The organism is Pseudomonas sp. TH31 (assembly GCF_016650815.1).
Classification (GTDB): Bacteria; Pseudomonadota; Gammaproteobacteria; order Pseudomonadales; family Pseudomonadaceae; genus Aquipseudomonas.
Map to the genome: position 1 here is coordinate 173,015 of NZ_JAEKEZ010000014.1, position 55,639 is coordinate 228,653.

A 55,639-nucleotide genomic window follows, 5' to 3' on the forward strand; every position below is an offset into this window, starting at 1 on the left:
AGTTTTGGGGCGCTATACTCCCCGGCTAATTTTCGAATTCGACTAACTACAAGGACTCGCCCATGAAAGCGTTCGGCAAAATCCTGGGTCTGGTACTTCTCGGGCTGTTGCTGATCATTGTGGCCCTGGGCTTTGCCCTGACCCACCTCTTCGATCCCAACGACTATAAAGACGAGATTCGCCAGATTGCCCGCGACAAGGCCCACATCGAGCTGACGCTCAATGGCGATATCGGCTGGAGCCTGTTCCCGTGGCTGGGCCTGGAATTGCACGATGCGAGCATCGCGACCCTGATCAAACCCCACGAACCTTACGCAGACTTGCAAATGCTCGGCCTGTCGGTTCGCGTGCTGCCGCTGCTGCGCCGTGAAGTGCAGATGAGTGACGTGCGCGTCGAAGGCTTGAACCTGCGCCTGAACCGCGACAAGGACGGCCACGGCAATTGGGAAGACATCGGCAAACTCCCGCCAGAGCCCAACACCGCTCCGGCTGGCACCCCGCTGGCTGCCGGCGAGCCTGCGCCAGAAGCCCCCGTTGTGGCGGAAAAACCGCCGCAGCCGATCCGCCTGGACATCGACAGCCTGACCGTGAACAACGCGCGGGTTGAATATAACGACGAAAAAACCGGCAGGAACTACAGTGCCGAAAGCATCCAGATGAGCACCGGCGCGGTTCACGATTCGACCAACATTCCGCTCAAACTCACAGCGTTCCTGTCTGCGAACCAGCCGGCGCTGCGGATTCGTACCGAGCTTACCGGTGAGTTGCGCATCGCCCGCGCCCTTCAGCGCTACCAGTTCGAAGACATGAAACTGTCCGGCGAAGTGACCGGCGACCCGCTGCAAGGCAAGACCATGACCTTCGCCGCCCAAGGCCAATTGCTGCTGGATAAAGCGGCCAACGTCGCCGAATGGACCGGGATCAAGATCTCTGCCAACCAGTTGCGCGCCTTGGGTGAACTGAAGGTCAACGACCTCGACAAGACTCCGCAAATCAACGGCGGCCTGTCGATTGCCCAGTTTGACCTGGCCAAATTCGTCGACAGCATCGGTCAGAAACTGCCGGCCATGGCCGAAGGCAGCCTGAGTAAAGTCGAGTTGGTCAGCCGTCTCGCCGGAACACCCACCAGCCTGGCGTTCGACAACATCAACCTGAAAGTCGACGACAGCAGCTTCAGTGGCCGGATCGCCGTCGAGGACTTCGCCAAGCAATCGCTGCGCGCCATCCTCAAGGCTGACACATTCAACGTCGATCGTTACTTGCCGCCAAAATCTGCCGAAGCCAACAGCGCCACGCAGGTGCGTCAGGCCGAAGTGGCCAGCACCGAGGCCGATGCCATGGCCGGCGCCGGGACGACACCGCTGCCACCGGCGCCGACCAAGGGCGCCTGGAGCACCGAGCGCCTGCTGCCGGTGGAACGCCTGAGCAAACTCGACGTGGACGCCGACCTGACCTTCGGCCAGTTGACCCTCGATAAACTGCCGATTCAGAACGCGGCGCTCAAGGCCACCGGCCAGGGCGGCTTGCTGACCCTCGAAAACCTGCGCGGCGACTTGTACAACGGCAACTTCGAAACCAAGGGCACCCTCGACGTACGCCAGCAAGTGCCGGCCCTGAGCCTGCAAACCCACATCACCAAAGTACCGGTGGAAAAAATCCTCGAAAGCCAGGGTAAAAACCCGCCCGTCAAAGGGCTGGTGACGCTCACCAGCGCGCTGACCGGCACCGGTAACAGCCAGAAGGCACTGATCGAAAGCCTCAACGGCAACGCCAGTTTCGTCATCAACAATGGCGTGCTGCTCAATGCCAACCTCGAGCAGCAACTGTGCAAAGGCATCGCCACCCTGAACCGCAAAACCCTCAGCGGCGAGCCGCGGGGCAAGGACACGCCGTTCCAGGAACTCAAGGGCAACCTGACCTTCCATAACGGCGTGGCCAGCAATCCGGACATGAAAGTGCGCATCCGGGCATGACCGTCAACGGTGACGGCGACGTCGATCTGCGGGTGTTGGGCATGGACTATCGCGTCGGCATCATCGTCGAAGGCGACACCAGCGCCATACCCGACCCGGCCTGCCAGGTCGGCGATAAATTCGTCGGCATCGAGTGGCCGCTGCGCTGCCGTGGCCCGCTGGAACTGGGGGCCAAGGCCTGCCGCCTGGACAACGAACGCATGGGCCAGGTCGCGGCCAAATTGGCGGGCGACAAGCTCAGCGACAAGATCGACGAGAAGCTTGGTGACAAAGTCAGCCCCGAGCTGAAAAACGCATTGAAGGGGCTGTTCAAGCGATGAGAGCAGAGCAGTTTTCATCGGCGGTGCTGGACTGGTACGACCGCCACGGCCGCCACGACTTGCCCTGGCAACAGGGCATCACCCCGTATCGGGTGTGGGTCTCGGAAATCATGTTGCAGCAGACCCAGGTCAGCACTGTGCTGAACTACTTCGACCGTTTCATGGCTTCGTTGCCGACGGTTGAAGCCCTGGCCGCTGCGCCGGAAGACGAAGTGCTGCACTTGTGGACGGGCCTGGGTTATTACACCCGTGCGCGCAATCTGCAGAAGACCGCGAAGATTGTCGTCGCTGAATATGGCGGCGAGTTTCCCCGCGATGTCGAAAAACTGGTTGAGCTGCCGGGTATCGGTTTGTCCACGGCCGGCGCCATCGCCAGCCTGAGCATGGGCCTGCGGGCGCCGATCCTCGACGGCAACGTCAAACGGGTCCTGGCGCGGTTTACCGCGCAAGAGGGTTATCCGGGCGAGCCGAAAGTCGCCAAACAGCTCTGGGCGAATGCTGAGCGCTTTACGCCCCATGATCGGGTCAACGCCTACACCCAGGCGATGATGGACCTGGGCGCCACGCTGTGTACGCGCAGCAAACCGAGCTGCCTGCTCTGCCCGCTGGAAAAAGGCTGCGAAGCGCACATGCTTGGCCTGGAAACCCGCTACCCGATCCCCAAGCCGCGCAAAGCCGTGCCGCAGAAGCGCACGCTGATGCCAATGCTCGCCAACGGCGAAGGGGCGATTCTGCTTTACCGGCGGCCTTCCACGGGCCTGTGGGGCGGTTTGTGGAGCTTGCCGGAACTCGACGACCTCGACGACCTGCAACATCTGGCCACGCAGCACTCGCTGGAACTGGGCAGCCAACAAGCGCTGCCGAGCCTGGTCCACACCTTCAGCCACTTCCAGTTGTCCATCGAACCCTGGCTGGTCCAGGTCCAGGAGGCCGGCCATCACGTGGCCGAGGCCGACTGGCTCTGGTATAACCTCGCCACCCCGCCGCGCCTGGGCCTTGCCGCCCCGGTCAAAACCTTGCTCGAACGCGCGGCCGCCGTATTGAACGCAGGAGAGTCGTCATGACCCGCACCATCATGTGCCGCAAGTACAAAGAAGAATTGCCCGCCCTGGAGCGCGCCCCGTTCCCAGGCGCAAAAGGCCAGGACATTTTTGACCACGTCTCGGCCAAGGCCTGGGCCGACTGGCAGAAACACCAGACCCTGCTGATCAACGAAAAACGCCTGAACATGATGAACGCCGAAGACCGCAAATATCTGCAGGGCGAGATGGACAAGTTCTTTTCCGGCGAGGAATACGCCAAGGCTGACGGCTACGTTCCGCCAGCTGAATAATCCCGATTTTTCCGGGGTCGGATCGTAAGCGACGGTAATAATTAAAATTTTTTGAAAACTTTCTTGACGACCCCCTGAAAAACCAGTTTAATGCGCCCCGTTGCCCAGATAGCTCAGTCGGTAGAGCAGGGGATTGAAAATCCCCGTGTCGGCGGTTCGATTCCGTCTCTGGGCACCAAATACCGAAAACCCTGAATCGCAAGATTCAGGGTTTTTTTATGCCTGGGATTTAGTGAGGCCCGCATCAGTTGGTCTTCTACGACGGATTTTTACAGGTGGAAGGCTTAGCGGCGGTAGCTATGCGCTTTAATCAATAGGATTTCCTTTGCGAAGAGGACTGAATCCAATGGCATCCCCAACGAAACAACAAAAGCGATCAAAACGCGCCAAGATAAAAGCCAAACAACAGCGCGTGGCACGAAGCGCACACCCATCGGTACAGCCTGATAATCCTGAAGGTCTAGGCTCCACCCACTGGTTCGAGGAATTGTTTGCTCAATTCCTGCAAGCAGAAAACCAAAGCCGAAAAGCACTGTTCGTAGCTCTATTCACGTCCCTCACGGATTTGATTTCGCTTAATCACGATCTCGAATCAGAACTCACCGAATCGCAAGACTCCTCAGAAGCAACGGCAGTGCTCAGTCGATGCATTGTGGTTGATTATCGAAAGTGGACTCATGGCGCAACGGAAGCCGAAACCTATGAGTGGCTAAGCAGGCCTGATGTAATTGAGGACTTTACTCAAGCCAAAGCCGACGTGATTACCGAGCTCACAGCAAGTTTTTCTGGGGATGAGGAATAACCCCGCTCGTGAATGGCAAACCGAACAGGTGATGCCTCGGGCATCGATTAATGGCATCCTTGCGCCCAATTAAATCGCCCACTGGCGATAAGCCTCCGGGCCCGTGCGCAGGGATGATCGTTCTCCATCCAGGACTACTTCGATTCATACTCCTCCTTGCTGGCAGGCCCCGGCTCGCATTGCATTGAGAGGAACACTCGTGAATCAGCAAAACCTGGCCGACTTCATCTGGAACGTCGCAGATGTACTGCGCGGCGATTTCAAGCAATCCGAGTTCGGTCGCATCATCTTGCCGTTTACCGTGCTGCGCCGCTTGGAGTGCGTGCTGGAACCTACACGCGACAAAGTTCGCACACAGTTCACCGCCCTGAAGAACACCACCGTCGACCGAGACCTGATTCTGCCGGGCATCGCCGAGGCGACGTTCTACAACATCTCGCAGTACGACCTTTCGAGTGTCGGCGCGACGAGCACACGAGCTAACCTGGAAGACTACATCGCCAAGTTCTCGGCCAATGCTCATCAGGTTTTCCAGCATTTCAATTTCAGCGACTGGTTGACTCGCCTCGAAAGCGCCAACCTGCTGTATCTGGTCACCCAGAAATTCGCCAGTATCGACCTGCACCCCGACACCATCAGCAACCATGAAATGGGCCTGGTGTTCGAACACCTGATCCGCAAGTTCGCAGAGTCGGCCAACGACACCGCCGGTGAGTTTTTCACCCCGCGCGATGTGGTACGCCTTGCCACCACGCTGGTATTTGCTCCTGATCATGAAGCACTCAATGGCAAAGGCGTAATTCGCACCGTTTACGATTGCGCGGCTGGCACTGGTGGCTTCCTGTCCTCCGCGATTGAGCTGGTCGGCGAGTGGAACCCTAAGGCGGACATGATTCCCTATGCACAGGAACTGAACCCAGAGACCTACGCGATCTCGTTAGCGGACAAGTTGATCCAGGGCTTCGAAACCAAAAACATCAAACTCGGCAACACCCTCTCCCACGACCAACTGCCCCACGAGCAGTTCGACTACTGCCTGGCTAACCCGCCATTCGGCGTGAAATGGGAGAAAGTCCAAAAGCAGGTGCAGGACGAGCAAAAAAACAAAGGCTTTGCCGGACGGTTCGGCGCTGGCCTGCCACGGGTTGGCGATGGCTCGTTGTTGTTCCTGATGCATTTGCTGTCCAAGCGCAAACCTGTCGAATTGGGCGGTAGCCGGATCGGTATCGTGCTGTCGGGATCGCCGCTGTTCAACGGCGGCGCGGGCTCCGGTGAATCGGAAATCCGTCGCTGGATTCTGGAAAACGATTGGCTGGAAGCGATCATCGCCCTGCCTAACGACCTGTTCTACAACACCGGTATCGGCACTTACATCTGGGTGCTGTCCAATCACAAGGACGCAGCACGCAAAAACAAGGTGCAACTGGTCGACGCTACTGCCATGCACACGCCGATGCGAAAATCCCTGGGAAGTAAGCGCAAGCTGCTTTCGGAAGGACAGATCGCCGACATCGCTCGCCTACATGATGCGGGTGAGGACGCACCCAACAGCAAAATCTTAAACACCACTGACTTCGGCTATCGTCGCATTACCGTCGAACGCCCGTTACGTCTGCGCTTCAGCGTCACTCCAGAGAAAACCGCTGCCTACGCCGCCAGCAAAGGTGCCGATCACATCCCTCAGTTCGCGGCAGTTGAAGGCAGCTTCGACAACCTTCCAGCCTTCCTCAAGGCTGCCGGGGTGAAAAAGCTCGGCAAAGCCGCACTGAAAGCGCTGTTCACCTGCTTCGGCGAACGTGATCCGGAAGCACAACCGGTACTTGATGAAAAAGGTCAGCCGCAGGTCGACAGCGATCTGCGTGAAAACGAAAATGTGCCGCTTAACCAACGCATTGAAGACTACTTTGCCCGCGAAGTGCTGCCGCATGTCCCGGACGCCTGGATCGACACCAGCAAGTGTGACGAGAAGGATGGTCTGGTTGGCATTGTGGGTTACGAGATCAACTTCAACCGCTATTTCTATCAGTACCAGCCACCGCGTTCATTGGCGGAGATTGATGCTGACCTGAAAGCCGTGGAAGCGGAGATCGCTGCGCTGCTGAACGAGGTGACGACATGAGTCATTACAAGCCATATCCGACTTATAAGGATTCTGGGGTGGAGTGGTTGGGGCGGGTGCCGGAGCATTGGAAGGTAAGTCGGTTACGTTTTTTGGCTGAACTTAATCCATCAATCAATAAAGAAGTCCTTGCTGACTTGGATGCAGAAGTATCTTTTCTTCCCATGGAGGCAATTGGGGAGAATGGCTCCCTCAACCTAGACCAAACACGATCAGTTTCAGATGTACGCAATGGATACTCCTACTTTAAAAATGGCGATGTTGCGTTTGCTAAGGTCACACCGTGCTTCGAGAATGGTAAAGGAGCACTATTCCAAGGATTAGTAGGTGATCTTGGCTTTGGTACGACAGAGTTAACCGTTCTACGCCCGAAATCAGGTACAGATGCGCGCTTTTTAAACTATATCGTGCAAAGCAGCCGCTTCAGAGCATTTGGGGCTGGTGCCATGACAGGTGCCGGAGGCCTCAAACGTGTTCCTGATGAGTTTACTCGCAACTTTTTAACTGTTCAGCCTGAGCCCTTGGAGCAAAGCCTAATCGCGGATCATCTCGACAATGAAACAGCTCAGATAGATGACTTGCTGATAAAGAAAACTCGCTTCGTCGAACTCTTACGAGAGAAACGTCAAGCACTAATAACTCACGCGGTCACGAAGGGGTTTGACCCGAATACGAAAATGAGGGAATCAGGCATTGAGTGGCTCGGAAAGATTCCTGAGCACTGGACCGTAAAACGTCTAAGACTCATCGCTAGCGTTCAAACGGGTATCGCCAAAGGCAAAGATATTACCGACAAGCAGACGGTAGAAGTCCCATATCTCCGTGTAGCGAACGTACAAGACGGCTATCTCAATCTTGTAGACGTATCAACAATTAAGATCCCCACGGAAGAATTAGATCGGTATCTGCTTAAAAAAGGTGATGTTCTAATGAACGAGGGTGGCGATTTTGACAAGTTAGGGCGAGGGCATGTTTGGCAAGGCGAGATTGACCCATGCATCCATCAGAACCATGTTTTCGCGGTAAGACCTAACCAAATCCAACCGAGGTGGCTAAATGCGTTTACAAGCTCTAAAGCGGCGCAGTTCTATTTCATGGGCCGCTCTAAACAAAGTACAAATCTGGCATCGATTTCGTCATCCAATCTCATGGAGTTACCCGTTCCTGCTCCCCCAGATGCTGAGCAACTTGAAATTTTGGCAGCCCTATCCGAGATGAGTTCACGACTGGATACCCTGATCACCAAAACCGAACTTAGCCTAGCCGTACTAAAAGAACGCCGCTCCGCACTAATCACCGCCGCAGTCACCGGTCAAATCGACCTCAGGGAAGCCTCATGAGCCAAGGACGCAGCATTCGTTTATTCCTGATCGACGGTACGCCCAACGGCCTGCTAACCGCCGAGATCATCAACTGGTCCGGTCACGTGCTAACAGGCCCACGCAGCAAACTGAGCGAGTTAGTGCAGCGCCCCGAATGCGGACGTACAGGCGTTTACTTCTTGATGGGCCCAGACCCAGACGGAAGTCTGCGAAACAGGGTTTATATCGGGGAGTCCGACGACGTCGCTCAACGACTCAAGCAGCACAATCGCGGAGAAGACCAAGGCGGAAAGGATTTCTGGGAGCGGGTCTGTCTGGTCACCAGTAAAGACCTGAATTTGACCAAGGCTCACGTCAAATATCTGGAAAGTTGGTTGATGCGTATTGCCCGAAATGCCGGGCATTGCAGTGTCGTCAATGGCACAGCCCATGAGTACGAAAATCTGCCTGAATCGGATCGCGCCGATATGGCGTTTTTTCTTGATCAGATTCGCATCGTGTTACCGGCGCTAGGGTTCGACTTCCTCCGTGAAGTGACCAAACCTTCTCAGGTCAACGAATCAACAAGCGCTAATACTCGAACCGTGAGCCAATCCCCTGTATTTGAACTGACCAGCAAAACCCGCTCAATCAAAGCCTTCGCCCAGGAAATTGACGGTGAGTTTTTCGTTCTCAAGAACTCCACTGCCAGTGAAAGCTGGACCAGCACCCCACACAGCTACCAAACGCTATACACGCGAGTCGTCAGCGAAGGCGTACTTCCGGAAACTGCAAATGGCTTGCGCATGTTCGCCGATGATTACGCATTCAACAGCCCAAGCGCAGCGGCAGCCGTGGTGTTGGGTCGTAACGCCAATGGTCGAACCGAGTGGACTGTCCAAGGCTCTGGCCAAACCTATGCAGCCTGGCAGGATCAACAAATTGCTGGATTACGCCCCGCCCCTCCTTCGGCCCTGATCAGCACGGAATAACCCAATGAACGAAGCCGCCCTTCAGCTTTACCTGCGCGAGCATTTCCCAAAGGAAAATGCCGCCTGCGAGTGGAAGGAGTTCAAGAACCTCACCCACGCCGTGTCCGGACGCAAAGGCGAGGACATTGCCAGCTATCTGTCGGCCATCGCCAATATGGCCGGCGGACACCTAGTAATTGGTGTTGAGGACGCTTCGTTACGCATTGTCGGCATCGACAAATTTCACGATTACACGCCCGAAAATATCCGCCAACGCTTGTTGGGACGCTGCACTAATCTGAACTCAGAAGGGTTTCGCATAGAAAGCTTCACAACCAGCGATACCGCTAAAGTCGTGTGGGTCTTCCACATTCCGCAGCATCAACCTCGATTACCGGTGTATGCCCACGACAAAGCCTGGCAGCGCCTGGATGACGCACTGATTGAAATGCGTCCGGAGCGACTGGAAGCCATTTTGAGTGAGCCGGTCGATAATCGTGACTGGTCAGCCGAAATCGTGGAAGGCGCCACTCTCGCCGACCTGGATGAACAGGCGCTGATCGTGGCACGGGAGAAGTTTGCCGAGAAATATCGCAACGCCTCTTTTGCGGCGGAAATTCCCGCTTGGGATACAGCAACCTTCCTGGACAAAGCGAAGATCACCATTCAGGGCCGAATCACTCATACCGCTCTGTTGTTACTCGGTAATCCACAATCCAGCCACTTCCTGCCTACGCTGGCGCAAATCACCTGGAAGTTGACGGGCGAAGAGCAGGCTTACGAGCATTTCGGTCCGCCATTCCTTTTGGCGACCACCCAGGTCCTGCATCGCATCCGTAACATCAGCTACAAGCTGTTCCCACAAAACCAATTGCTCGCCACTGAAGTCAGTAAGTACGACACGCGCGTTATCCTCGAAGCGTTACACAACTGCATCGCCCACCAGGACTATCAACTGCGATCACGCATCATCGTTACTGAGCGGGTCGACCGGCTGGTATTTGAAAACGCGGGAGGATTCTTCGAGGGGCAACCTGAGGATTACTTCAGCGGTGAGCAAACCCCGACTCGATACCGCAATCCGTGGCTGACCCAAGCCATGGTCAGTCTAAACATGATCGATACCATGGGCTTCGGTATTCGCACCATGACCCTGTCACAGCGCAGCCGCTATTTCCCACTGCCGGATTACACTAAATCCGAATCGAAAAAGGTCGTGCTGGAAATCTACGGACATGTAATTGACGAGAATTACACACTGCTATTGCTTGAACGTGATGATCTGCCACTGAACACGGTGATGTTGCTGGACCGGGTTCAGAAAAAGCAGCCGATCACGGACGCAGCCGCAGGAATGCTTCGTAAGCAGGGGCTCATCGAAGGCCGAAAACCGAATTACTACACTGCCGCCCAGGTAGCGCAAACCACTGGGAACAAGAGCGACTACATTCGCAATCGAGCCTTTGACGACGCTTACTACAAACGCCTGATACTCGATTACCTGAAGCACTATGGCTCAGCCTCCCGCGACGAGTTGGTCACGCTGATCCTAGACAAACTTTCAGACGCATTAGACGAAAAACAGAAGCAGAACAAATTCCGCAACCTGCTGAACGCCATGTCAACTCGCGACAAAACCATTGAAAAATCAGGTGGTTTACACAAAGGTCGATGGATTCTAAAGCCCGCACCAAGCATCTTTATCTAGACAAACTTTAGTCAAACTTTAGTCAAACTCTAGACAAACTCTCCCGCTGAGCCGGGTTCAATTTAGCTGTGAAGGATCGCACATGTCCCACATCCACCACGAATGTGAACTGGAACGCCACCTCATCGAACAACTGGCCGACAGCGGCTGGCTGGTTGGTAAATCCAGTGGCTATGACGTCGCACGGGCGTTGTATCCGGAAGATGTGCTCGATTGGCTGAATGACACCCACACACAGCAAATGGCTGCGCTACGAAAGATGCACGGTGAAAGCACGCGCACCGTTCTGTTTGACCGATTGGGCGCTCAGCTTCAGAACAAAATGGGCGGCACGATCAATGTGTTGCGCCATGGCTTTACCGTTGCGGGTGCCGGCGTCCTGGCGATGAGCCAAGCTCTGCCTGAGGACGCCCGCAATGACACCGTCATTGCCCACTATGCCGCCAACCGTCTGCGGGTGGTGCCACAACTGCGTTACTCCCTGGACAAGGGCGACGAGATTGATCTGGTGTTTTTCATCAACGGCTTGCCTGTGGCAACAGTCGAGCTTAAAACCGACTTCACACAGTCAGTGGAGGCCGCCATGCAGCAGTACTGCCAGGACCGTCCGCCTAAAAGCATGAAGACCGGTCTGGCCGAACCGCTGCTGGCATTTCGGCGCGGGGCGGTGGTGCATTTTGCGATGAGCGACAGCGATATTCGCATGACCACCCGACTGGCTGGCGATTCGACGTTCTTCCTGCCATTCAACCGTGGCAATGATGGCGCGGCAGGTAATCCGGCCAACACGGACGGCAGCTATCCGATCAGTTATCTGTGGCAACAGGTGCTGCAAAAAGATAATTGGCTGCGAATCTTCCACCGTTTTGTGCTGCTGGAGCGCAAGGAAGTGCAAGATGCCAAAGGCATTGCATCCTTCAAAGAAACGTTAATTTTTCCACGCTTCCATCAATGGGAAAGCGTGACGAAGATGCTAAAGGCCGTGGAGCAAGAAGGCGCAGGTCAACCGTATCTGATCCAGCACAGCGCCGGCTCCGGTAAAACCAACACCATCGCCTGGACCGCTCACTCGCTGATCCGTATTCGCCGGCCGGATGGTGAACCTTACTTTCACAGCGTCCTGGTGATCACCGACCGCCAAGTGCTGGACAAGCAACTGCAAGATGCCATCAAGCAAATCGACCACCAGACAGGTCTGGTACGGGCGATTGACCGTGAAGACAACAACCAGCCAAAAAGTGTGCAACTGGCAAACGCCATGCTCGAAGGGACTCCGATTATCATCTGCACGTTGCAGACGTTCCCCCACGCACAAACGGCGATTCTCGGCGAAAAGTCTCTGCGCGACCGGCGCTTCGCGATCATCATCGACGAAGCCCACAGCTCTACTGGTGGCACCACTGCAGACGATCTGCGTTATGTACTGACAGGGCAAAGTGAAGAGGAATGGGACAAGCTCAGCAAAGATGAGCGCCTCTCTGTTTGGCAGTCCTCGCGCCAGCGCCCCGGAAACGCCAGCTACTTTGCGTTCACCGCCACTCCAAAGCACTCAACCATTAGCCTGTTCGGTCGTCCACGATATCCAGAAAAACCAGTCAGTATCGATAACCCACCAGTGCCCTTCCACCTGTACACCATGCAGCAGGCGATTGAAGAGGGCTTCATTCTCGATGTCCTGAAAAACTACAGCAGCTACAAAGTCGCCTTTAAAATTGGCTCGGCGTTTATGGACAGCCAAGATGAACGGGTCGATGAAAAAAGTGCGAATCGGGCATTAGCCAAGTGGCTGTCACTGAACCCGGTCAACGTGGGACAGAAGGTCGAATTGATCGTTGAACACTTCAAGAAGAACGTCAGCCATCTGCTCAATGGTCAGGCCAAAGCAATGATCGTGACGCCTTCTCGCGCATCAGCGGTCAAGTATCAACTGGCCTTGCAGGATTATTGCGAACGAAATCGCTACACAAGTATCAAGTCGATGGTGGCATTCTCTGGCGATGTGCCTAATCAGGAAGTCAACGCGGCGGGTTTCAAAGAAGATCACGCGTTCAGTGAAACCAACCTCAACCCCGGCCTCCATGGTCGTGATATGCGTATGGCTTTTGACACACCGGATTACCGGGTAATGATCGTTGCCAATAAATTCCAGACGGGTTTCGACCAGCCAAAACTGGTTGCGATGTACCTGGACAAGAAGATCTCCGGCGTTGAGGCCGTACAGACGCTGTCTCGCCTGAATCGTACTTACCCGGGTAAGGACAAGACCTTTGTCATCGACTTTGCCAACGAGCCCGAAGAAATTCTGAACGCTTTCAAAACCTTCCATCGCGACGCGCAAGTAGCAGATATTCAAGATCCAAATATCGTTTATGACATCAAACAACGCCTTGATGAGATGTATCTCTACGATAGCGCTGAAGTGGCAGCATTCGGCGATGCGATTGTTGACCGGAACGTTACGCATCAGAAGTTGTATGCGCTGACTCAACCGGCAACAGACCGTTTCAACGGAAAACTCAAGCTGCTCAATGACGGCATTGAGCAATGGGAACAAGCATGGGAAATCGCGAACGAGCAAGGCGATGAACAGGACATGCAGAATGCGGACGTTCAGCGTGCTGAATTCGCAAAAAAACGCGACGAACTAATGATTTTTAGTGAAAGCCTGACCAAATTTGTCCGTACCTACGAGTACGTGGCACAACTGGTTGAGTTTGCTGATCCGACCTTGGAAGCCTTCGCCAGCTTCGCTCGCTTGTTGCGTAAACGCTTGAAAGGGATCGGCTCCGACCAGGTCGATCTCGCCGATTTGACACTCAGCCATTTCAAGATCAACCAGGGCACCTCATTGGGTGGCGTTCTTCCAACGGGAGAGACACCAAGCCTCTACAGCGTGACCGATAATGGTCTGCGGGACGCCCGGGATCGAGAAAAAATACCTTTCGCAATTGATTGAAAAGCTCAACGAAGCTTTTGGAAAGCACATTACCGATACCGATAAAGTTGCCTTTGCGGTGCACGTCTCAGAGAAGCTCCGCGCCGACATCGCGGTAATGGATCAAGTCCAGAACAACACTCGCGAACAAGCCATGAAGGCAGACCTTCCGAGAAAGGCCATCCAGGCAATTGCAGGTGCCATGAGCAGCCATCAAAGCATGGCCACGCAACTGCTTAGCGACGAAGCGACCAGAGACATTTTTATAACGGTGCTATATGAGTTGCTGAAAAAAGACGCGGGGGCAGATCTTCTCGAACAAGCCAGATAAGGGGTTTCACAAGGAACGTGAATACAATGAGCCAGAAGAAAACCCGAATCCCCCTGCCCCATCCGCCGCCGTACCGCGAAAGCCGAGTCGCGTTCTGGCTGATGAACCTCGCCTACCTGCTGATCACCTGCGCTGCCGGGCTGCTGGCTTATGCCGTCATTGATGGCTTGATCCACGGCGCGATCAGCACGATGAATCGACGCGGGCCCAACGTGGTTTACACGCTGGCACAGCAACCGCGGATGTATTGGTTCTGGATTATCTGGCACAGCGTCAGCGCCCTTGGCTTGATAGCCCTGGAAGCGGGGGCCTTCTGGCTGCATGGAAGCGTGCTGGCGGCCCCGGACAAGCCAAAGCGCAATCGCGCACATCACTAGCCCGCGAGCGCGCCTGGGGCGCCACAAGACGCTTCAGGCTAATCACCGCAACAGCGTCTGCGCCCTGCCGTTGCTGGCCAGCCAATTGAGGCGTTCCGGCGGGCGACCGGAATCGCCAGCGAGCCAAGGCGCAAAAAGCCGTGGTTGTCAGCTATTACCATTCCAGTGGAAGACCAGATTGCGGGCAGCGCCGCTGCCTACATCCGTCACGTCACGCCGCACCTCGCCGTTGCGCGTCGCAACAACGGTGTACTTGCCGGCGGGCAGTTGAACGTAAACCAGAGGGCCGGCCTGGGTAAGGGTCAGGACGGTTTGTCCCTGGGCTTTTTGAATGACCACTTCCACGTCGGGAATGTATTGATTCTGCGCACCAACGGAGAAGGTCAAGTGCAAGTTATAACCCTTGGACTGCTGAATGGCCTTTGACTCGTCCTCCCCGATACCGCCGGACAGGTAGCTGATCCCATTCTGTTGCTGCTGCTGGACCTGAACGCCGGAGTTGTCGACCGGATCGAGGCTGGCGGCATGCGACAGGGTCGGGAACATCAACACGCCAAGGGCGGCGAGTGGCAATACGAGTGAATGAATGTACTTCATGATGGCGACTCCGGGCTCTACGGAACCCAATCGTTACCTTCTTGGATTTCTGACGGGACACCCAAGTTTTAGATTGATTGGAACTTGGGACGACTGCGAATAGGACTACGTGTTGTATTCCTTAAACCTCGGACGCAGCCGGCTGCGTCCTTCGAATCGAATCGGTATTTCCCGCCGGTTTTTCGGCCTGCCCAATGCCGGATTGTTCACAGCCTGCGCGAAGACTATTGTTGGCAGCCATCCGCAAAGGTTTGAAGCCGATGAATTTGCAGGACGCGCCCTCACTGGCATCCACTCAAATCGAGCTGTCTCTGCCAACCTCCGTTCCCTGCGAACCGTTCAAGGAGCCCGCCTGCGACGGCTTCACCCTCGGCGGTTTCACCTGGCGTCACGCCGCTGCCGACACCACCCGCCCGGTCGTGATCATCAACGCCGCCACCTCGGTCCGTTGCCGGCACTATTCGCGTTTCGCCGATTACCTGTTCGCCAATGGCTTCGACGTCATCACCTATGACTACCGAGGTATCGGAGAATCGCGGCCGGCGTCGCTGAAAGGGCTGGACGCTTCCTGGTCCGACTGGGGCGCGCTGGATTTCGAAGCGATGCTCAAGCGCGCTCAGCGGGAATTCCCCGGCCAGCCGATCGACGTCGTCGGCCACAGTTTTGGCGGCTGTGCGGCGGGCCTGGGGGCCTCCGGGCACCTGATCCGGCACTTGGTGACCGTCGGTGCACAGTTCGCTTACTGGCGCGACTATGCGCCCGCCCATCGCTGGCGGATGTTCGGCAAGTGGCACCTGGTGATGCCGTTGGTGACGATGGCCTGCGGTTACTTCCCGGCAAACGTCTTGGCTGGCTGGAAGACACGCCCGCCGGCGTCGTCCGCGACTGGAGCACGCCCACCGCGCGTTACGAGAAACGCCCCAGCGGTCGCGTGATCCACGCCAAGCACGGTCGGCTGCCGTTCGCCAATGTCACCGCAAAAACCCTGGCCATCAGCCTTAGCGACGACCCCTACGGCACGATCCCGGCCATTGAGCGCTTGCTCGGCTACTTCACCGCCAGCACGACCACCCATCTGCGAATCGAGCCGAAAGACATTGGCGAAGCAGAAGTTGGACATTTCGCCTTTTTTCGTAGCCCATACCAAGCCACACTATGGCCCATTGCATTGTCCTGGCTGCAAAGCGGCGAACTGGTCCCCGGCACCCCCGGGCGGCGAGTTTCACGTAGCTGAGTGACCTGCCCTCTCAACGAAATACGGAACGACGCCCATGGCCTCCGCGAACAAGCAGCAAAAACGCGCCACCCGCGCCAAAGCCAAGGCCAAGCAGAACCGCACCCAACGGACTGCCGCACCGCTCGAGCTGGACCCGAACGATGACCGCATCGACTTCGAATCGGTGGACCTGACCGAACTGTTCAAAACCATGATCGACGCCGAAAAAATCAGCCAGCAAGCCATGTGCACGGCGTTCCTCGAAGACCCATTGCTGACACTGGTGTACGAACAGGAAGGCGAAGAAGGTGCGATGGACTTCATCCTCGCGGCGCTGATCGAGTATCGCCAGTGGTCCGCCGAAGCGGATGAAGCCAGCGCCCTGGCATGGATCGAATCCCCGGCCTTCCAGGCTGACTACGTGGCGGCGTCCGACGCCATCGCGGCCCAAACACAACCGAAAGCGAACTGAAATTAATGGCATCCCTGAACAAGCAGCAAAAACGCGCCAAACGCGCCAAGATCAAAGCCAGGCAAATCAACATCCACGGCCGCAAACCCGCCGACCTGGACGATGACCTGGGCGACATCGGCGAGCCGATCCCGGAATACACCCTGGCGATGTTCAGCAAGATGCGCGACGCCGAAGCCATCGGCCGCAACGACATGCTGCTGACCCTGCTGTCGAACCTTGCCGACATCATCAGCGACCATCCAGAACTGCTGGACATGGAAAACGCCGACAACGAAGCCATGGCCGCCACCCACCTGGCCGCCGACATGCTGATCGACTACCGCATGTGGACCGACGGCATGGACCGCGACACCGCCCAGGCCTGGCTGACCGATCCGCAGTTCATCACTGACTTCGGCACTGCGCTGGACAGCTATCGCGAAGCGCTGGACGCGCAGGAAGAAAAGGCCGAGTAATCGCCTTTGAGTAGAAACAAAAACGGCCGCTTGTCATCACTGACAGCGGCCGTTTTTTGTAGAGCCCACGAACGCACCCAGGCCTGTCGCGACCCTTTGTCGTCCGACACGTATATCCCATTGACATATCCCGCCTGAAAACTATCCTTTGGACTGCACAACTGCAGCAAAAGAGCAGGAGGACAACATGGAACAAACCACCCTTTTCATGAGCAACCGGAGCCAGGCCGTGCGCCTGTCCAAAGCCGTAGCGATGCCTGGGGATGTGAAGCGAGTTGATGTAATCGCCATCGGCAGGACGCGAATCATCACTCCCGCTGGAGAGGCCTGGGATAGCTGGTTCGACGGCGAAGGCGTGAGTACAGACTTCATGACCGACCGCGAACAACCTCTCGATCAGGAGCGTGAGTTGTTCTGATGATCAAATTCATGCTCGATACAAACATCTGTATTTTCACCATTAAGAACAAGCCCCAGGTTGTACGCGAGGCGTTTAATCGTCATCACGGCCAGTTGTGCATCAGTGCAATTACGCTGATGGAACTGATCTACGGCGCAGAGAAATCCGCAGCGCCGGAAAAGAACCTCGCTGTCATCGAGGGCTTTGCTGCCCGCCTCGAGATCTTGCCTTTCGATTACGATGCTGCCGCTCACACCGGGATGATTCGTTCAGAACTGGCCAAAGCAGGAACACCAATAGGCCCCTATGACCAGATGATCGCCGGCCACGCACGCTCGAAAGGATTCACCGTCATAACAAACAATCTTCGGGAGTTTGAGCGGGTACCAGGCTTACGAGTTGAGGACTGGGTTCATCCCGATTGAAAGACTGCCTGGAAAACAAAAACGGCCGCTTGTCATCACTGACAGCGGCCGTTTTGCATTACGCGGTGTGAATCAGTTCAACACCACCGCGCCAACCTTCTGCAGCTTGCGACGACGGGCCACGAACAGGCCGACCGCCACTACCAGCAAACTCAGGAATCCGGTCGCGAGGATTTCCACGCGGTGGGCTTCCTGGAACAGCATGATGGTCAGGGCCGCGACGATGAAGATGATCACCGCGTAGGTCAGGCCCGGGAACAGCCACATGCTGAAGGCGATTTTTTCGCCGCGTGCCATGCGCTGCTTGCGCATACGCAGTTGCGAGATGGCGATCACCAGGTACACCAGCAACGCGATGGCGCCGGAGGTGGCCAGCAGGAAGTCGAACACGGCGGCCGGGGCCACGTAGTTGGCGAACACGGCCAGGAATGCAGCAGCGGTGGACAGGATGACTGCCCAGTACGGCGTGCCGCTTTTGTTGGTGCGTTGGGAAACGGCCGGCGCATCGCCGCGTTTGCCCAGGGAGAACATCATGCGCGAAGCGGTGTACAGCGCCGAGTTCAGGCAGCTGGTCACTGCAACCAGTACCACGATGTCGACGATCAGCTTGGCATTCGGGATGCCCATGCGTTCAAGCACCGTCTGGTAGGAACCGACAGCGGCCAGAACCGGGTCATTCCATGGCACCAGGGCCACGACGATGAAGATCGACACGAGATAGAACAAGCCGATCCGCCAGATCACCGAGTTGGTGGCCTTGGAGATTTGCTGGCCCGGGTTCTTCGATTCCGCGGCCGCGATGGTCACGATCTCGGTGCCCATGAAGGAGAACATGGTGGTCAGGATCGCGCCCAGTACAGCGCCCATGCCGTTTGGCAGGAAGCCCTGGGTGTCGAACAGGTGCGAAACGCCGCTGACCTGGCTGTTCGGCAGGAAGCCGAAGATCGCCAGAATGCCGAGGCCAATGAAACCGATAATCGCGATGACTTTGACCAGGGCGAACCAGAATTCAAATTCACCGTAGTTCTTCACGCTGAACAGGTTGGTGACCGTCAGCAGCAAAGTGATGACCAGGGTGAAAGCCCAGATCGCCACGTTCGGGAACCAGGCATGCAGGATGGTCGCGGCGGCGTTGGCCTCCAGCGGAATCACCAGCACCCAGAACCACCAGTACAACCAGCCGATGGTGAAACCGGCCCAATGCCCGATTGCGCGATCGGCGTATGTCGAGAAGGAACCGGTGTCCGGCGAAGCAACGGCCATTTCACCGAGCATGCGCATCACCAGCACAACCAGTGCACCGGCGGCGGCGTAGGCCAACAGCACAGCCGGGCCGGCAGCGGCGATGGCATGACCCGAGCCAACAAACAGGCCGGCGCCAATAACACCAGCGATCGACAACATAGTCACATGACGCGGTTTGAGCCCCTGTTCGAGGCCATTAGAGCTTTGGGTGCTGCTCATTGAAACTACCTTTGCAAGGAAAGCGATTCAGTCCACCGCGTCTGGCATTTCTTTCTCGTAAAAAGAATCCAACGGGGCGTTCCGTATTCTGCACGCAATAATTGCGCCAAAATGTTACAGAGTCCCGCGAACCGCGGCTCTTAGCCTGACCGGACAGTCATCGCAAGTCATTGAGATTAATGGCAATTTGCCAGAGCGTTACCCAGCGACCCACTTCATGGATAAATCGGCGCACCATAAACACACTTAAAAAATTCGCGACGCACAATAAAAGTGCAGATCCGCAACGTTTGTCCGGTTAGCGCTTCCAACACCCCGCCAAAGCTGGCAACATCGCGCCTTTTTTACGTGACACCCGCGTGGCGTCTGGTTCAAACGGCTGTTCGGTTGATAGCAGCGCGACAGTCTGCTGTACCGATGCGACAACTTGCCACATGCCATCCGTTTACCGCCCGTAGCGCTGTTGGCTGCCATTCGAACGCTATGCTAGCTTGGCCGCCTCGCCAGGAAGGCCGCCAACAGCAGGAGCGAAACACTATGAGGAACGCACATGGCTGAGGCCACGCCCGCGCTTGAAATCCGCAACTTGCACAAACGCTACGGACAGCTTGAGGTGCTCAAAGGCATCTCGCTGACCGCCCGCGACGGCGATGTGATCTCGATCCTGGGTTCCTCCGGTTCTGGCAAGTCCACGTTCCTGCGTTGCATCAACCTGCTGGAAAACCCGCATCAGGGCCAGATCCTGGTGGCCGGCGAAGAACTCAAACTCAAAGCCGCGAAGAACGGCGAACTGGTTGCCGCCGACGGCAAGCAGATCAATCGCCTGCGCAGCGAGATCGGTTTTGTGTTTCAAAACTTTAATCTCTGGCCGCACATGAGCGTGCTCGACAACATCATCGAAGCCCCGCGCCGGGTGCTCGGCCAAAGCAAAGCCGAAGCCATCGAAGTCGCCGAAGCCTTGCTGGCCAAGGTCGGCATCGCCGACAAGCGCCATGCGTACCCGGCGCAGTTGTCCGGCGGTCAGCAACAACGGGCGGCGATTGCCCGCACGCTGGCGATGCAACCCAAGGTGATCCTGTTCGACGAGCCGACTTCGGCCCTTGACCCGGAAATGGTCCAGGAAGTACTTAATGTCATCCGCGCACTGGCCGAAGAAGGCCGCACCATGCTGCTCGTGACCCACGAAATGGGTTTTGCCCGCCAGGTGTCCAGCGAAGTGGTGTTCCTCCACCAAGGCCTGATCGAAGAGCAAGGATCGCCACAGCAGGTGTTCGAAAACCCGCTTTCGGCGCGCTGCAAACAATTCATGTCCAGCAACCGCTAACGGAGCTACCCGCATGCAGAACTACAAAAAATCTTCCTGGCTGCCGCCGTCACCCTGGCGTTCAGCGCCGGTGCCGCCGCCGAAACCTTGAAGATGGGCATCGAAGCGGCCTACCCGCCGTTCAACAATAAAGATGCCAGTGGCAATGTCGTCGGCTTCGACAAAGAAATCGGCGACGCCCTGTGCGCCAAGATGAAAGTCGAATGCACCGTGGTCACCTCTGACTGGGACGGCATCATCCCGGCCCTGAACGCCAAGAAGTTCGACTTCCTGATCTCCTCGATGTCGATCACCGACGAGCGCAAGCAAGCGGTGGACTTCACCGACCCGTACTACTCCAACAAGCTGCAATTCATCGCCAAGAAAGACGTCGACTTCAAAACCGACAAGGCTTCCCTGCAAGGCAAAGTGATCGGCGCACAACGTGCGACCCTCGCCGGCACCTGGATGGAAGACCACATGGAAGGCGTTGAAACAAAACTCTATGACACCCAGGAAAACGCCTACCTGGACCTGACCTCCGGTCGCCTGGACGGCATCCTCGCGGACAAATACGTCAACTACGAGTGGCTGAAAAGCGACGCCGGCCGCCCTTACGAATTCAAAGGCGACCCGGTGGAAGAAAGCGACAAGATCGGTATCGCTGTACGTAAAGGCGACCCGATTCGCGCGAAGCTGAACCTTGCCCTGAAAGAAATCGTTGAAGACGGCACCTACAAGAAAATCAACGACAAGTACTTCCCTTTCAGCATCTATTGATTCTGACCTGCCTGACCGGCGCCGTTCGCTGACGGCGCCGGTCCCTGGCATTGCCTGCCGCGATTTGAAAAGAAATCCATGATTATCGACCTCTACGGATTCGGCCCGGCGCTCGCCGCTGGCGCGCTGATGACTGTGAAACTGGCACTCTCGGCCCTGTGCCTGGGGCTGGTACTCGGTCTGCTCGGCGCCTTGGCCAAGACTTCCCCGCACAAGCCGTTGCAATGGCTGGGCGGCACGTATTCGACCCTGGTTCGCGGTATCCCGGAATTACTCTGGGTGCTGTTGATCTACTTCGGCACCGTCAACCTGATGCGCGCCCTGGGCGAGTTTTTCGGCAACCCCGACCTCGCACTCAACGCCTTCGCCGCTGGCGTGATCGCGCTGGGCCTGTGCTTCGGCGCCTACGCCACGGAAGTGTTTCGCGGCGCGATTCTGGCGATCCCCAAAGGTCACCGTGAAGCCGGCGTGGCCTTGGGCATGTCGAAATTCCGGATCTTCACCAAGCTGATCATGCCGCAAATGTGGCGCATCGCCCTGCCGGGCCTGGGCAATCTGTTCATGATCCTGATGAAAGACACCGCGCTGGTGTCGGTGATCGGCCTGGAAGAAATCATGCGTCATGCGCAAATCGGCGTGACCGTCTCCAAGCAGCCGTTCACCTTCTTTATGGTCGCTGCATTCATGTACCTGGGCCTGACCATCCTGGCCATGACCGGCATGTACTTTCTGGAACGACGCGCCGCTCGCGGCTTTGCGAGGAGCGCCTCATGAACTGGGAAGTCATCATCAAGTGGCTGCCGAAACTGGCCCAGGGCGCGACGCTGACCCTGGAGCTGGTGGCCATCGCCGTGATCGCCGGGTTGCTGCTGGCGATTCCGCTGGGCATCGCCCGTTCGTCGCGGCTCTGGTACGTGCGGTCATTGCCCTACGCGTACATCTTCTTTTCCGTGGCACACCGTTGCTGGTTCAACTGTTCCTCGTCTACTACGGACTGGCGCAGTTCGATGCGGTGCGTAACAGCTCGATGTGGCCGTACCTGCGCGATCCGTTCTGGTGCGCCACGGCGACCATGACCTTGCACACGGCGGCTTATATAGCCGAGATCCTGCGGGGCGCGATCCAGGCGATTCCACCGGGCGAGATTGAAGCAGCGCGAGCCTTGGGCATGTCCCGCCCGAAGGCGCTGTTCTATATCATCCTGCCCCGTGCCGCGCGCATCGGCTTGCCGGCCTACAGCAACGAAGTGATCCTGATGCTCAAGGCCAGCGCCCTGGCCAGCACCGTGACCCTGCTGGAACTGACCGGCATGGCCCGCACCATCATTGCCCGGACCTACCTGCCGGTGGAGATCTTCTTCGCCGCGGGCATGTTCTATCTGTTGATGGCTTACGTGCTGGTTCGCGGCTTCAAGCTGCTGGAGCGCTGGCTGCGCGTCGATGCCTGCCAAGGGCGGTGATTCCGCCTGCGTGCTGACGGGCGAGGCCCTACTCGCCCGTTTCGCAGCGCTGGATGCTTTTCTGATAAAGCACCAGGCGTTGTGGAAGCCTCGACCCTTTACTCATCTGCAGCTTCCTTGGGAAGCGTCCTACCCGGAACTGGCTTTATGGCTACGCGGGCGTTCGCTGGAGGAAGCGGAAAATAGCCATAACCAGCCCTGTTTACTGGATGCGCCGGAGCCGTTTGCTTCATTGGCGGTGTTGTCGCTTGAGCTGAGTTCAGTGGGCGAGTTGCCGGCGCATGCGCTTGAAGCGGCCGGGCATCGGTTGAACGTCGATGTGCCGGGGCGCAAGTGGCAGCAGATCGAGGCGTTTGCCAGTCGCCTGTCATTTGCTGCATTGCCCAAACATTGGCTGGATTGGTGCTCGGGCAAAGGTCACCTGGGTCGACGCCTGCTGCAGCCCGGACAACAACTGACGTGCCTGGAATATGACTCGACGCTGGTTTCGAGCGGGCAGGCACTCAGTCAGCGCCATCAACTGCATGCGCTGCACATCGAGCAAGATGTGCTCGCCGCTGGCGCTGCTGCTTTATTGAAAAGCGACCACACCCCGGTTGCGCTGCATGCCTGTGGCGACCTGCATGTACGGTTGATCCAGCTCGCCAGTGCGGTGGGCTGCAAACAACTGGCCGTCGCGCCCTGCTGCTATAACCGGATCAGCCTTCCTGCCTATGAAGCGCTTTGCTCGGCGGGTGTGCAATCCGACCTGCAGCTGTCCCTCGACGATCTGGCATTGCCGATGAGCGAAACCGTTACCGCCGGTGCTCGCGTGCGTCGTCAACGCGACACTTCGATGGCCCGGCGCCTGGCCTTCGACCTGCTGCAACGGCAACGGCGAGGCGTCGACGAATACCTGCCTACGCCTTCCCTGCCCAGCGCCTGGCTGGATAAATCCTTCGCCGACTACTGCCATCATTTGGCCGCACTGAAGGAGTTATCCACAATCGGCCCGCAGGATTGGCCAACCCTTGAAGCCGCCGGCTGGCAGCGACTGGCCGAAGTGCGCAACCTGGAGCTGCTGCGCGGGCTTTTCCGCCGCCCGCTGGAGCTGTGGCTGGTACTTGATCGGGCACTTTTCCTGGCCGAACAGGGTTACACCGTTCGCCTCGGCACCTTCTGCGAAACCGCGCTCACACCGCGCAATTTGCTGCTCTTGGCCGAGCATCCTTAAACGGCCACAGCCTGTGGATAACTCTGTTGATGGAATTCTCGTGGATCCAATAAATACACTGCTTAGTGACTGAAACACTGCTGGTCATTTTTTGTTCACACAAATAAAAAACCCTAAAAACAGGGATTTGCGAACAAATGAGAACGGGTCCACAAAATGGACTCCGTTCTCGTCTATCGGCCGTCCCGTTGTGCATAAGCATTCAATCAAAACGACATAACCGCCGAATCCCGGACGCGATTGGCGGAAAATTGCGTCCGGCAACCACCCTTGTTATACAGGCAGGCAAGGGCGCCGGAAGTGCGCCTGAAACCAAGAAAAATCCAACTGACAGGAAGCCACAGTGACCTTCATTTCTTACGCACAGAATTTCGAAGACGTCCGCCTGTGGCGCGCGCTAAGACAGGTCGAAAACGGTTTCTACATCGACATCGGCGCCAACGACCCCACCCACGACTCCGTCACCAAGGCTTTTTACGACCGCGGCTGGACCGGCATCAACGTCGAACCGATGCAAAACTACCACGACGCCCTGTGCCAACAACGCCCCAACGACACCACCCTGCAATGCGTGGCCAGCGACAGCGCCGACGACCTCACCTTCTACGGCATCCCCGACACCGGCCTCTCCACCGTCGACCCGGCCACCGCCCAGGAACGCACAGCCCTGGGCATGGACGTACGCCGCCAAACCGTCAAGGCCCGCACCCTCACCTCCATCTGCGAGCAATACGCCCGGGACCGCCCGATTCACTTCCTGAAAATCGACGTCGAAGGCCACGAAGAAAGCGTCCTGCGCGGCATGGACTTCGCCACCTGGCGCCCCTGGATCATCCTCATCGAAACCCCATGGGCCCGCGACCACACCTGGGAACACCTGGTGACCGACGCCGGCTACCAGGCCACCCTGTTCGACGGCATCAACACCTGGTTCCTGGCCAACGAACACCTGGCCCTCAAACCCGCCTTCGACATCCAGCCGTGCAACCTCGACAACTTTCAACTGTGCCAGGGGCATGCGCTCAGCTACCCCGTCAGCACCCATGATCTGGATGCTCAAAAGCAACTCGCCAGCGCCCTGCAACGGGCCGAACTGGCCGAGGCGCAGCTGCATGCGATGCAAAACAGCCGGAGTTGGCGCACCCTTCAGAAACTCAGAAAAGCACTGGTTCGCGGGTAAGCTGAGGGTCGAGTAAAAATAGTCTGAATTCAGGGGTTTACAGAACCAACGCAATCGCTATAATCGTCGCCCTAACACGCCGGTATAGCTCAGTTGGTAGAGCAACTGACTTGTAATCAGTAGGTCCCGGGTTCGACTCCTGGTGCCGGCACCATATAAATCAAAGGCTTGCAGCGATGCAGGCCTTTGTTTTTTCTACTGCACGTAATAAGCGACGTAATAAGCGCTACTCAAAAGGTGCAAAGCCCATGGATTGGCTGCAATTTTTCTCGTCTATCGTCAGTTCAATCGCATGGCCGGCTGCTGTAGTCATGTTGGCCTACTTGATGCGCAATCCGCTGGCCAAGCTGATCCCTTTGATCCGAACCCTCAAGTACAAGGATCTGCAGATCGACATCGGCGAGCAACTCGAAGCCGTTCGAGAACAGGTCGATGCAAAGGGCGAGACTCCAGAAATCGCAACTCAAGAACCACCGCTGAGTTTCCAGAGCCTTGCCAAAGCAGATCCCCGAGCGGCCGTGCTCAGTGCCTGGATACCGGTCGAGACCGAACTCAACGATATCTCGCGCAAGATGGGCATGGACTTGAGGTCTAGCACCATTAGGATATTGGCGGCCTTGTATCAGGCAAATGTCCTAGACGAGTTGACCTTTAACACCCTGCAAAAACTGCGTCACATCAGAAACACCGCAGTTCATGTGACGGAGGCAGGTGTTACTTTCGAGGATGCCATCAATATGGCGGATATGTGTCTGTGGGTGAACGGACAACTGAAGCGGATCAATGCCAGCCTCAGCGAGTCCCCACCATCAGCAACAGCCTTGTGAGAGTCGCCGGCCATGACTAGGGAATTGAATTTTTGGTTTGCTGTTTGAAGTGAGTATTAAAGGTATTTTTTTCTTTCATTACTCTACAAGCTATACAGGCTAAGGCTTTCAGCACCTTCCGCCCCGGTCTTTTTTTGGCCACTGCCGCTATTTTTGGGGCTATCAGGGAAGGGATTTATGCAAACCTCTCAAGCCATTGATTTATAAGGGTTTTAGAATTTAATACCTTTGTAAATACCCCACATGGCGCACTGAGCATCAGGTATCAAAGCCCCGCCATACAAGGGCTGTAGAGCATTAAGCCCGCCGTTTAGCGCAGGGTGGCGAAAAATAGCCACTTTTGACGGACACCTGAAAAATCCCGTGTCTCAATAGGTTTTTTCAACCCACATACAGGCACCTGCCTCCTTCGTTTTCCCTGGTCAAACTGTGAAACGCTACAATCTGGCGCCGAGCCCCGTTCTACCTGCCTTGCAGGGGATTCAGTCCCTTCCCGTGCAAAGCCTATCGGCCTCCGAAAAAGATCGATCGCGTTTGTGAAAACACTGCTGCGTAGGCGTTTTCCAGTTTTTCGCCCAATGAAACCGGGGACTCCAGCGTTATCCCTTCCGTGACCGCCCCGTGCGTTGCTGTGCAACTGCACTGCATTTCCTTTCAAAACTTTGCACTCTGTGAAATTGCCGATCTCCCGCAGAGCCCCACGGCCCGCTTGGGTTCCAGGTTCGTTTGCACTACATCTGGATTTGCACAAAAAAGGACACTAGGCCCGTCGGCGGGAGGGGGATAAGTGCTTTTTAAGGCTGATTTTTTTTGTGAGTATGGAATTCCGGTCAACCGACCATTCGTCGGCCGGAAACCCACATTGAATTTGATCGACATTCAGTAGGTAAACATCTTCTTCGACACGCTTACTCGCCAGGTTGCCCAACCATAAAAAGGGTGCCATGATCGGGCCATCACAGGAATGGAATCGATAATTGTATGAAGGGACTTCTAATCAATATCCAATCTTTAAAATCTTTCAAAGCCACCCGTATGGCTCAAGACTGATGCTATCTTTTATTAACAATATAGAAGAGTGCTCTCCTATGAGCACTCACAAACAAACAACAACTTAATAAGTAGAGACAACATATATGTCCAGACGTGTCGCGACATTTTTTGATATGAAGTTGTACGCCCGCGGCCACTCTAGAGCAGAGGGGAATATCGCTGACTTCCCAGCTACCCCCAAGACCATGACTGAAATTCGAACGCTAGTGGAATCCCTCCTGGATGGTGGTGATAATTTTTTAAGCAAAGGTCAAAGCGATAAGGCCGATAAGTATTATATTGCTCACACAAGTACTGTGAACGGATATTGGGTGCTTCTTATTAATCGGTGCGACCCAAGCGCACCTGACTCTGTATACAGCAACCCGGAATCAAAAGAACGCAAAGTAAATGAAAAACTTCCTGGACAAGGTTCTGAATTCTCCGCACACCTAATACTTGACGTCAAGCCTGTCAAAGGAAAAGATTATTATTTTTGTATGATCGAAGCAGCGTACGGTTCCGGATTAGGAAGTAGCGCCATTACAAGCTACTTCGCGCATGTCATTAGGCACTGCAAAAAGCAAAAACCTGATCTATTTAAAATCCCAAACATTGATGGGTCGTGCAGTAAAAGTGGTGTGCCAAATAAAGTCCATCTCGCACATGATGTCGAGCTACAGGGGCATATTTCCGACACATTTAAAACTGACCTACAGAACGGAGCATTAGGCGGCATTGAATTAATAAGTCACAAAACTGTCGGTGGCAAATGGGACGACGCAGGCTTTGTAAAGGAAAAACATCGTATTATTAAGCTAACCTTAGCGAGAGATCTAATAGGTGACGCGGTAAAAACTGTTACAGATGTATTAAAAAACGCAAAAACGGATGGCATCGACCAGATGCGCGTGAGCTTTAAAGATAACTCTGGTTCTCCAAACAACGCATTGCTTTCAGTCGACACCGGGCAACTGGCGGCAGATGGGCGCTATCTAAAACGGTATTACATCTCCTCCGCTAATGACGTCAGCTCGGCGAGTATCGAGGAAGTTAACCATGCTATAGTTAAAGAAATCCTTAAAAGCCTGGAGTGACTTAAGATGCTAAATCAAATGTTACAACCGCTTTCTTATCTCGCGATACGGCATCCGCAGAAATGGAAAGTAGATTGGCTTTTCCCCATAGCAATTTCTTTAATCTGTACCTGGTTTTCTATTGGCGCCGACTGGAAATCTGAAATTTACAGAACATCCGGACCTGTCAGCTTGTTGCTTGGTTTTCTTTCGGGACTCCCTGGGTTTTACATAGCTGCATTAGCTGCAATTGCGACATTTGGCCGGAATGACATCGACAACTTACTACCTGAACCTACGCCAACTGTAAAACTAACCACACGAGGCGAAAACATCCTAGTAAAACTTACTCGCCGTAGGTTTCTAGCCATGTTGTTTTCTTTCCTAACTTGTGAAAGTATTTCTTTAGTGTTGCTTTCGACCTTACTTCTATCCTCCGGCACATCAATTTCTAGCGTGACAATTTTGGACGGTGTAGCTGGACAAGCCCTATCGATAGCCATGACTTTCATCTATTACACATTGCTAATGCAAATGCTAACTGCGACTTTCTGGGGCCTGTATTACTTAGGGTTTAAACTTCATGAACCTCAGATATAAGGCATTACTATTACATCCCCAGCAACCACACTACTAAATACAGGCTTTGAGAGAAGCCTGTGCCTGCAAAAAGAATGTGTGTTCAAAACACTACTATCTTCATCCTGAGAACCGAATATTTATTAATGGCTAAACCCTTGACTTTCCGGATTGCAAACTCCGATAAAAGATAGAGCACATGACAGGAAGTAACTAGCTACGAATTCCGAATTTTCCTACATACATATCGCCCATTATTCGTTAAGGTCATACGACCTAAAGCATTTTCACCTCCAATGACGGAGGCTTTTTTTTTGCACGGAATAGGATGAGATATGATTTCTTCTGCACGGCTGGGCGACAAACATGTCTGTCCATTGCCTGGCCACGGCACCACCCCAATTGCCTCCGCCTCCGCTGATACAAATATCAACTTCATGGGTTCTGCACGGGTTGGCGATACCTGTGGCTGTGGCGCTGTTATTACTACCGGTTTCCCCTCGATTCAGGTGAACGGGCGTCCTATGGCCCACTTGGGCAGTCCCACCAGCCATGGTGGAACCATCATTACCGGGTCAGGCGATGTCGGTGGTGGGTTTGTCATGGGTGACACTGGCGGTGCAACCATCATCAACTTCATGGTACTCGGAGCGTTCCGGCCAGATGGCACTGTGGACGATGAAAAAATGGCCACATTGCTGGCTGATCCAAAGCTGACAGAGAAGGCAACCGCTGCTAACGCGTTGGTAGATCCCAAGGCCGCCACTAAGCAGTCGGACGCGAAGACTGACCCAGAGGCGGCGGCACCTGTCACCTGCAAAGATTCTGACATGATGGAAAAGCTGGCGGACTACATCGCTGGCGAGATGAACCGCAATATTCATGATCCGGCAGTATTGGAAATGAAGGAACTCAATAGCTTCGATCCTGAGGCTGAAACCAAGAAGTTCATGGAACTGCCCCTCTACCTACGCTTGGGACAGGACCCACAGTTCTACAGCATGGCGCTCGGCAAGAAGACGAAGGCATTCGCCATCTGGACGGAGCGTGTTGGGCAGAATCGCCCATGGGATCACAAGCCGAAATTGGCAGAACTGTTTGGCGCGTATCCTTGGCACAAGCAAGGAGCTTATGACTACTACTACGACATTTGGTCGAACATCCATTACGGGTATGTTGGTGTAGCCGGTGGACTTTCTGACAGTGTTCAGTTGGATGGCGCTGGACTTGAGCAAATAGGCTCAGACACTTGGCGCTTCATCAAAAATCCTAAGAGGTTTGATGGCCCACGGAGAACGGAAGGCGTTGAAGGGATGCGAGCATGGGACGATGCTCCTGATAGGGTATCGATCATCATCGGGATGAACCTCTACAGGGAGTATCCGAATGGCGGCATCACCGCGAAAATCATCATGGACAAGGTGTTGGCGGTGCCAATAGCCGAATGGGGTACAGGGGTTCAAAAGCATGTCTGCAAATGAGAAAAGACCGCGACATATCGGACGGTGGGTAGCGCTGTTCTTCATTGGTCTTGTTGCGCTCTGGTACATAGCCATGCCGCGTGTTGTCGTTTACTACTCAAAAGACGGCACCGAGAACATTAGTTACGTCCTGAATACACAGCACACAATCGTTCGCGGTGCGCTACTGCCCGGAAAGACAACGGGGGATGTCGGACATATCTTTCCCGACGATAAGTTTTTCATGAGGTTCGATTGGTGGAATGACAAAGGGCTAAACCATTGCGTCAACATAACGCCGCGATGGCCAACGACGGAAATTCACCTCGACCGTAACGGCGATATCGATAGCAGCGAAGGCAGCGGCACAGATATGGATCGCTTGAAGCAGTGCACCACGGATACAGCGAAGCCATAAGGTTTCATTCCAAGCCCGCCGTTTGGCGGGCTTTTGCTATCCGGTGATTGGTTTCAATTTCGAGGCTAATACCAACGATTGAGCAGCCTTCGCCGTGAATCCCGCTGCATCGGTCGGACTCGGCGTTGGTCCAGGGACGTGGGTATGTGCAGCCAGTTGTGTGTTCATCTGCTGCAACAGATCGAGCATGTCGCACGCCACTTGGAACAGATTCACGCCTTCGGAGCCGATCCAGTTTTTAGGTGCTTGCAGGCGCTGCCCCTTGCCCGCAACGCTTCGACGCAAGCCCTCGATCCGCTCCTGCATGTCGCCACCCACCGTGGCGTTGTGCTTCTGTCCAACCACCAGGTTTAAATCTCGCCCGGTGGCCTGGTGTAGATCGTCCACGGCGGCCAGGCTCGCGGATCCACCCGACAGCAGCTTGAGCGCGCCCAGTGCCTCGATCTTCTTCACGCCCCCCACCGACTCGGTTGAATGATCGTCCACCGTCCTGGTGTGAGTCTGGAAGCGCTCGGTGTTGTCCATTGCCTCCACTTCGCGCTCGATCGCCTGGTCCTGGATCTTGCCATCAGTCTTGCGCAACCAGTTGCCGGCCGCGTCGACGCGTTGTTGCACGGCGTCACTGTGCTGCCACACCTGGTCGCCCTTTGGCACTTTTGGCAGTGTCAGGCCGTGGGGCAGGATGGTTTGGATGTAGGGCTTGTGTGGCAGGCCATAAGCAAAACACACCACCACGCTGGTGCCTTCCTCCGGAAACGCAAAAAAACCCATTTCGTCACCACCCACCGGCATGGGTAGCGGAACGCCAGACAATACCGGGAGTGTCGTATCGATCTCGCCGTCCGGCCCCATCACCTGCAGGTCAACTGAGAAGCGCGGTCGGAAGTCGTCACACAGCCCAGCATTGGCCGGTGCGTCGGCCACGGCCACCACCTTGGCGAAGCGCGGCAAGTGATAGCCGCCGGTGAGTTCAGGGAATTGGCGTTCTACGCTGCGCTTTATTGCGTCGTCCATTTGATGGCCATCTGTGTGCCGGCCAACGTCACGTTCGTGATCCGCTCGCCCTGGTTGATTGATACGCCTGGTCGCAGGCCTGGCAAGGCCGCGATCATTGCGCTCTGGCTGCCCTGGTAACCATCGAAAAGGTTAACCGGCAGTTGTAGCGGCGATCGAGCACCGAAGAAGCTGTCAGCCCAGGCCCCGACGTAGATATCGCCGTCACCCTGTTGCTGCCAGATAAAATCCTTGATGCCGAACACCCGCGCCATGCTGTCTAGCGCCTGGTAACCAGCGGCGAGGTTGTAGAAAAAAGGCGTCTTAACGTGGGTATAGGCCTGATCCGGAACCCGAAAGCGCAGCCCGGTCTTGCTACCGATGTCGGCCAGCACGGCGCGCAGATCTACATGACGCAGGTTCATGGGCAGCGGGTTGGCCAGCACCGCGGCTAACTCGCGACACAGCACCACTTGCTCGATGCCATTGGTGGTGGTGCAACGCTCGACGTAGCCGATGAAATGACGCTGTAGCACCGCTTCGTTGTAGCCGATATCGAACGTGACCAACCCTTTGACGGTTACACCTGCCTTGATCGTGAATGTTGCACGGCCCGGACTCTTGAGATCCAGACGGACATCGTCATTGACCAGCGGCATGTTCACGCCGCCGATGGTCAGCACCTTGTGCAGCTTCATGCTCATGACGTGCCGCCCAGGTAGGTGTCCACCTTCTTGAGCACCGCTTCAAAGCCGGTCAACTCTTCGGGCGAGCCCGCCGATCCGCTACCTGCCACGCCATCGCCAGGCGCTGACTGGGTCGTCACCCCATTGCCAGCGCGGCGGTTCTCGACCTTCTCCGGATTGGACAGCTTTTCGCTCAAGGTGAACTGGACGATCCACTGGGCCAGGGTGTCGTCTTCCTGTGCGCTGACCCCATCAGAGAACGTCACCTGCCGGATGCCAAAGGCCTTGGCCGTGTCGTTCACGATGCGGTAGGTCTGGAGCTGGCCACCACTTGCAGTCGCCTCGGCCAGACGCATGATGGTGCGCAGGTTCTCAAGCGCCCTGTACGGGATCGTCAGCGCTACGGTCAGCGTCTTGGGCTTGAATCCCTTGTGTGACTTGTCGGTGCCCGACGTCTGGCCGCCCAGATCGTCGGCCTCGATCTTGAGGTTGGCCGTCAGCTTCATGCGATGACCGATAATCTGCTCGCCATTGAGTAGCAATGTCATAGGCCCACCAGTTCCTGGACAAAGCTCAGGCTCTCTGGCGATCCGACCAGCAGCGCGCCGGCACACAGCGGCCATTCATGACCCGGCGCTTCGCCTTCGAGCAGCTCGCGGCGCAACTGGCCAGCGTCACCCGGTCCCAACATTCGGGACTGTATCGATACGTCGTCTGCGCTGTTGGTGAACTGGGCCTTGAGATCGGCCAACTGTTGATCGCGCTCTTGGGCCTGTGCTTTTTTGCGCGTCTGTAGGTTCGCCAGGTCGGCCATCGGCGAGCTGTCGGCGGCATACCCTTCGAGCATCGCCAGTTGGCCAGCCATGGATTGACTGGCCAGTTTGGTGATGGGGCAACGCTGCAGCGGAAGCTGGCTCCAGATCGGCATTTGTCCCGCGATCGGCATGACCCACTTTTCCACCTCAAGCCTGGCCAGGTGTTCAGCCCGACGTTCGGCGCGTACCAGGTCCGGCATAGGCAGCACAACGTTGAACCGACCCAACGTCGCCGCAAGCTGGTCCAACCGGGTGGCGAGGAAGATCAGTACCAAGGCGCTTTGCTGACCTTGAGGGCGGACAGCGTCGGTGGTGTCGGTCAGCTTGTCAGCCAGCAGCTGCAGCAGGTTCGGCGCTGACAGAAAACGCTGGTGGCCGCCGCTGCCCTGGCCAACCCCGTGCTGGAATGGCGTCACGACGATACACGACGGGACGTTCTCAAACTGCGCTACCAACGCGCTGCGCCCTGCGCTGATGGCCGACTGTGCGGCCCCTGCGATAAGTCCGGGACTGGTCGTGGCGATGTCGGCCAGCATCGATACGCGCTGGCCGGTGCTAACCATTTCGCTCTGGATCAGGTCACGGGCACTCGTCATCTGGTCCATCCACTGCGTGGCCTGCTCCGGCCATTGCAATTTGATCGGTGCCCAGTCATTCGTCATGTTGTAGAACCGCGTCGATCCAGCCCGGGGCAGTGGGTTGTGTCGCCTCAGCCGGGTAGCCGGTCGCCTGCGGCCACTCGCGCACATCTTGGCGCCAGGTCAGTAGCTCGGTGAATTGCTCCGGCGTGATCGGCAACGCCCGCCCCAGGTCACGTGCATCCCGGTACTGAGAAACAATGTTCTCGGTCGCCTTCAATTTCGTATCAATCCAAAGCCGTGCCAGGACAAGCGGATCTGACTCGACAACAATATCTTCCGCGTACTTGGAGTAATTGCCGCCGTTGCTCAAAAAGTTCTCAACCGCCTCATAAAGCGAGGGGTTGTAGTCTCGGGTAACGTGGCAACGGTTACTGGCCACGGTAACCACAAAGGAACCATCATCCTTTACGCTGACGTCGCGAAACTCAACAGTCATAACTGTGGGTTCAGTGACAACGGGATTCACTACTTCATCAGTGGCTGGGGTAGTCATTACTTGGGATTGTTCTGTCATGGTGCATATCTCCAGGCGAAGCCATAAATCGTTGCTCCCCCACTAAATGAAATCACAGTGCCTCCAGGCGCCTGGCCACTTTTACCCACAACCCCTTGGCCGGCAGCGTAGTAGTGCATCAGTGAGTAACACCACGTCCCTCCGGCCGGAAGTTGTACGGCTGTTCCGGTCAAGCCCACCGCCAGGAAGTTGTTGGAGTCGGGGCGATAAAAGCTGCTCTCACTCCACAGCACGCCCAAATCCGTCGTATCCACTTGGGCACGGATTCCAGCGCTATTGGTGGCCCAGCCAAGCCGAATGGCGTTATTGCTCTGGTAGTTACCGCCGCCTTGCTGTACGGGGGTAAAGCCCAATCGACGCTGAAGATAGTGGACTGCGTTATCAGCACGACGACGGAAGTAGGGATATTCAGGCTGATCGCTAGCGAAACCGGCATAAGAAATAGAGTCAGCCATTACTCTCTGATCAAGAAACCCATTTACTTGGCCTGCGGTATAACAGTCCGTTATTCCATACCCAGCAATAGAGTTGGCCTTGTTGGCCTTGCTGTTTGGATCAAAGTTATTCTGAGTCCAGAACACCCCAAGGTCATTACCATCAACGGAAACTTTTACCGCAGTGCCAGACCATCCAATATTGATTCTGTTGCCAGATTGGCCTGGCCCGCCGCCCTGTTTAACAAATGCCCCATTCGATTCAACTTTTGTGAAGGCGTCAGTGATGCCATAACCGGCAAGGCTGCTTGCCCAATTCGCTTTACTGCCTGGATTAAAGTTTGACTCACACCAAATAAGGCCAAGATCCGTTGAGTCGACAGAGGCGAGAAGGCCCTTATTCGACCAACCGATAAAAACGCTGTTGGTCAGTTGATTGACCCCACCACCTTGTTTAACGAAAGTGGAGTTTGCTGCAGGCTTTGTATAACCATCGGTGATGCCATAACCGGCGAGCGTCGTCGGGTTGTCGCCTCCCGTGACAATGCCTTTTTGGTTGATGCTGACTTTCGTGTAGGTGCCGGCAGCGGCGCCACTGTCTGCCAGGGTGAGGGTGATATCCGCGTCGGCAGAACCGTCAAAAGTGGCGCTACCGGTCGCCGCGCCTTTGAACCTGAAGGTTCGCGCAGTGGCCAACCGCGCTGCTTTTCCCGCAATCGACGTGCCCTGGACAATTGCGTCGATGGCACTCCACAGCAAACCACGCACGGCGGTGACCATTTTGGTCGTGGCCAACACCGAGCTGCTGTTGCTCGCTTCGCTGTCACTGATCGCGTTGGGAATTTGGTCGAGTTTGACGTCTGCTTTGGTGGTCGCCCGTGCGCGCAGGTTCGGGTAGTCGCCGTTCTGAGAGGCCCAATGTTTGATCAACTCACCGGTGATTGGCTCGACTGGACGCAAATCCGTAATGACCGACGTCGCCGGCAGATCCGCCAGCGGCACCAAGTAGTGACGTGCGCCGGCACTGTCGGTGTAGTCCTCTTTGCCAGCACCGAACACCACCTGGAAGGTGCCGACCACATCACTCAGCTCACGCTGCAGCACCACGTCGAGCCAGGCCTTGTTCGGCACAGAAGGCACCGCCACGGGTTGCGCGGCCGTGCGCTCCAGGCGAATGCCCTCGACGTAAGCAATTCCGGGTTTCAGCTGATAGCTGCTGCCGACCTTCTCCAATGCCAGGCCACTGCTGAAGAAGCAGGCGCGTCCAAACACATCACGGTTGCTCAGGCGTTGACGTTCGTCGATGCCTTTCAGGCGTGCAGTGAAGTCGTGCTGCCAGGTGCTGGCATCGACTTTGATGCCCGTTAGCTGCTGCGCCCCGTCGAACACCACCAGAAAATTGCGGGTCACGTTGTTGCCGATTTGCTCGGGCAGAATGTTTTTGCGCTTCTGCTGGACCGGCACATAAGCCACCGACAACAGCACGCCTTCGCTGCTCTCCAGTCCGATCCAGTTCCAGTCGAAATCGCCGACGTCGGTGCCCATCATCAGGCTGTAAACCACCTGATTCGGGTTGACGAACCCGCTTTGGGTGACCGGCCAGGTGTACACGACCTGGGCCGCCGGCGGCTTGCCGGCAGCGCGGTTGACCGGCCCGTTCGGGTTCAACCCGGGAACGTTGGCCAACACAAAGTTGGCGATCGTCAGCGGTTGGCCAGCCGCCTGCTTTTGGGCAATAAGGCTTTCGCCGGCGAGTGTGATACTTGCAGCCATGAATACTCCTACAGGCTGGCAACCAGCGTTTGCTGGTCATCGTTGAAGTCGACCAGGGCAACACACAGTTGCACTGGGGTGATGGTGACGAAGTCGTAACGCCGGCAGGTGCGCCCGTACTGACGGATCAGCACGCGCAACAGGTCAGGGTTTTCGGAAAGCTGCGAGTCACTAAGGGTCAACAGAACGATGTCCCAGTCACGACCGGGCATGCGCTCGCTGATCTCGATGTAGCCAACGCCAAGGCGCACCAGGATGCGTTTCAGGCCGGCAGTGCTGCCGGCGTCCACCGAGTTGATAAAGGCGTGTTTCACCCGCAGGCGAAACAAGCTCTCAGGCTCGCCGTTGAAGCGCGTGACGTCGCGCTGCCAGGCCCACAGTTCCAGGATGGACAGGTGGCAGGTGTCAGCGTCGAACTGCAGGTAGGGCCAGCGCAGCCACTCGGCGGCCTGTTCCCACCAGAGCTGGGCGGTGGCCACCAGCTTGGTCAGCTCCAGCCCTTCGAGCCAAAACGGCAGTTTGAGTTTGATCATTGCAGGACCACCGCCAGGGTGCTGATCCTTGGAATGTTCAAGGCCGACACGATGTCGCTATTGGTGAACTGCAACGAGCTGATATTCGGAAACTGGGCGTGCAACTCTTCGGTCAGCCGGCTGAAACTGAAACGCGACTGAGGAAAGGTGCGAGTCGGTGCGTAGTCACTCTGCGTGCTTTCGCGGAACGCAGCACGGATGAACAGCCCGATCTCAGTCTGCAGCGTCTGCAGCTGCAGGACGGTCAGGTTGGACACCGGCCAGACTTTGACGCTGATCGCGTGCAACGTCTCGGGCATGGCCATCGCCAGCAGATCATCGCCGTGGCCGTGGTTACCGCCGTCACGGATGTGCGTGTTGATCTGCTCCAGGAACGTCGCGGCGGGCACGCCGGCGTCGAACAGCACGAAGGCATTGGCACTGCCTGGCCCACGCGGCGCGCCGTGTTCAAAGTACACGCCGTCCGCCGCAACCCCGGAAACCCGGTGATGATTGCCCGGTACACCGCATCGGTATGCCACTGGTTCACCGCTGAGAACTGGTTGCGCACGCGCAAGCGCAACTGGTCGTCATGCTCGGAATCCGCACCGGGCGTCTGCAGCCAGTCGGTGTTGTTCACCACCTGGACGATGCCGGGTACTGACTGGGGCAGCACGGCGTAATAACCCGGCGCCAGGTTGTAGCCGCTGCCGGCGCCCACGGCCTTGACCGGCACCACCAGCTGGCTCTGGCCCTCTTGAAAGCTGCGCGGCTCGGTTGTGACCAACTGATAGATATGACCGTTGAGGGTCGGCGACTGGACGACAGTGTCAATCGGGACTTCCAGTTCGCCACCGGTATTGGCCCGGGTAAACAGCAGTTCTCCGATCGCCACCGTGGCCGCCTTGCGCTCGATGTTCACCGCCCAGGCCAGCATGTCCAGCCACTGTTTGCCGGCAGTCTTGACGAAGAAGTTCGGCAGCACCGTGCCGCTGACGAACTCCAGCAGCCACAACACTGGCTTTGTGACCAGAGCCGTGATGATCCGCCAGAACGGGCTGTAAGTGCTGGTGTTGCTCAGCGTGCTGCCTTGCTCGACGGCCAGCTTTTCCCAGGCCTGCTTGAGCTGCGCTTCAGTGGTTGGCACGCCGGAATCACTGAGTGCCTTCTTGAAGTCGACGGTCACAGGGTGATCTCCAACAGGCCGAATTTCACGGTCGTGGCGGTGACCAGGTACACACCGGGACTGCTCTGAACGATCTGCGCAGTGCCTGGCACCAGGCGTTCGTCCGCTTCCACCAGCAGCTCCATTTGCTGAATGCAGTCGCGTTGACGTAGCCGGTCACGCTCGGCCACCAACGTGATCAGCAAACCGCTTTCCCGGATCAGATGCGCGATGTCCTGGGCGATCGAGGCGCGGTCAGTTACCAACAGGGGCTGGCGGGCTGGGTCGAGCACCAGGTCGTTATTCATGATCAACAGATCCACGTACTCGCTCATCAGCCGCCCACCGCCATGGCCATCATGTTTTCCAGCTCCAGCGGGGTCATAGGCTTGGAGGTATTGATATTCAATGTCTCGACATGGGTGCCAGCACGCTGGTTGGGGTTCATGGCGTTGCTCTGGCTCTGGAAGCTTTGCATCAGTCCTCCTCTCGGGACGGCCTCGGGTTTGGTGGGGCTGATCGACGTATTGGCGTTGATCGCCTTGCGGGCTTCGATGCCTTTGTCCGTCTTGGCGGGCAGCTCGATGACCTTCTCGACGCGCGCCGGCAGTACATTTTTGGGCTGCATTGAAAACGCCAGGTCAGCGGATGCCGGCGGCATGATCGACTCGGCCTGGTTGATCTGAGGTGCAGGTATCTGCAACGGCTTGAAGGGCAACACGTTGGGTTGCGGCAAGCTGACTGATGACGCGGGCAAGACCTCGACCTTCGATCCCGTCTGTGCAGCCGACGCGACTTTAGGTCCCAGCACTGTGCCCGCCGGCGGTGTGGTCACCACTGCCGGCAGCTGCGGACCTGTCACAGGCGCAATCACCGGCCCGGGCAGATCGGGCACCTTCGGCGGCTCGGGCAGGTCGCCAAACTTGGTTTCGATGTTGACGCCGGGGATTTTGTTGGCCATTTCGATCAGGCCATTGATCGCGCCGTTCACCGTGGCCAGGATGCTGTCCCAAGCCGATTTGGCGATGCCCGACCAGCCGCCCATCGAACCGAACCAGTCAGACAGGGTGGTCAACTGTTCGCTGATCCACTGAAACGCAGCGGTGTTCATTAGCGCAGCGCAAAGCTCGTCCCAGTACACGACAGCCGCGACCACGGCGGCGGCCAGCAGAACGATACCGGCCACGATCAGCAGCACCGGGTTGGCCAGCATGGCGGCGTTGACCAGCCAGATCGCGCCCTGCCACAGCAACATGCCGACCCGAACCAGGCCCATCCAGGTGTAAAGCACCACCAGACCGGCAGCGAAGGCCGCGACCAGAACGGTGTGGAACAGGAACATGGCAATGGACTTGAAGCCCTGCCAGTTGAGCAGCTTCCAGACCGTGAGCATGCCCAGCCAGACCATCTTGCTGACCCCGACAACAAGGGTCAGCAACGACATCGCGGCGATGAAGCCAAAGACGATCAGCGTCGTGATGCCGATGATCCGCGTTATGTTCGGGAATAGCTGCGTCCAGCGGGTCAAGGTCCTGGCAATACCCACCAGACGCTCCATCAGCGGGGTCAAGGTCGGAATCAGGGATTGGCCGAACGCGATGCGCAGCGCTTCGACGGCTTTGCCAAACTGCTGCCAAGGGTCGACCATCGCCTTGGCCATCTTTTCGGCGTTCTCCAGACCGCGGACCTTGCCCAGCTCGCTGATACCGTTGCGCAGCCGGTCGGTGTCCTTGGCCAGCGCGCCGATCACCTGGGCTCCTTCACCGCTGAACGCGTCCATCAGCTTGGTGCCGGCAGCGGCGCTGGTCAGGTCGCCATACTTGGCGGTCAGCTTGTCCAGGATCTGGATCATCGGCAGAGCATTGCCAGCGGCATCGGTGAACGTGAGGCCGGTTTTCTCAGCAGCTGCGCCCATATTTTCGAAGAACGCCTTGTAGCGCCCGCCGGCGTCGCCGCCTTCCATGGTGCTGGACAGCGCACCGATCACGGCCATCTGCTCGGCCACGCCCACACCGGCCTGAGTGGCTATCGCGCCCACTTCCTTGAACGCGTCCTTGAGCTGGGCCCCGTCCGTGCGGAACAGCTTCACCGCCAGCGCCGTTTGCCCGGTCAACTGCTCGACCCATTCGACTTTGCCCATCTTGTCGGCTTCGGTCTTGAACAAGTTGTACATGGTGCCCAGGTACGCGCCGGCGGTTTCCGCGTCGGCCTTCGTGACCTTGGCCAGCAGGTTGCTGGAACTGGTGATGGCGGCCAACTGACCGCCGACCAGGCCCTTGATGGCCCCATCGATGACGCGTGACGAGGCCACAAATTCGGCGGCGCTGGCCGCGTAGTCGATCGAGAATTCCAGGGCGGTCCGGTTCAGGGACGACAGTGCGTCCTCGGCAGTCCCGAGGGCGCGCATGCCCCCCAGTGCCCGATTGACTTCCAGCGCCGGTTCCAGGGACTCGGTGATAGCCACGCCTGCACCCACCATGCCGGCCAGGCCTGCACCCATCTGAATGATGTTCTGCTGACTCTGGGCGGCAAGGTCGCTAAAGCTGGTTTTCACCTTGCCCAGGGGGCGCTGACCTTGTCGGTCAGATTGAGGATGAAAGCCAGGCGGGCGGAACGGTCAGCCATCAGGGTTATCCGTTAAAGGCAGTGGAAATGCCGTTGGCGACGGCAATTTCCATGCGTCTCCAATGTTCGTCTTCCAGCCACTTGGCGGTGCCCATGCTCTCGATCGTGGGTTCAGCGCCAGGCAGCCAGCGTTGGGTCAGGGCCAGCAGCTGGCCCAGCCCGTCTTCGGTCAGGCCTTCGGCGTGGTCGAGGGCTTTTTTACGATCACTTCAACGTCCGGCGAATACTCTTCCAGCAACGCACCGGCGAGGGTCATGGTGGTGATCGGGTTTTCCAGCAGCACTTTCAGTGCGGCCTTGTCTTCATCCTTGACCGTGCCCATCAGCAGGTTATGGGCCGGGGCGACCTTGTTGGCCTGGGTGGTGGCGTTGAAGTACTTGGTGATGACCTGAGGGGTCAGGGAGAACGTAAATTCCTTGTCGCCACGTTCCAAGGTGATGCTGCGGTTTACTTCGCTCATGTCTGTGATTCCGTAAGGTTGAGTTGCAAAGGGTCAGGGTTGTGCCGGCGTGCGTTGCACGACCTGGCGGATGTAGTCCTGCAGGCCGAGGATCATTTGCCGGCTTAAGGCGAGCTGTTCTCGGAGGGTGAAATAATCCGATCGAGCGTCTGCTGCGAGTTCGGCGCTGCCTGCATCAGCCAGGCCGGAGGTGCCGCTGGCACCGGGCACTGCGGGGCAAATGGCTTTGATGCGCAGCCGGTAACGGCCATCAGCAACAGCGAGCTGCAGAGCATTGATTTGAGAGCGGGCACTGTTCAGTTCCTGGGTATGTTGGGTGTCGAGCTGGTCCCGCGCTGCGAGCTGCTCGCCAGCCAGGCGGGCAGCCTCTCGCTCGGTGTGCAGATCTGCAGTGACGCCGACCAGATCAGCGCGGGCAGCGACGAGCTGTTTGCCCTGGTACTCGAAAGCGCACCAGGTCAGCAGACCGACCACCAGCAAAAACAGGGCAAGGCGCAGCGGGCTGATGGTCATTTCAGGCAAAGCCTCATCTCAGCCAGCCGGCGGTTGTGCAGGCCACGGACAAAGGTCTTGCGACCATCGGCACCGGTCACATAAGCCCACACCGGCGTCTTGCCGTCGGGGGCCCAGGCCAGCGCCTTGCAGCCCTCAGCAATGCGGCCCGCGTTGATCAGGCCCACGGCACGGCTCGCGCACGTCGTCGGCACGCCAAGGTTGTGGCCATGACTGCTCAAGGCGTCGAACGTGTTCTGCCCGATCGCCTGGTTCGTCAGGCAGTCGGCCAGGCTTAGTTGGCCCTTGGCGATGACCAGGCCTTCGACCTCGGCGCAACGCGCATCGGACCAGTAGTCACCGACCACGACCGGATCCGGGCTGGTATGGCGGGTGATGCCTTTACAGACAGTGGGCAATCCACCGGCCAGCTTGTCGGCATACACCACGTTCTGGCCATTGCCTTCCCAGGTGCCCAGGAACGCGGTCAACGTGCCGCTGCAGAGCACCAAAACGCCGGCGACGATCTTGTTGCGCAGGCTCATACCTTGCCCTTCCAGTCACGCAGCATCTGGCGGTACTTGGGAACCAGCAGCAGGATCTGCAGCACCATGTAGAAAGCGGTCAGCATGTAGGCCACTGCCGACCAGTCGACGGCACCTGTCACACCAGTGGCGGCTACACCGATGGCGGGCGACGCCTTTACCAGGGCAATGGCGGTGTCCTGAGCAGCCTGATTCGTGCTCATCGGCGAAGTCCTTTTTCGGTCAGGGTTTGGCAAGGCACGCAACGGGTCATGCCGCCCAGCGCCTGGCGCGCTAGCGGGATCTCCTTGTCGCAGTCCTGGCAATGGGTGAGGCTTGGCCCGCTCGCTCGCGACTTGGCCAACTGGGCCGCAATGGCTTGGTCGCGTTGTCGCTGCTCCAGAGCCTGCGCACGATCGAACGGGCAGACCATTACGTCAGGCCTTCGATTTCAGCAGCAGCCAGGTATGGCACACCGTTGATCTTGATGAAGTCCGGACTGGTGACGTCGAAAGGCACCTTGTGGGTGTTCTTCGCGCCGCCCTTGGGATCGATACTCAGCAGACTGGAGACGCGAACCTTGCAACCGAACGCCTCGATGCGCAGTTCCTCTTCGCCGGCCTTGGCGAAAAACACGATGTCGAACGGTTCCAGCTCACGGAAACTGCCGGATGTCTTCGCCTGCTCGATCAGCAGATTGAAGTTGGTGGTGTCCAGCTCCAGTTCGCCCGCTGCAGCGACATCGCCATCAACATGGCCGTTGGGCACGCCCTTGGTCTGGGCCACGGTGCTGTTGTCCGTGATGTCCAGGGTGCCGGCCTCCACGTGAACGAGCAGATCGCCCAGGTTTACGTCGAAGTTCTTACCGCCAATTTTTGCGGCCATGGGGTTACTCCGAATCCGTTACGGAAAGATCGAGCGCGATGTTTGCGGTCAGGTCTTTCGGGCAGTTGAGGGGGCGCAGCTTGAGGTAGGCCACGACAGAGGTTTTGCTTGTCCAGGTCAGCACGATGTCGCCGTCCTTGGGCTGCTCGATCTCGCCTGGGAACACCTGACCGGCGAACTTGGTGGACTTGGCCATCGCACGCAGCGGGGCCATGAGCTTGGACGTGGTGGTCGCCATGCTGTTGGCCGAACTGTTCAGGCTCCGATCGCCCACATAGCGAATCAGCAGGATCCGCACGCGGCGGGCAGCCTTGTCCACGACGCGCAGGTTTTCGATTACCTGGAAGTCACTGCCCGGGGCGTCCAGCAGATTGCCGTCGCCCCAGTAGGTGCCGGGATAGTCCGGGTATGTCTGCGGCACCGACAGGCGCGCTGCGTCCAGTTGGGTCAGCACGGCGGACGTCAGTGCTACGCCGTCCAGATCCTTGGGCTCAGCGCCCAAGCCAACCAATGCGCCAGTCGCTACGCGCATCGGCGTGTCGGCCACGCTCACGGAAGCGTTGGCCAGACGACCGGCCAGAACACCCAGGTTGTTGCCGTGCAGTTGCGGTACCGGCAGGACCCGAGGCGCAGCCAGGCCGTCGACGATGGCTTTCTGCTCGATGACGTAGGCGCTCCAGGTCAACTGCGGGGCAATGCCGGCAGTGGCAGCCATCACAAAGATGCGGCGGCCCAGTTTGTTGCTCAGCTCAGTGGCCGCAACGTGCATTGCTGACAGCTCGGCCTGGGTGGTCGACGGCTTGACGACTACCACCGCTTCGAAGGAATACGTGCGGGTCGCGCTCTCCAGAGCCTGTTGCCAGGTGGTGTCGTCTGCGATCGGAGCGGCCACGCAAGCCCAGCGATCGCCGCCGTTGGCACGCGCCGCCAGGATTTGGGTTTTCAGGTCGCTGACCTGAACGCCCAGCTGGATGTCCAGATCGCTCTGGGTATCCAGCGGGAGCAACTTGCCGACGTTCTTGGCGGCGGGACCGATGAACAGGAAATAGCGTTCGATCTCGGTCACGGCACCCTGGCCGAGGTTGAGATTGTTAACGCTGACTTTGCCGAGTGCCATAAAGCGGTGCCTCGTTAGCGGGGTGAATTAAGGATTTGTTGCAGCACCAGATTCACCAGTTGGCTGGTTTCACTGTCGCTGGCACCGAGGATCTGACGTGCAGGTAGCCGGATGTCCCAGCTCTGCGCGCCGGCAGATTCGGCTCGTTGGTCGTCCAGGACGCGGATCAACAATCCCGCCCGGGCGTAGTTCAGGTGTTGCTGGATCCACGCCACTGATGGACGTGTCAGGGTCTTTTTGCCGGTCTGGCGGGTTTTAAAGCCCAACCGACGCAGGCTCTTGGCCTGCTTTTCTGTGGCTGCGGTGCCCGGAGGGACCTTGTTCCACTGACGCATCTGCGCGGCGGTGCGCCGTTCGGACACGCCGTTGTGTTGCTGCGAGGCAACCCAGCGGGTCAGGGTGTTACGCCAGCCCAACTCGGCCTCGTCTCCGGTCAGGCGTGTGACATCGAGCAGCTTGCCCAGTCCCGCTTCCATCTTTTTCTTGCCCTTGGACGTGTCCTTACGGGCCTCAAACGGTGTGCCGTCCAGGTTCTGCTGGTTGCGGACGCGCTGGCGGCTCAGGCTGCGCACGCGCTTGGCCACGTTGTTCAGCAGGCGCTTGCGCTTGGGCGTCGGCAATTCCATCAGAGCCAGCAGATCCTGGGCTTCGAGCATGCCGCGAATGTCCAGATCAAAGGCCATGGCCGGTCACCTCGCCGGTTTCCGCGACCCACAGTTCGAATGGCACGAATGACCAGGTCTGACCGAAGGCCTCGATCTCGCCGGCAGGATCCTCGGCCAGGTACTGGGCTTCAGTGAACTGAACTTTGATGTCGACGTCGGCCAGGTCGTTTTCGAGCATGACCACGTCGAACACCACATTGGGCAGGCCGTCACGGTCCTGGTCGTGGGTTTCCAGCCAACTGCCCACCAGGGCAAACAGGCGGGCCGGATGATCTGCGAACCGCTCGATCGCGATTGTCGCGCCGTAGTTCATGTCACCCATGTGCATGCCCAGGGTGTCGGGCTTCCAGACCAGTTCGACCTGGACCTGGTCGGTCCAACTGTCGAGCTGTTCGGGGGCCACCAGGCGGCGATCAATGAGGTAGGCCGTCAAAGCCTGCAGCTTGATCACAGCAACACCGCCGTGATGCGCCCACGACCCTGCAGCGACCGGACGGCCTGCTGACTGAACTCCAGGAATGTTTCGCCACGCTCGGGCAATTCTTTGCCGGTGTTCTCCGCGCTGTCGCGGCGGGTCACGGTGGCGAACTGAGTCAGCAAACTGGCTTTGGCGCGGCAGTACACGGCGCGCTTGTACGTCGCTGTGTGAAATGTGCGCTCCGGCAGCACCATAGGGTCCGCAGATTCCACGGTGGCGATGCCCAGGTTCTGCCATTGGCCTTTGCGCTTGGCCAAATCGTGATTGACCTCGCACATTGCGGTGGTCAAATCAGTGACCAGCATGTCTACCAGGTACTCCGCCGGCAGGCGGTAACCTTTCTGGAACTCGGTCACGGAGAGGTTCGGCCAAAAGCCGTCGTTCTCGATCGCCTGTTCCACAAAGGTCGTGGGTTTCCCGGAAAAGCTGCTCATTGCTGGCCACTCAAATAGGGGCGGGAAAACTGTTTCAGTGGGTCAGGGCCATAAATGGTTGGCTCACATCCACAGTTTCTCGCCGGGGGGTAGTCGGTTATTCGGCAGCTTTCTCAGCCAGTTCTTTTGTCAGGGCTTTGCGAGCGCCCTCCAGGCGAGTGCCCACACCGACAGCTGCGTGCAACTCAGTGGCGCGTTCGAAGTGGGCAATAGCTTTGGCCCAGTCCTTGGCGGTCATTGCGCGGATGCCAATCAACTTGTGGTACTTGGCCGGGATCTGTTCGGTGAGCTGCCATTCGCCATCGACACGCGGCAACAGGTCGGACAGATACGGTTCTGGGCTGCGGCCGGCCTTCTGCTCAGCCTCGGCCCACTCAATCACCGCATCGGCGACAAAGGTCGGCACATCGCGCTTGAAGCGCTCAGGCATCGGCTGGTCTTGCGCCATGGCGAAGTTCGCCAAGTCCAGGCCAGCTTCGAACTGCACGGTGTCAAACAGCCAGACCAGGACCTGCATCACTACCGAGTTCGGGAAACTCAATCCGGAATCGCGGTAGCGCTGCACGTAGTCCCGGTACTTGGGCAGCAGCTCGTCACGCTTGAGCTGCTGTCGCAGTTCGCGGCTGTTGATCGCACTGACGCGTTCCAGGTCCTGCGCCAATGCGTCTTCCATCAGCCTCAGGTGTTTCTTCGCGTTGGCTGGGCTGGACAGCGCGGTGGCAGATGAATACGCCACCGCTTCGGCACCGGCGCGTGCAGCGGCTGGACCTTCGGCCAGAGTTCGGCGCTTGTGCGCCAGTGCCAGGCTCATCAGACCAGCTCCACGTTTTCAGTCATCGCGAACTTTTCCAGCTGCTCGATCACATAGCCTTCGTTACGGCTGTTGTAATCCTCGACGCGGGAGCGTTTCGGGTTGTCGATGGTTTGCTTACGCCAGCTGGAGTCCTGGAAGTAGATCGACAGGTTGTCGAAGCTGGTGACCACGACGCCGTTGACCGGGAAGAAAGGCACGCTAAAGCTCGGCAGACCGCCATAGGTCGCGATGACCTGGGCGTCTTCGATGCGTTCTTTTTCGGTCGGAACATCGCCTTGCTTGGCGTAAAGCTTCGCCTTGTCGGCGGCCAGCAGATCGCTACCGATGATGGCGATCAGATCACCGCCGTCACGCAGACGCTCGTCGACCATCTGCTTGGTGTCGTGCACCAGGGCGTCGAGGTTGGCGTAATCACCGCCCTCGCCCAGCGTGACTTTGCCGGCAGTAAGACCTTGAGCCATAACCTGCTGCGGGATCTGCTCGCGAGCAATCTGCAGCCAGCCCTTGTTGACGTCCTGCAGCATCGGGTGGGCGACGATATCGGTCTGCGTAGCAGCGCTGGTGCCATGGAAGCCGATCATGATGCGATCGAGCGCAATCTGTTTCTGCACAGCAGCGGAGTACTTCTGATGGAAGTCCGGGAACTTCGCCCAGGCGTCGATTTTCGCGTATGGCAGGCTGACGTCGGACTCGGTGGAAAACAGCTCGTAAGTGTTTTCGTCGAGCGCCGAGCCGTCCTTGGCTTCACGATCGGTGGTCTTAGTGTTGGTGCGGCCGGTCACAGGACCAGAAACGCCCAGGAACACTTTCTGACCTTTGATCTCGCTCACGCCAATGACGTTGATGCGCTGCAGGAAGTCCGACTTGGCAGTGATCGCCTCGTTCAGCTCTTGAGCGATTGTCGGTTCAACGCTGAACATCTTGCTGGCCAGCTCAACGCCGTAGTTCTCGGCGATATCGAGCTGCATCTGCGCGAACATCTTCGCGCCATAAGCGCTAAGGGACTGAGCCATGTCAGAGCACCCGCTTTTTGGTGTCGGTGGAGCCGGTGGTTTTCGGCAGGACGCGGCCAACTGAGGTGTCTTTCAGCGCGCTGAACTCTTTTGTCAGCGCTGCCAATTGGGCGGCCAGGGTCTTATTTGCACTGGCCTGGCTTTTACTCTTGAACTCAGTTTCGGCGGTGGTTACGACCGTATCGACAGCCGCCTGCACGTCGTCGACCAGTGCCGCGTCGGGTTCAGGCGCTGCGGCGGCAGCGATTTCGATCACGGAGTCCAGTCCTGCGACGATGATCAGGAGTTGATCGCGCAAGGCCTTGAGAGCCGTGCCGGTGGTTTCATCCATTTCGTTGTTCTCTTCGGGAGTTGTCGGGGTGGTTTTTTCTGGCACTTCGTCAATACCGAAGCGTTTGAACAGGCTGCTGAACATGCTCAGAACCTTGCCGATGTCGCCGGTTGGCTCGTCTTCTTTCAGCGCGCCGAGAGGCACGGCAGCGGCGTAATGCACAGGCTTACCGGTCTGACGGGAGAAGTAGAGTTCCTGGGTGCCGAGGCTGGCCGGCGAATCGGTCACGGCGAGGCCAGTCAGATAGGCCTTGCCGGTGTTGGCAAAGTCCGGGGTGACCTCGATGCTGGTGAACAGTTTTTCACCCTGGTCATTGAGATATAGCAGTCGCTGGTTTGGCTTCAACTGGGCTTCCAGCGCCACTTGGCCAGGCTGCAAATCGTCGGCGTCCTCAACCAGGCGCACGGCAAATACGGTGCCGTGAGCACCTGGCCAGCGTTCGTGCTCGCACCAGATCGTCGCCGTATAAGTTGCGATGCTGTAGGTCTCAGCGATATCGCGCAGTTCCTGGGGAAGGATTACGCGACCATCAACGGTCGGGCCGCTGGTGGCGACACGTTTCCAGAACGAAACAAGGGAACGGGGCATGGGCGATAACTGCGCTCAATCGGTGATTTGAGCCGCCACGATATTCACCGAAAGAGCACCAAACAAACGGTTAACTTTTGCTTTGGTCCTATATCGCAGATATAGGTGAATGGCGGATTTTAACCCCGCGTTTCCAGCGTTTTCGCCGCATAGACTGCGGCCATGCCATACGCCCCCGAACTTAAAGAAGCTGCCAAACGCCTCTATTTACGCCGCTGCAAGCCGCGTGAAATCCAGGCGCAATTGTCCCTGCCCAACATCCGGATCATTTACTACTGGATCCGCCAGGGCGAATGGGACGACATGCTGTCGGACGAAGAACCGCTGACCGCCGTAGGCCGGCGAATCACCCTGCTCCTGGACAAAACCACATCGCTGTCCAAAGGCGATCTGGACGAGCTCGACCGACTTACCACCGTCCGCGAGCGGTTGTTAAAGCAGTCGGTGAAACCGGCGCCGGCACCGGTCGGTGATCCGCCGGCGGACGATGGCCAGCGCCGAGAGGGTCAGCGCAAAGATCGGGGCGATCGCGGCGACAAAGGCGGTAAGAAGCGCGAGAAGAAAGCCAAGAACGAAGTCGGCGATCTGACCGAGGTGGACTTTCTCGACAAGTTCATCAGCAAGATGTACGGCTATCAGAAAGAGCTGTTCGCGGCCAAACAGAACCCGCTGACTTGCCGGATTCGGAACATCCTCAAGAGCCGCCAGGTGGGCCTGACCTACTACTTTGCCGGCGAAGCGTTTATGGACGCCGTGCTCACCGGTGATAACCAGATTTTCCTGTCGGCCAGCCGCGCCCAGTCCGAGATTTTCCGCAGTTACATCATCGCGTTCGCACAAGAGTGGTTCGGCCTGGAGCTGACCGGCAACCCGATTGTGCTGAGCAAAGACGGTAAGCCCTGGGCTGAGTTGCGTTTTCTCAGCACCAACAGCAGCACCGCCCAGGGTCACCATGGCCACGTCTACGTTGACGAATATTTCTGGATTCGCGACTTCGAAAAACTGAACACCGTCGCCAGTGCCATGGCCACGCACAAAAAGTGGCGCAAGACCTACTTTTCAACGCCCAGTGCCGTATCGCACCAGGCTTACCCGTTCTGGACTGGCGAGAAATTCCGCAACAGCAAACGCAAGAACGCCAAGGATCCGTGGCCGAGCGAAACCCAGGCAGCGGCTGGCTCGCTGTGCCCCGACGGGCAATGGCGCAAGGTCATCACCATCCTGGATGCCATTGCCGGCGGCTGCGATCTGTTCGACCTTGAGCAGTTGCAGCTGGAGTACGACGAGGACAAGTTTCAGCAGCTGTTCATGTGCAAATTCATCGACAGCACCATGAGCGCCTTTTCCCTGTCCGACCTGGAACGCTGCTACTCCGACCTGTCGTTGTGGGCCGACTACGACCCCGACGATCCGCGCCCATTCGGCAACAGCCCCGTGTGGATCGGCTACGACCCCAGCCGTACCCGCGACGACGCCAGTTGTGTGGTCATTGCTCCGCCGTTGGAACCTGGTGCCAAGTTCAGGATTCTGGAAAAGCACAGCTGGCGTGGGCAGTCGTTCAAGTACCAGGCCGAGCAGGTCAAAAAACTTACCGAGCGTTTCAACGTGCAACACATCGGCATCGATACCACCGGCATCGGCTACGGCGTGTTTGACCTGGTGCGCGACTTCTACCCGCGTGCGACCTCGATTCACTACAGCCTCGAAACGAAAAACACCCTGGTACTCAAAGCGCAGGACACGATTCAGGGCAGCCGGATCGAATGGGATGCCGGCTGGAACGACATCGCTCAGGCGTTCCTGACGATCAAGCGGGGCACTACGGGCGGCGGCCAAGTCACGTACAGCGCATCACGCACCGACGCCTCGGGGCACGCCGATATTGCCTGGGCGATCATGCATGCCCTGGCCCACGAACCCCTCAACACCAACAAGCAGCGGCGCAGCCGCTACACACTCAGCGGATCCAGCACCAATGGGCAAACCAGCAAAAAACCAGCAGCACAAAACAGCACCAGGTCCGATGCGCGCGTTTTCATTCGGTGCCCCCGAACAGGTTCTGAGCGAAAACATCGGGCAGTACCTGGGCGTGTTTGCCACGCACGACGGCCGAATCTACACGCCGCCGGTGTCGCGCCAGGGCCTGGCCAAACTGCTGCGCGCCAACGCACACCACGGCGCCATTCCCGGGTTCAAGCGCAACCTATTGCTGCGTGAGTTCATCCCCTCGGAGGGCTGCTCGATCACGACCATGGGTCGTGCCGGGCTCGACTTCATGGTGTTCGGCGAGGCTTATTTCCTGCGCAACCGCAACGCCTTCGGCCAGGTGCTGGAGATGGAGCATCTGCCGACGATCAACATGCGGGTCAAGGTGGATGGTGGTTTTGTGATGCTGCTGCCGGACGGCAAAGAAGTGGAGTTCGACCAGGACGAAATCGAGCACGTCATGAACTACGACGTGGAACAGAACATCTACGGCGTGCCTGATTACCTGGGCGGCATGCAGGCGCTGTTGCTCAACGAAGCCGCAACACTGTTCCGCCGGCGCTACTACAGCAACGGCGCCCACGCGGGCTACATCTTCTACACCAACGACCCGAACCTGAGCGAAGACGACGAGGACGAACTGAGAGCCCAGATCACCGCGAGCAAGGGTGTGGGCAACTTCCGCTCGATGTTCGTCAACATCCCGGGCGGCGACAAGGAGGCGATCCAGATCATTCCCGTGGGGGACTTCCAGGCTAAAGACGAGCTGGAAAAGGTGAAGAACATCACTCGTAACGATGTGATCGCCGCTTGGCGTATGAACCCGGCACTGGCTGGGATCATCCCGGAAAACAGCGGGGGCTTTGGCGATATCGAGAAGATCGATCGGGTGTACACCAGCAATGAGATTCGGCCGATCTGCCAACTGTTTAACCAGCTCAATGACACGCTACGCGAAGACAGGCGATTCGACTGGAAGAAACAAGCAGAAGCAGTTGATTCAACTGCATAAGACGCTAACCGCACTACATATTGTGGCAACATGGTAGCGATTGGCTGCCCTGGGGAGGGACACAATGCGAGTTGAATGCAAATGCGGGCACAGAGGACGGATCGCTTCACGAGAGAAGTTTTCCGTGGATTTCGTGAAGCTGTACTGCCAGTGCCTGGATGCAAAGTGCGGGCACACGTGGGTTGCGGAACTGACGTTTTCTCACACGCTGAGCCCGTCGGCTCAGTCGTTCGAAAGGATGCTGCTCGATCGTTTGAAGGAAATGCCCAGGGCGAAACAGCGGGAGCTGTTCGAACAGCTCGGGGCGCAGGCAGTTGCGTAGCGCGCAAACCGCCGACTTCAAAGCGTCGGCGATCGGTTACACCAAACCGGGGGTTAGGCGATCGGGATATCAGCTATTGGCTGATTCTTTTGGATGGGTTGCAAGAACCTCGGAAAGCCGGTGGAGCTGACCTTGCTCCTGTTCACTCAATGACCGGTAAAAGCCAATGAGACGGCGTTCCGCTTTGCTCAGGGTTTGCTGTTCGAACTCTGCAAACCCAACGCAAACAGGTTCCTTTTTGATGCGATCCAACATGCTAACTACTCCATAAAGTGCATTGCTGAATCGGCGTTATCGGGGCGGGGACTGGGTTTCGAACGAGGGAGTTAACAAATGCGGAACAAGCTTTGTTACAAGTTAATTCGATCTCTTGGCCGCATCATCGGCCATGGCCTGAAGAAAACGGCGGATCGCCTTTTTGTCTTCTTCCGTAATGCTCCTGAACTGAGTGATCAGTTCCTCTTCTGCTGCCGTGAACATTTGCCCAAGCGGCGTGGAACGGCGACCAGTGAGCACAAACGCAGCATCGGCGCCGTGCTCTTCAAGCGCCGCAACGTAGCGGAGATCGAGCGAATTCGCTCCCAGCTCATAGTTCTTTTGTGTCCCCCTACTGACACCTAGAAGCACTCCAAACTCTGTCTGACTCATCCCTAAGCGCTCGCGCTCTTCCCTTAGGCGTTCACCTACTCGATCAGCTATGAGCATTTTTTTATTCACCACCATTGACTTGATCATTTTTTTGACCAAGAATCACCACAGACGAACACAAGTAAACACAACTGAACAGAGTGCGCACTATGCCCGCCACCGTTACACCCGAGCAAGCCCGAGAGGCGTTGAATCGCAGAGGGATGAGTATTGCGGAGTTCAGCCGGAAGCACGGACTGAACAAAAATTTAGTCAGCGACCTGTTGAACGGTCGGATCAAAGGTCGCCGTGGGGAGGCACATCGCGCCGCCGTGCTGCTCAATATCAAAGACGGCGTTATCGAACAGTAACGGCACAGACCAACAGGGAACAGTAGAAGATGAAAAGCCCCGTTCTAGAGACCCGCAAAGAAGTTATGAGCGAGATCATTCGCAGCTATCCCGGTGGACGCGAAGGCGCAGCCGCTCGCTTGGGAATGAAGGTCAAAAAATTCGATAACCACGCCTATGAAAGTGCCAGCTGTAGCCCACTGAGTGACGCTCAAGTTTTCATGCTTGAACAAGATCGCGGCACCAGCCACTTCCCGAACTATGTTGCGCAAATGTACGGCGGCCTTTTTGTACCCGTCGCAGACCCCGACACGCTGGATAACGTCGAGCTGTACGCCCGATCAGTTCAGGTTTCCGCAAAACGCGGCTGTGTTGACCAGGCCATTGCCAAGGCGTTGGAAGATGGTTCGATCAACGCTGAAGAGGCTGAAATCATCCTCAACGCTCACAACCTCCACATGGCCGCACGGCATGCTGAAGTGCTGGCAGCGATCGACCTATACCGCGCCAAACCGGGGAAAGGCCAATGAACAATCTGCCCGCAGTACAGGAATATCAGGACATGCTCAAAGCCGCGGCGCTCGTGTTCCTTGAGCGGCACCGATGCGAACACCTGGGCGACGATCAGCAATTGTTCGCCCGCACCGTGCAGCACCTGGTTTCGGATTACGACGCGCTGACTCAGTCCGCTGAAAAGCTGGTGCACTTGGCCAGCAGCGAAATGTCAGCGGTGAGCGATCGGCAACGTTTGGACATTCGCAACTGCACGTCCACCCACACCGTCATCATCGACACCGCCACCGGCAACGCCTGGGCAATCCCGGTCAGCCTGATCTACGAACGCATTCTTATCGCACCGGATAACGGGCGCTTCCGCGTCACCGCTTCGTAATTCCCACCCAATAAATCGCCTGTCCCACCGCCGTGGGTTTGGGTGAGCTGCGCCCGAAATTGAGGTTTGACGATGGAAAACGCCATGAACATCAACGCAAAACTGACGCCTACCCAGGCTCAAGCGCTCTTGGCCAACCTGCGCGAGCAATACCGTCTCAGCCTCAATGAACTCTGGTACGCAGACCAGTACCGCCTGATTCCCGATGGACTGCGCCACGGCTCAATCCTCGCCAACAGCCCTGTGATGGCCGCTCAAAAACACATGATCGGCGCCCTCACCTTCAGCCTCAAAGCAGTGAAATAACCATGAGAGACGATCTCCGACACGATGTTCTGCAACGCCTTGAGTCCGACTACGGCCTGAAACACCGTAGCGGCACCGACTACATGCGCGGCGGCACTTGTCCGAACTGCAACCAGAAAACGCTGTTCACGCGTTTCTCAGCCCCTTGGATGGTCATCTGCGGCCGTCCTGAGAAGTGCAAGCACACGATGCCCGTCAAGGAAATCTACGATGACCTGTTCGAAGACTGGAGCAAGCGCGCACCGGTAACACACGATCAGCCGAACGCTACAGCACGGGCCTATCTGGAATTTGCGCGGGGGTTTCGTCTTGAAGTCCTCTCGGGTTGGTATACGCAGGACAGCTATTTTTCCCCTGAATTAGGCATCGGCAGTGCCACGGTCCGGTTCCCCCTGGAGAAAGGTGGTTACTGGGAACGGTTGATTGATAAACCACATCGTTTCGGCAAGAAGAAAGCACGCTTCAAATCCGGCGAAAGCTACAAAGGCGTGTGGTGGTGCCCTCCATGCGTTGACCTGCTCGAGGTCAAAGAGCTTTGGATCACTGAGGGGATCTTTGACGCAATTGCACTCATCCATAACGACGTTGCGGCAGTGGCCGCGATGTCATCCAACGCCTTCCCCGAGGCATCGCTGAAGAAGCTTGTGGAGTTGCGCGGCAGCAAACTGCCAACACTCGTTTGGGCGCCAGACAATGAACCAGAGGCTTGTGAATACGCCCGACGCTGGGTACGCCAGGCCCGTGAGATGGGTTTCACCTGCCGGGCTGCCCTCATTCCACAGCCTGGTCGCAAAGTTGACTGGAACGATCTGCACCAACGCTGGCAGTTCGAGGACGACGAACAGAAGCGCAACCACCGCCGCAAGCGCGACTTTGAAGCTGCCCGGCACCAGGGCGACCTGCTGCTGGCGGAATCTGCAAAGGAAAAGGCACTGCTTATCTATGGCTGGGAAGAAGAGGGATCAGAGTTCCACTTTGACTTCTTCAACCGTCTGTACTGGGCGAAGTTCGATCTACACAAACTCGACGAAGAGCAGCGCGAGCTGCTGAACAGCGACGATCACGAAGACCAACTGCTTACCGAGAAAGGGGCAAGGCGCAAGGCACTGGAAACGGCCTGTTCGCTCAAACTGTTGGCGAATTGCAACTTCACCACTTTGTATAAACAGGTAAACGAGGCCACAGGTGAGGCCTGGTACTACGTGCGCATCAGTCCCCCTAATGACGCGCCCAGCGAAAAGATCACGTTCACCCTGAAGCAGTTCGCATCCAGCAGCGAGTTCAAGGCTCGACTGCTCTACTCGAGCGCCACTTGGCTTGGCGCTCAGAAACACCTGGATCAAATCTCGATGAAGCAAATCGAGGGGATCAAAACGGTCGAAACAATCGATTTCGTGGGCTACAGCAAGGAACACGGCGCCTACATTTTCAACGATATCGCGTGCCACAAAGGGACGGTCTACAAGGCCAACGCAGACGACTACTTCGAGTTCGGCAAACGCCGCGTGAAGTGCCTGGTCAAGAACGTAAAGATCAACCCAAAGGCTAGCAATGACGGCTATCGCGACGATTGGTTGGCAAAGCTGTGGCTGTGCTACCGCGAAAAGGGATTGATTGCACTGACATTTTGGTTCGGCTCCCTGTTTGCAGAACAGA

The 55,639-nt window shown here is 57.3% G+C and carries 57 protein-coding genes, 2 tRNA genes and 6 pseudogenes (1 of these 65 only partly in view); 37 read left to right on the forward strand and 28 right to left on the reverse strand.

What is annotated here, in order from left to right; genetic code table 11:
* Positions 1-62 precede the first annotated feature (62 nt).
* The 12 genes and pseudogenes from JFV26_RS11125 (at position 63) to JFV26_RS11175 (ending at position 14,170) form a co-directional block, all read left to right on the forward strand.
* Positions 63-2,293, forward strand: a pseudogene (locus JFV26_RS11125) (AsmA family protein).
* Positions 2,290-3,357 (forward strand): A/G-specific adenine glycosylase, encoded by a 1,068-nt coding sequence (mutY, locus tag JFV26_RS11130; RefSeq protein ID WP_201192222.1) that lies wholly within the window; start codon positions 2,290-2,292, stop codon positions 3,355-3,357. Before JFV26_RS11125 ends, mutY begins: the two are co-directional and overlap by 4 nt.
* Positions 3,354-3,626 carry an oxidative damage protection protein gene (locus JFV26_RS11135; RefSeq protein ID WP_008149405.1) on the forward strand — a complete coding sequence of 91 codons (273 nt, stop codon included), beginning with the start codon at positions 3,354-3,356 and terminating at the stop codon, positions 3,624-3,626. The genes mutY and JFV26_RS11135 overlap by 4 nt, the downstream gene beginning before the upstream one ends.
* A gap of 102 nt (positions 3,627-3,728) precedes the next feature.
* A tRNA-Phe gene (locus JFV26_RS11140) sits at positions 3,729-3,804 on the forward strand.
* A 168-nt stretch (positions 3,805-3,972) separates the two neighbouring features.
* Positions 3,973-4,428, forward strand: a complete 456-nt coding sequence (locus JFV26_RS11145) for a hypothetical protein (RefSeq protein WP_201192224.1) — start codon at positions 3,973-3,975, stop codon at positions 4,426-4,428.
* A 199-nt stretch (positions 4,429-4,627) separates the two neighbouring features.
* Positions 4,628-6,547, forward strand: a complete 1,920-nt coding sequence (locus JFV26_RS11150; RefSeq protein WP_201192226.1) for an N-6 DNA methylase — start codon at positions 4,628-4,630, stop codon at positions 6,545-6,547.
* Complete coding sequence (locus tag JFV26_RS11155) at positions 6,544-7,887, forward strand: restriction endonuclease subunit S (RefSeq protein WP_201192227.1); 1,344 nt, start codon at positions 6,544-6,546, stop codon at positions 7,885-7,887. The genes JFV26_RS11150 and JFV26_RS11155 overlap by 4 nt, the downstream gene beginning before the upstream one ends.
* A complete protein-coding gene (locus JFV26_RS11160) occupies positions 7,884-8,840 on the forward strand; it encodes a GIY-YIG nuclease family protein (RefSeq protein WP_201192229.1) in 957 nt (318 codons plus the stop codon). Before JFV26_RS11155 ends, JFV26_RS11160 begins: the two co-directional genes overlap by 4 nt.
* A 4-nt stretch (positions 8,841-8,844) precedes the next feature.
* Positions 8,845-10,527, forward strand: a complete 1,683-nt coding sequence (locus tag JFV26_RS11165; protein ID WP_201192231.1) for an RNA-binding domain-containing protein — start codon at positions 8,845-8,847, stop codon at positions 10,525-10,527.
* Positions 10,528-10,609: 82 nt separating this feature from the next.
* On the forward strand, positions 10,610-13,483 hold the full coding sequence (locus tag JFV26_RS11170; protein WP_242487797.1) for a type I restriction endonuclease subunit R: 2,874 nt from the start codon (positions 10,610-10,612) through the stop codon (positions 13,481-13,483).
* Positions 13,431-13,793: a hypothetical protein gene (locus tag JFV26_RS33420; protein WP_242487798.1), complete on the forward strand. Its 363-nt coding sequence runs from the start codon at positions 13,431-13,433 to the stop codon at positions 13,791-13,793. Before JFV26_RS11170 ends, JFV26_RS33420 begins: the two co-directional genes overlap by 53 nt.
* Positions 13,794-13,819: 26 nt before the next feature.
* Positions 13,820-14,170: a hypothetical protein gene (locus JFV26_RS11175; RefSeq protein WP_201192233.1), complete on the forward strand. Its 351-nt coding sequence runs from the start codon at positions 13,820-13,822 to the stop codon at positions 14,168-14,170.
* 147 nt (positions 14,171-14,317) lie between these two features.
* On the opposite strand, the gene JFV26_RS11180 is transcribed toward JFV26_RS11175, so the two are convergent.
* Positions 14,318-14,767, reverse strand: coding sequence for a carboxypeptidase regulatory-like domain-containing protein (locus JFV26_RS11180; protein ID WP_201192236.1), 450 nt, complete (start codon positions 14,765-14,767; stop codon positions 14,318-14,320).
* A 260-nt stretch (positions 14,768-15,027) separates the two neighbouring features.
* Between JFV26_RS11180 and JFV26_RS34435 the strand changes: the two are divergent.
* The 5 genes and pseudogenes from JFV26_RS34435 to vapC all read left to right on the forward strand — a co-directional run bounded on the left by JFV26_RS34435 (position 15,028) and on the right by vapC (position 17,738).
* Positions 15,028-16,001: pseudogene (locus JFV26_RS34435) on the forward strand (alpha/beta hydrolase family protein).
* Positions 16,002-16,038: 37 nt separating this feature from the next.
* A complete protein-coding gene (locus JFV26_RS11190; protein WP_201192238.1) occupies positions 16,039-16,455 on the forward strand; it encodes a hypothetical protein in 417 nt (138 codons plus the stop codon).
* Between the two features lie 5 nt (positions 16,456-16,460).
* Positions 16,461-16,913, forward strand: a complete 453-nt coding sequence (locus tag JFV26_RS11195; RefSeq protein WP_201192240.1) for a hypothetical protein — start codon at positions 16,461-16,463, stop codon at positions 16,911-16,913.
* A 187-nt stretch (positions 16,914-17,100) separates the two neighbouring features.
* The gene (gene vapB / locus JFV26_RS11200; protein ID WP_201192242.1) at positions 17,101-17,331 is read left to right on the forward strand and encodes a type II toxin-antitoxin system VapB family antitoxin; all 231 of its coding nucleotides are present in this window, start codon (positions 17,101-17,103) and stop codon (positions 17,329-17,331) included.
* The gene (vapC, locus tag JFV26_RS11205; RefSeq protein ID WP_201192244.1) at positions 17,331-17,738 is read left to right on the forward strand and encodes a type II toxin-antitoxin system tRNA(fMet)-specific endonuclease VapC; all 408 of its coding nucleotides are present in this window, start codon (positions 17,331-17,333) and stop codon (positions 17,736-17,738) included. The genes vapB and vapC overlap by 1 nt, the downstream gene beginning before the upstream one ends.
* Positions 17,739-17,810: 72 nt before the next feature.
* Here vapC and gabP read toward each other — a convergent pair whose 3' ends face one another.
* On the reverse strand, positions 17,811-19,202 hold the full coding sequence (gabP, locus tag JFV26_RS11210) for a GABA permease (RefSeq protein ID WP_201192246.1): 1,392 nt from the start codon (positions 19,200-19,202) through the stop codon (positions 17,811-17,813).
* A gap of 550 nt (positions 19,203-19,752) precedes the next feature.
* Between gabP and JFV26_RS11215 the strand changes: the two genes are divergently transcribed.
* The 12 genes and pseudogenes from JFV26_RS11215 to JFV26_RS11270 all read left to right on the forward strand — a co-directional run bounded on the left by JFV26_RS11215 (position 19,753) and on the right by JFV26_RS11270 (position 30,529).
* On the forward strand, positions 19,753-20,526 hold the full coding sequence (locus JFV26_RS11215; RefSeq protein WP_017336016.1) for an ABC transporter ATP-binding protein: 774 nt from the start codon (positions 19,753-19,755) through the stop codon (positions 20,524-20,526).
* Positions 20,527-20,539: 13 nt separating this feature from the next.
* Positions 20,540-21,285: pseudogene (locus tag JFV26_RS11220) on the forward strand (ABC transporter substrate-binding protein).
* Between the two features lie 78 nt (positions 21,286-21,363).
* Positions 21,364-22,059: an ABC transporter permease gene (locus tag JFV26_RS11225; protein ID WP_201192248.1), complete on the forward strand. Its 696-nt coding sequence runs from the start codon at positions 21,364-21,366 to the stop codon at positions 22,057-22,059.
* Positions 22,056-22,744: pseudogene (locus tag JFV26_RS11230) on the forward strand (ABC transporter permease). Before JFV26_RS11225 ends, JFV26_RS11230 begins: the two are co-directional and overlap by 4 nt.
* Positions 22,725-23,957, forward strand: a complete 1,233-nt coding sequence (locus JFV26_RS11235) for a methyltransferase (protein WP_201192250.1) — start codon at positions 22,725-22,727, stop codon at positions 23,955-23,957. The pseudogene JFV26_RS11230 and the gene JFV26_RS11235 overlap by 20 nt, the downstream one beginning before the upstream one ends.
* 343 nt (positions 23,958-24,300) lie before the next feature.
* Positions 24,301-25,137 carry an FkbM family methyltransferase gene (locus JFV26_RS11240; RefSeq protein ID WP_201192252.1) on the forward strand — a complete coding sequence of 279 codons (837 nt, stop codon included), beginning with the start codon at positions 24,301-24,303 and terminating at the stop codon, positions 25,135-25,137.
* Positions 25,138-25,215: 78 nt separating this feature from the next.
* A tRNA-Thr gene (locus JFV26_RS11245) sits at positions 25,216-25,291 on the forward strand.
* A gap of 94 nt (positions 25,292-25,385) precedes the next feature.
* Positions 25,386-25,964, forward strand: a complete 579-nt coding sequence (locus tag JFV26_RS11250) for a DUF4145 domain-containing protein (RefSeq protein ID WP_201192254.1) — start codon at positions 25,386-25,388, stop codon at positions 25,962-25,964.
* Between the two features lie 1,136 nt (positions 25,965-27,100).
* Positions 27,101-28,093: a hypothetical protein gene (locus JFV26_RS11255; protein ID WP_201192256.1), complete on the forward strand. Its 993-nt coding sequence runs from the start codon at positions 27,101-27,103 to the stop codon at positions 28,091-28,093.
* Positions 28,094-28,099: 6 nt separating this feature from the next.
* A complete protein-coding gene (locus tag JFV26_RS11260; RefSeq protein ID WP_201192258.1) occupies positions 28,100-28,672 on the forward strand; it encodes a hypothetical protein in 573 nt (190 codons plus the stop codon).
* A 314-nt stretch (positions 28,673-28,986) separates the two neighbouring features.
* Entirely contained in the window at positions 28,987-30,132 is a 1,146-nt protein-coding gene (locus JFV26_RS11265; protein WP_201192260.1) for a polymorphic toxin type 44 domain-containing protein, read from the forward strand.
* Complete coding sequence (locus JFV26_RS11270; protein WP_201192262.1) at positions 30,119-30,529, forward strand: hypothetical protein; 411 nt, start codon at positions 30,119-30,121, stop codon at positions 30,527-30,529. Before JFV26_RS11265 ends, JFV26_RS11270 begins: the two co-directional genes overlap by 14 nt.
* A 36-nt stretch (positions 30,530-30,565) precedes the next feature.
* Here the strand turns inward: JFV26_RS11270 and JFV26_RS11275 are convergent, their stop codons facing one another.
* The 24 genes and pseudogenes from JFV26_RS11275 to JFV26_RS11385 all read right to left on the reverse strand — a co-directional run bounded on the left by JFV26_RS11275 (position 30,566) and on the right by JFV26_RS11385 (position 48,488).
* On the reverse strand, positions 30,566-31,543 hold the full coding sequence (locus JFV26_RS11275) for a hypothetical protein (RefSeq protein ID WP_201192264.1): 978 nt from the start codon (positions 31,541-31,543) through the stop codon (positions 30,566-30,568).
* Entirely contained in the window at positions 31,528-32,226 is a 699-nt protein-coding gene (locus JFV26_RS11280; RefSeq protein WP_201192266.1) for a hypothetical protein, read from the reverse strand. The genes JFV26_RS11275 and JFV26_RS11280 overlap by 16 nt, the downstream gene beginning before the upstream one ends.
* Positions 32,223-32,756 (reverse strand): baseplate complex protein, encoded by a 534-nt coding sequence (locus JFV26_RS11285; RefSeq protein ID WP_201192268.1) that lies wholly within the window; start codon positions 32,754-32,756, stop codon positions 32,223-32,225. The genes JFV26_RS11280 and JFV26_RS11285 overlap by 4 nt, the downstream gene beginning before the upstream one ends.
* Complete coding sequence (locus tag JFV26_RS11290) at positions 32,753-33,685, reverse strand: hypothetical protein (RefSeq protein ID WP_201192270.1); 933 nt, start codon at positions 33,683-33,685, stop codon at positions 32,753-32,755. The genes JFV26_RS11285 and JFV26_RS11290 overlap by 4 nt, the downstream gene beginning before the upstream one ends.
* Entirely contained in the window at positions 33,675-34,178 is a 504-nt protein-coding gene (locus JFV26_RS11295; protein ID WP_201192272.1) for a hypothetical protein, read from the reverse strand. Before JFV26_RS11295 ends, JFV26_RS11290 begins: the two co-directional genes overlap by 11 nt.
* The gene (locus JFV26_RS11300; protein ID WP_201192274.1) at positions 34,175-36,385 is read right to left on the reverse strand and encodes a phage tail protein; all 2,211 of its coding nucleotides are present in this window, start codon (positions 36,383-36,385) and stop codon (positions 34,175-34,177) included. Before JFV26_RS11300 ends, JFV26_RS11295 begins: the two co-directional genes overlap by 4 nt.
* A gap of 8 nt (positions 36,386-36,393) precedes the next feature.
* Positions 36,394-36,918: a phage tail protein gene (locus JFV26_RS11305; RefSeq protein WP_201192276.1), complete on the reverse strand. Its 525-nt coding sequence runs from the start codon at positions 36,916-36,918 to the stop codon at positions 36,394-36,396.
* Positions 36,915-38,083, reverse strand: a pseudogene (locus JFV26_RS11310) (baseplate J/gp47 family protein). Before JFV26_RS11310 ends, JFV26_RS11305 begins: the two are co-directional and overlap by 4 nt.
* Positions 38,080-38,397 carry a DUF2590 family protein gene (locus JFV26_RS11315; protein ID WP_201192278.1) on the reverse strand — a complete coding sequence of 106 codons (318 nt, stop codon included), beginning with the start codon at positions 38,395-38,397 and terminating at the stop codon, positions 38,080-38,082. The pseudogene JFV26_RS11310 and the gene JFV26_RS11315 overlap by 4 nt, the downstream one beginning before the upstream one ends.
* A pseudogene (locus JFV26_RS11320) lies at positions 38,397-40,687 on the reverse strand (phage tail tape measure protein). Before JFV26_RS11320 ends, JFV26_RS11315 begins: the two are co-directional and overlap by 1 nt.
* A gap of 5 nt (positions 40,688-40,692) precedes the next feature.
* The gene (locus JFV26_RS34820) at positions 40,693-40,836 is read right to left on the reverse strand and encodes a DUF6890 family protein (RefSeq protein ID WP_003342293.1); all 144 of its coding nucleotides are present in this window, start codon (positions 40,834-40,836) and stop codon (positions 40,693-40,695) included.
* Positions 40,837-40,856: 20 nt separating this feature from the next.
* On the reverse strand, positions 40,857-41,147 hold the full coding sequence (locus tag JFV26_RS11325; RefSeq protein WP_201192280.1) for a putative phage tail assembly chaperone: 291 nt from the start codon (positions 41,145-41,147) through the stop codon (positions 40,857-40,859).
* A gap of 33 nt (positions 41,148-41,180) precedes the next feature.
* Positions 41,181-41,660: a lysis system i-spanin subunit Rz gene (locus JFV26_RS11330; RefSeq protein WP_201192282.1), complete on the reverse strand. Its 480-nt coding sequence runs from the start codon at positions 41,658-41,660 to the stop codon at positions 41,181-41,183.
* Complete coding sequence (locus JFV26_RS11335) at positions 41,657-42,184, reverse strand: lysozyme (RefSeq protein WP_201192284.1); 528 nt, start codon at positions 42,182-42,184, stop codon at positions 41,657-41,659. Before JFV26_RS11335 ends, JFV26_RS11330 begins: the two co-directional genes overlap by 4 nt.
* Positions 42,181-42,387: a hypothetical protein gene (locus JFV26_RS11340; protein WP_201192286.1), complete on the reverse strand. Its 207-nt coding sequence runs from the start codon at positions 42,385-42,387 to the stop codon at positions 42,181-42,183. The genes JFV26_RS11335 and JFV26_RS11340 overlap by 4 nt, the downstream gene beginning before the upstream one ends.
* On the reverse strand, positions 42,384-42,596 hold the full coding sequence (locus JFV26_RS11345; RefSeq protein ID WP_201192288.1) for a TraR/DksA family transcriptional regulator: 213 nt from the start codon (positions 42,594-42,596) through the stop codon (positions 42,384-42,386). The genes JFV26_RS11340 and JFV26_RS11345 overlap by 4 nt, the downstream gene beginning before the upstream one ends.
* Positions 42,596-43,048, reverse strand: coding sequence for a phage protein (locus tag JFV26_RS11350; protein ID WP_025108622.1), 453 nt, complete (start codon positions 43,046-43,048; stop codon positions 42,596-42,598). The genes JFV26_RS11345 and JFV26_RS11350 overlap by 1 nt, the downstream gene beginning before the upstream one ends.
* Positions 43,049-43,052: 4 nt before the next feature.
* The gene (locus JFV26_RS11355; RefSeq protein ID WP_201192290.1) at positions 43,053-44,165 is read right to left on the reverse strand and encodes a DUF2586 domain-containing protein; all 1,113 of its coding nucleotides are present in this window, start codon (positions 44,163-44,165) and stop codon (positions 43,053-43,055) included.
* Between the two features lie 14 nt (positions 44,166-44,179).
* Positions 44,180-44,848 (reverse strand): phage virion morphogenesis protein, encoded by a 669-nt coding sequence (locus tag JFV26_RS11360; RefSeq protein WP_201192292.1) that lies wholly within the window; start codon positions 44,846-44,848, stop codon positions 44,180-44,182.
* Complete coding sequence (locus JFV26_RS11365; RefSeq protein ID WP_201192294.1) at positions 44,838-45,281, reverse strand: phage tail protein; 444 nt, start codon at positions 45,279-45,281, stop codon at positions 44,838-44,840. Before JFV26_RS11365 ends, JFV26_RS11360 begins: the two co-directional genes overlap by 11 nt.
* Complete coding sequence (locus JFV26_RS11370; protein ID WP_201192296.1) at positions 45,278-45,742, reverse strand: head completion/stabilization protein; 465 nt, start codon at positions 45,740-45,742, stop codon at positions 45,278-45,280. The genes JFV26_RS11365 and JFV26_RS11370 overlap by 4 nt, the downstream gene beginning before the upstream one ends.
* A 97-nt stretch (positions 45,743-45,839) precedes the next feature.
* Positions 45,840-46,553, reverse strand: a complete 714-nt coding sequence (gene gpM / locus JFV26_RS11375; RefSeq protein ID WP_201192298.1) for a phage terminase small subunit — start codon at positions 46,551-46,553, stop codon at positions 45,840-45,842.
* On the reverse strand, positions 46,553-47,569 hold the full coding sequence (locus tag JFV26_RS11380) for a phage major capsid protein, P2 family (RefSeq protein ID WP_201192300.1): 1,017 nt from the start codon (positions 47,567-47,569) through the stop codon (positions 46,553-46,555). Before JFV26_RS11380 ends, gpM begins: the two co-directional genes overlap by 1 nt.
* 1 nt (position 47,570) lies before the next feature.
* Positions 47,571-48,488 (reverse strand): GPO family capsid scaffolding protein, encoded by a 918-nt coding sequence (locus JFV26_RS11385; RefSeq protein ID WP_201192302.1) that lies wholly within the window; start codon positions 48,486-48,488, stop codon positions 47,571-47,573.
* A gap of 162 nt (positions 48,489-48,650) precedes the next feature.
* On the opposite strand from JFV26_RS11385, the gene JFV26_RS11390 reads away from it, so the two are divergent.
* The 3 genes from JFV26_RS11390 (at position 48,651) to JFV26_RS11395 (ending at position 51,808) form a co-directional block, all read left to right on the forward strand.
* Positions 48,651-50,705, forward strand: a complete 2,055-nt coding sequence (locus tag JFV26_RS11390; protein WP_201192304.1) for a terminase large subunit domain-containing protein — start codon at positions 48,651-48,653, stop codon at positions 50,703-50,705.
* Positions 50,617-51,486 (forward strand): phage portal protein, encoded by an 870-nt coding sequence (locus JFV26_RS33435; protein WP_342215448.1) that lies wholly within the window; start codon positions 50,617-50,619, stop codon positions 51,484-51,486. Before JFV26_RS11390 ends, JFV26_RS33435 begins: the two co-directional genes overlap by 89 nt.
* A gap of 64 nt (positions 51,487-51,550) precedes the next feature.
* Positions 51,551-51,808 (forward strand): ogr/Delta-like zinc finger family protein, encoded by a 258-nt coding sequence (locus JFV26_RS11395; RefSeq protein WP_201192306.1) that lies wholly within the window; start codon positions 51,551-51,553, stop codon positions 51,806-51,808.
* A 69-nt stretch (positions 51,809-51,877) separates the two neighbouring features.
* Here the strand turns inward: JFV26_RS11395 and JFV26_RS11400 are convergent, their stop codons facing one another.
* Together JFV26_RS11400 and JFV26_RS11405 are read right to left on the reverse strand one after the other, a co-directional pair.
* Positions 51,878-52,063 carry a hypothetical protein gene (locus JFV26_RS11400; protein ID WP_201192308.1) on the reverse strand — a complete coding sequence of 62 codons (186 nt, stop codon included), beginning with the start codon at positions 52,061-52,063 and terminating at the stop codon, positions 51,878-51,880.
* A gap of 102 nt (positions 52,064-52,165) precedes the next feature.
* A complete protein-coding gene (locus tag JFV26_RS11405) occupies positions 52,166-52,513 on the reverse strand; it encodes a helix-turn-helix domain-containing protein (protein ID WP_201192625.1) in 348 nt (115 codons plus the stop codon).
* 92 nt (positions 52,514-52,605) lie between these two features.
* On the opposite strand from JFV26_RS11405, the gene JFV26_RS11410 reads away from it, so the two are divergent.
* The 5 genes from JFV26_RS11410 to JFV26_RS11430 all read left to right on the forward strand — a co-directional run.
* Positions 52,606-52,806, forward strand: coding sequence for a DNA-binding protein (locus tag JFV26_RS11410; RefSeq protein WP_201192310.1), 201 nt, complete (start codon positions 52,606-52,608; stop codon positions 52,804-52,806).
* A 29-nt stretch (positions 52,807-52,835) separates the two neighbouring features.
* Positions 52,836-53,315: a YmfL family putative regulatory protein gene (locus JFV26_RS11415; protein ID WP_201192312.1), complete on the forward strand. Its 480-nt coding sequence runs from the start codon at positions 52,836-52,838 to the stop codon at positions 53,313-53,315.
* On the forward strand, positions 53,312-53,677 hold the full coding sequence (locus tag JFV26_RS11420; RefSeq protein ID WP_201192314.1) for a hypothetical protein: 366 nt from the start codon (positions 53,312-53,314) through the stop codon (positions 53,675-53,677). Before JFV26_RS11415 ends, JFV26_RS11420 begins: the two co-directional genes overlap by 4 nt.
* A 72-nt stretch (positions 53,678-53,749) precedes the next feature.
* Positions 53,750-53,983, forward strand: a complete 234-nt coding sequence (locus JFV26_RS11425; protein WP_201192316.1) for a hypothetical protein — start codon at positions 53,750-53,752, stop codon at positions 53,981-53,983.
* 2 nt (positions 53,984-53,985) lie between these two features.
* Positions 53,986-55,639, forward strand: the 5' portion of a protein-coding gene (locus JFV26_RS11430) for a toprim domain-containing protein (protein ID WP_201192318.1). The gene runs 1,049 nt beyond the window's last position; only the first 1,654 of its 2,703 coding nucleotides appear in the window; it begins with the start codon at positions 53,986-53,988; its stop codon lies off the right edge, out of view.

What these genes read in the sequence shown, in the direction of transcription:
- mutY (WP_201192222.1), top strand. Translation starts at nt 2,290, where the DNA reads ATGAGAGCAGAGCAGTTTTCATCGGCGGTGCTGGACTGGTACGACCGC.
- JFV26_RS11135 (WP_008149405.1), top strand. Translation starts at nt 3,354, where the DNA reads ATGACCCGCACCATCATGTGCCGCAAGTACAAAGAAGAATTGCCCGCC.
- JFV26_RS11145 (WP_201192224.1), top strand. Translation starts at nt 3,973, where the DNA reads ATGGCATCCCCAACGAAACAACAAAAGCGATCAAAACGCGCCAAGATA.
- JFV26_RS11155 (WP_201192227.1), top strand. Translation starts at nt 6,544, where the DNA reads ATGAGTCATTACAAGCCATATCCGACTTATAAGGATTCTGGGGTGGAG.
- JFV26_RS11160 (WP_201192229.1), top strand. Translation starts at nt 7,884, where the DNA reads ATGAGCCAAGGACGCAGCATTCGTTTATTCCTGATCGACGGTACGCCC.
- JFV26_RS11165 (WP_201192231.1), top strand. Translation starts at nt 8,845, where the DNA reads ATGAACGAAGCCGCCCTTCAGCTTTACCTGCGCGAGCATTTCCCAAAG.
- JFV26_RS11170 (WP_242487797.1), top strand. Translation starts at nt 10,610, where the DNA reads ATGTCCCACATCCACCACGAATGTGAACTGGAACGCCACCTCATCGAA.
- JFV26_RS33420 (WP_242487798.1), top strand. Translation starts at nt 13,431, where the DNA reads ATGGTCTGCGGGACGCCCGGGATCGAGAAAAAATACCTTTCGCAATTG.
- JFV26_RS11175 (WP_201192233.1), top strand. Translation starts at nt 13,820, where the DNA reads ATGAGCCAGAAGAAAACCCGAATCCCCCTGCCCCATCCGCCGCCGTAC.
- JFV26_RS11180 (WP_201192236.1), bottom strand. Translation starts at nt 14,767, where the DNA reads ATGAAGTACATTCATTCACTCGTATTGCCACTCGCCGCCCTTGGCGTG.
- JFV26_RS11190 (WP_201192238.1), top strand. Translation starts at nt 16,039, where the DNA reads ATGGCCTCCGCGAACAAGCAGCAAAAACGCGCCACCCGCGCCAAAGCC.
- JFV26_RS11195 (WP_201192240.1), top strand. Translation starts at nt 16,461, where the DNA reads ATGGCATCCCTGAACAAGCAGCAAAAACGCGCCAAACGCGCCAAGATC.
- vapB (WP_201192242.1), top strand. Translation starts at nt 17,101, where the DNA reads ATGGAACAAACCACCCTTTTCATGAGCAACCGGAGCCAGGCCGTGCGC.
- vapC (WP_201192244.1), top strand. Translation starts at nt 17,331, where the DNA reads ATGATCAAATTCATGCTCGATACAAACATCTGTATTTTCACCATTAAG.
- gabP (WP_201192246.1), bottom strand. Translation starts at nt 19,202, where the DNA reads ATGAGCAGCACCCAAAGCTCTAATGGCCTCGAACAGGGGCTCAAACCG.
- JFV26_RS11215 (WP_017336016.1), top strand. Translation starts at nt 19,753, where the DNA reads ATGGCTGAGGCCACGCCCGCGCTTGAAATCCGCAACTTGCACAAACGC.
- JFV26_RS11225 (WP_201192248.1), top strand. Translation starts at nt 21,364, where the DNA reads ATGATTATCGACCTCTACGGATTCGGCCCGGCGCTCGCCGCTGGCGCG.
- JFV26_RS11235 (WP_201192250.1), top strand. Translation starts at nt 22,725, where the DNA reads ATGCCTGCCAAGGGCGGTGATTCCGCCTGCGTGCTGACGGGCGAGGCC.
- JFV26_RS11250 (WP_201192254.1), top strand. Translation starts at nt 25,386, where the DNA reads ATGGATTGGCTGCAATTTTTCTCGTCTATCGTCAGTTCAATCGCATGG.
- JFV26_RS11255 (WP_201192256.1), top strand. Translation starts at nt 27,101, where the DNA reads ATGTCCAGACGTGTCGCGACATTTTTTGATATGAAGTTGTACGCCCGC.
- JFV26_RS11260 (WP_201192258.1), top strand. Translation starts at nt 28,100, where the DNA reads ATGCTAAATCAAATGTTACAACCGCTTTCTTATCTCGCGATACGGCAT.
- JFV26_RS11265 (WP_201192260.1), top strand. Translation starts at nt 28,987, where the DNA reads ATGATTTCTTCTGCACGGCTGGGCGACAAACATGTCTGTCCATTGCCT.
- JFV26_RS11270 (WP_201192262.1), top strand. Translation starts at nt 30,119, where the DNA reads ATGTCTGCAAATGAGAAAAGACCGCGACATATCGGACGGTGGGTAGCG.
- JFV26_RS11275 (WP_201192264.1), bottom strand. Translation starts at nt 31,543, where the DNA reads ATGGACGACGCAATAAAGCGCAGCGTAGAACGCCAATTCCCTGAACTC.
- JFV26_RS11280 (WP_201192266.1), bottom strand. Translation starts at nt 32,226, where the DNA reads ATGAGCATGAAGCTGCACAAGGTGCTGACCATCGGCGGCGTGAACATG.
- JFV26_RS11285 (WP_201192268.1), bottom strand. Translation starts at nt 32,756, where the DNA reads ATGACATTGCTACTCAATGGCGAGCAGATTATCGGTCATCGCATGAAG.
- JFV26_RS11290 (WP_201192270.1), bottom strand. Translation starts at nt 33,685, where the DNA reads ATGACGAATGACTGGGCACCGATCAAATTGCAATGGCCGGAGCAGGCC.
- JFV26_RS11295 (WP_201192272.1), bottom strand. Translation starts at nt 34,178, where the DNA reads ATGACAGAACAATCCCAAGTAATGACTACCCCAGCCACTGATGAAGTA.
- JFV26_RS11300 (WP_201192274.1), bottom strand. Translation starts at nt 36,385, where the DNA reads ATGGCTGCAAGTATCACACTCGCCGGCGAAAGCCTTATTGCCCAAAAG.
- JFV26_RS11305 (WP_201192276.1), bottom strand. Translation starts at nt 36,918, where the DNA reads ATGATCAAACTCAAACTGCCGTTTTGGCTCGAAGGGCTGGAGCTGACC.
- JFV26_RS11315 (WP_201192278.1), bottom strand. Translation starts at nt 38,397, where the DNA reads ATGAGCGAGTACGTGGATCTGTTGATCATGAATAACGACCTGGTGCTC.
- JFV26_RS11325 (WP_201192280.1), bottom strand. Translation starts at nt 41,147, where the DNA reads ATGAGCGAAGTAAACCGCAGCATCACCTTGGAACGTGGCGACAAGGAA.
- JFV26_RS11330 (WP_201192282.1), bottom strand. Translation starts at nt 41,660, where the DNA reads ATGACCATCAGCCCGCTGCGCCTTGCCCTGTTTTTGCTGGTGGTCGGT.
- JFV26_RS11335 (WP_201192284.1), bottom strand. Translation starts at nt 42,184, where the DNA reads ATGAGCCTGCGCAACAAGATCGTCGCCGGCGTTTTGGTGCTCTGCAGC.
- JFV26_RS11340 (WP_201192286.1), bottom strand. Translation starts at nt 42,387, where the DNA reads ATGAGCACGAATCAGGCTGCTCAGGACACCGCCATTGCCCTGGTAAAG.
- JFV26_RS11345 (WP_201192288.1), bottom strand. Translation starts at nt 42,596, where the DNA reads ATGGTCTGCCCGTTCGATCGTGCGCAGGCTCTGGAGCAGCGACAACGC.
- JFV26_RS11350 (WP_025108622.1), bottom strand. Translation starts at nt 43,048, where the DNA reads ATGGCCGCAAAAATTGGCGGTAAGAACTTCGACGTAAACCTGGGCGAT.
- JFV26_RS11355 (WP_201192290.1), bottom strand. Translation starts at nt 44,165, where the DNA reads ATGGCACTCGGCAAAGTCAGCGTTAACAATCTCAACCTCGGCCAGGGT.
- JFV26_RS11360 (WP_201192292.1), bottom strand. Translation starts at nt 44,848, where the DNA reads ATGGCCTTTGATCTGGACATTCGCGGCATGCTCGAAGCCCAGGATCTG.
- JFV26_RS11370 (WP_201192296.1), bottom strand. Translation starts at nt 45,742, where the DNA reads ATGAGCAGCTTTTCCGGGAAACCCACGACCTTTGTGGAACAGGCGATC.
- gpM (WP_201192298.1), bottom strand. Translation starts at nt 46,553, where the DNA reads ATGAGCCTGGCACTGGCGCACAAGCGCCGAACTCTGGCCGAAGGTCCA.
- JFV26_RS11380 (WP_201192300.1), bottom strand. Translation starts at nt 47,569, where the DNA reads ATGGCTCAGTCCCTTAGCGCTTATGGCGCGAAGATGTTCGCGCAGATG.
- JFV26_RS11385 (WP_201192302.1), bottom strand. Translation starts at nt 48,488, where the DNA reads ATGCCCCGTTCCCTTGTTTCGTTCTGGAAACGTGTCGCCACCAGCGGC.
- JFV26_RS11390 (WP_201192304.1), top strand. Translation starts at nt 48,651, where the DNA reads ATGCCATACGCCCCCGAACTTAAAGAAGCTGCCAAACGCCTCTATTTA.
- JFV26_RS11395 (WP_201192306.1), top strand. Translation starts at nt 51,551, where the DNA reads ATGCGAGTTGAATGCAAATGCGGGCACAGAGGACGGATCGCTTCACGA.
- JFV26_RS11400 (WP_201192308.1), bottom strand. Translation starts at nt 52,063, where the DNA reads ATGTTGGATCGCATCAAAAAGGAACCTGTTTGCGTTGGGTTTGCAGAG.
- JFV26_RS11405 (WP_201192625.1), bottom strand. Translation starts at nt 52,513, where the DNA reads ATGCTCATAGCTGATCGAGTAGGTGAACGCCTAAGGGAAGAGCGCGAG.
- JFV26_RS11410 (WP_201192310.1), top strand. Translation starts at nt 52,606, where the DNA reads ATGCCCGCCACCGTTACACCCGAGCAAGCCCGAGAGGCGTTGAATCGC.
- JFV26_RS11415 (WP_201192312.1), top strand. Translation starts at nt 52,836, where the DNA reads ATGAAAAGCCCCGTTCTAGAGACCCGCAAAGAAGTTATGAGCGAGATC.
- JFV26_RS11420 (WP_201192314.1), top strand. Translation starts at nt 53,312, where the DNA reads ATGAACAATCTGCCCGCAGTACAGGAATATCAGGACATGCTCAAAGCC.
- JFV26_RS11425 (WP_201192316.1), top strand. Translation starts at nt 53,750, where the DNA reads ATGGAAAACGCCATGAACATCAACGCAAAACTGACGCCTACCCAGGCT.